At 53.8% G+C, this 56,115-nt stretch carries 60 protein-coding genes and 1 pseudogene (1 of these 61 only partly in view); 24 read left to right on the top strand and 37 right to left on the bottom strand.

What is annotated here, in order from left to right; genetic code table 11:
• The 9 genes from motA to BTJ39_RS16890 all read right to left on the bottom strand — a co-directional run.
• On the bottom strand, positions 1–368 hold the 5' portion of the coding sequence (motA, locus tag BTJ39_RS16930; protein WP_078003870.1) for a flagellar motor stator protein MotA. Its footprint begins 496 nt before the window's first position; the window shows 368 of its 864 coding nt (coding positions 1–368); its start codon is at positions 366–368; the stop codon falls past the left edge of the window.
• A gap of 6 nt (positions 369–374) precedes the next feature.
• The gene (locus BTJ39_RS16925; RefSeq protein ID WP_078003869.1) at positions 375–1,067 is read right to left on the bottom strand and encodes a FliA/WhiG family RNA polymerase sigma factor; all 693 of its coding nucleotides are present in this window, start codon (positions 1,065–1,067) and stop codon (positions 375–377) included.
• Positions 1,068–1,101: 34 nt separating this feature from the next.
• Positions 1,102–2,619, bottom strand: a complete 1,518-nt coding sequence (locus BTJ39_RS16920) for a flagellar hook-length control protein FliK (RefSeq protein ID WP_078003868.1) — start codon at positions 2,617–2,619, stop codon at positions 1,102–1,104.
• A 6-nt stretch (positions 2,620–2,625) separates the two neighbouring features.
• Positions 2,626–2,925: a hypothetical protein gene (locus BTJ39_RS16915; protein ID WP_078003867.1), complete on the bottom strand. Its 300-nt coding sequence runs from the start codon at positions 2,923–2,925 to the stop codon at positions 2,626–2,628.
• Positions 2,922–3,305 carry a flagellar export chaperone FliS gene (fliS, locus tag BTJ39_RS16910; protein WP_078003866.1) on the bottom strand — a complete coding sequence of 128 codons (384 nt, stop codon included), beginning with the start codon at positions 3,303–3,305 and terminating at the stop codon, positions 2,922–2,924. The genes BTJ39_RS16915 and fliS overlap by 4 nt, the downstream gene beginning before the upstream one ends.
• A 12-nt stretch (positions 3,306–3,317) precedes the next feature.
• Positions 3,318–4,619, bottom strand: coding sequence for a flagellar filament capping protein FliD (fliD, locus tag BTJ39_RS16905; RefSeq protein ID WP_078003865.1), 1,302 nt, complete (start codon positions 4,617–4,619; stop codon positions 3,318–3,320).
• Between the two features lie 233 nt (positions 4,620–4,852).
• On the bottom strand, positions 4,853–5,122 hold the full coding sequence (locus BTJ39_RS16900) for a flagellin (protein ID WP_096777753.1): 270 nt from the start codon (positions 5,120–5,122) through the stop codon (positions 4,853–4,855).
• A 42-nt stretch (positions 5,123–5,164) separates the two neighbouring features.
• Entirely contained in the window at positions 5,165–6,127 is a 963-nt protein-coding gene (locus tag BTJ39_RS16895) for a flagellin N-terminal helical domain-containing protein (RefSeq protein ID WP_078003929.1), read from the bottom strand.
• Between the two features lie 139 nt (positions 6,128–6,266).
• Positions 6,267–7,178 (bottom strand): flagellin N-terminal helical domain-containing protein, encoded by a 912-nt coding sequence (locus BTJ39_RS16890; protein ID WP_078003863.1) that lies wholly within the window; start codon positions 7,176–7,178, stop codon positions 6,267–6,269.
• Positions 7,179–7,672: 494 nt separating this feature from the next.
• Here BTJ39_RS16890 and BTJ39_RS16885 point away from each other — a divergent pair, with 494 nt between their 5' ends.
• Positions 7,673–8,443: a winged helix-turn-helix domain-containing protein gene (locus tag BTJ39_RS16885; protein ID WP_078003862.1), complete on the top strand. Its 771-nt coding sequence runs from the start codon at positions 7,673–7,675 to the stop codon at positions 8,441–8,443.
• An 89-nt stretch (positions 8,444–8,532) separates the two neighbouring features.
• On the opposite strand, the gene BTJ39_RS16880 is transcribed toward BTJ39_RS16885, so the two are convergent.
• From BTJ39_RS16880 to BTJ39_RS16825, 12 genes are all read right to left on the bottom strand, one after another.
• Positions 8,533–9,543, bottom strand: coding sequence for a hypothetical protein (locus tag BTJ39_RS16880; protein ID WP_078003861.1), 1,011 nt, complete (start codon positions 9,541–9,543; stop codon positions 8,533–8,535).
• Positions 9,544–9,552: 9 nt separating this feature from the next.
• Positions 9,553–10,458: a flagellin N-terminal helical domain-containing protein gene (locus BTJ39_RS16875; RefSeq protein WP_078003860.1), complete on the bottom strand. Its 906-nt coding sequence runs from the start codon at positions 10,456–10,458 to the stop codon at positions 9,553–9,555.
• A gap of 11 nt (positions 10,459–10,469) precedes the next feature.
• The gene (gene flgK, locus BTJ39_RS16870) at positions 10,470–11,840 is read right to left on the bottom strand and encodes a flagellar hook-associated protein FlgK (protein WP_078003859.1); all 1,371 of its coding nucleotides are present in this window, start codon (positions 11,838–11,840) and stop codon (positions 10,470–10,472) included.
• Positions 11,841–11,921: 81 nt separating this feature from the next.
• Positions 11,922–12,221, bottom strand: a complete 300-nt coding sequence (locus BTJ39_RS16865; RefSeq protein ID WP_078003858.1) for a rod-binding protein — start codon at positions 12,219–12,221, stop codon at positions 11,922–11,924.
• A gap of 10 nt (positions 12,222–12,231) precedes the next feature.
• Positions 12,232–13,338, bottom strand: coding sequence for a flagellar basal body P-ring protein FlgI (locus tag BTJ39_RS16860; RefSeq protein ID WP_078003857.1), 1,107 nt, complete (start codon positions 13,336–13,338; stop codon positions 12,232–12,234).
• A gap of 11 nt (positions 13,339–13,349) precedes the next feature.
• On the bottom strand, positions 13,350–14,033 hold the full coding sequence (gene flgH, locus BTJ39_RS16855) for a flagellar basal body L-ring protein FlgH (RefSeq protein WP_096777752.1): 684 nt from the start codon (positions 14,031–14,033) through the stop codon (positions 13,350–13,352).
• 39 nt (positions 14,034–14,072) lie between these two features.
• Entirely contained in the window at positions 14,073–14,741 is a 669-nt protein-coding gene (locus BTJ39_RS16850) for a flagellar hook-basal body complex protein (RefSeq protein ID WP_078003855.1), read from the bottom strand.
• A gap of 17 nt (positions 14,742–14,758) precedes the next feature.
• Positions 14,759–15,490, bottom strand: a complete 732-nt coding sequence (gene flgF, locus BTJ39_RS16845; RefSeq protein WP_078003854.1) for a flagellar basal-body rod protein FlgF — start codon at positions 15,488–15,490, stop codon at positions 14,759–14,761.
• 2 nt (positions 15,491–15,492) lie between these two features.
• Complete coding sequence (gene flgE, locus BTJ39_RS16840) at positions 15,493–16,683, bottom strand: flagellar hook protein FlgE (protein WP_078003853.1); 1,191 nt, start codon at positions 16,681–16,683, stop codon at positions 15,493–15,495.
• A gap of 21 nt (positions 16,684–16,704) precedes the next feature.
• Positions 16,705–17,370: a flagellar hook capping FlgD N-terminal domain-containing protein gene (locus tag BTJ39_RS16835; RefSeq protein ID WP_078003852.1), complete on the bottom strand. Its 666-nt coding sequence runs from the start codon at positions 17,368–17,370 to the stop codon at positions 16,705–16,707.
• Positions 17,370–17,783 carry a flagellar basal body rod protein FlgC gene (gene flgC, locus BTJ39_RS16830; RefSeq protein ID WP_078003851.1) on the bottom strand — a complete coding sequence of 138 codons (414 nt, stop codon included), beginning with the start codon at positions 17,781–17,783 and terminating at the stop codon, positions 17,370–17,372. Before flgC ends, BTJ39_RS16835 begins: the two co-directional genes overlap by 1 nt.
• A 2-nt stretch (positions 17,784–17,785) precedes the next feature.
• The gene (locus BTJ39_RS16825; RefSeq protein ID WP_078003850.1) at positions 17,786–18,136 is read right to left on the bottom strand and encodes a flagellar basal body protein; all 351 of its coding nucleotides are present in this window, start codon (positions 18,134–18,136) and stop codon (positions 17,786–17,788) included.
• 91 nt (positions 18,137–18,227) lie between these two features.
• Between BTJ39_RS16825 and flgA the strand changes: the two genes are divergently transcribed.
• The 3 genes from flgA to BTJ39_RS16810 all read left to right on the top strand — a co-directional run bounded on the left by flgA (position 18,228) and on the right by BTJ39_RS16810 (position 19,798).
• Positions 18,228–19,004 (top strand): flagellar basal body P-ring formation chaperone FlgA, encoded by a 777-nt coding sequence (gene flgA, locus BTJ39_RS16820; protein ID WP_078003849.1) that lies wholly within the window; start codon positions 18,228–18,230, stop codon positions 19,002–19,004.
• Between the two features lie 88 nt (positions 19,005–19,092).
• The gene (flgM, locus tag BTJ39_RS16815) at positions 19,093–19,374 is read left to right on the top strand and encodes a flagellar biosynthesis anti-sigma factor FlgM (protein WP_078003848.1); all 282 of its coding nucleotides are present in this window, start codon (positions 19,093–19,095) and stop codon (positions 19,372–19,374) included.
• Entirely contained in the window at positions 19,364–19,798 is a 435-nt protein-coding gene (locus tag BTJ39_RS16810) for a flagellar protein FlgN (protein WP_078003847.1), read from the top strand. Before flgM ends, BTJ39_RS16810 begins: the two co-directional genes overlap by 11 nt.
• A gap of 12 nt (positions 19,799–19,810) precedes the next feature.
• Here the strand turns inward: BTJ39_RS16810 and BTJ39_RS16805 are convergent, their stop codons facing one another.
• From BTJ39_RS16805 to BTJ39_RS16775, 7 genes are all read right to left on the bottom strand, one after another.
• Positions 19,811–20,245, bottom strand: a complete 435-nt coding sequence (locus tag BTJ39_RS16805; RefSeq protein ID WP_078003846.1) for a flagellar export protein FliJ — start codon at positions 20,243–20,245, stop codon at positions 19,811–19,813.
• Positions 20,246–20,255: 10 nt separating this feature from the next.
• Positions 20,256–21,566, bottom strand: coding sequence for a flagellar protein export ATPase FliI (gene fliI / locus BTJ39_RS16800; protein WP_078003845.1), 1,311 nt, complete (start codon positions 21,564–21,566; stop codon positions 20,256–20,258).
• Positions 21,563–22,297, bottom strand: a complete 735-nt coding sequence (gene fliH, locus BTJ39_RS16795) for a flagellar assembly protein FliH (RefSeq protein ID WP_078003844.1) — start codon at positions 22,295–22,297, stop codon at positions 21,563–21,565. Before fliH ends, fliI begins: the two co-directional genes overlap by 4 nt.
• A gap of 7 nt (positions 22,298–22,304) precedes the next feature.
• Positions 22,305–23,327 carry a FliG C-terminal domain-containing protein gene (locus tag BTJ39_RS16790; RefSeq protein ID WP_078003843.1) on the bottom strand — a complete coding sequence of 341 codons (1,023 nt, stop codon included), beginning with the start codon at positions 23,325–23,327 and terminating at the stop codon, positions 22,305–22,307.
• Complete coding sequence (gene fliF, locus BTJ39_RS16785; RefSeq protein ID WP_078003842.1) at positions 23,308–24,951, bottom strand: flagellar basal-body MS-ring/collar protein FliF; 1,644 nt, start codon at positions 24,949–24,951, stop codon at positions 23,308–23,310. Before fliF ends, BTJ39_RS16790 begins: the two co-directional genes overlap by 20 nt.
• Positions 24,952–24,962: 11 nt before the next feature.
• Positions 24,963–25,244 carry a flagellar hook-basal body complex protein FliE gene (fliE, locus tag BTJ39_RS16780; RefSeq protein ID WP_422386045.1) on the bottom strand — a complete coding sequence of 94 codons (282 nt, stop codon included), beginning with the start codon at positions 25,242–25,244 and terminating at the stop codon, positions 24,963–24,965.
• 83 nt (positions 25,245–25,327) lie between these two features.
• Positions 25,328–26,347 carry a sigma-54 interaction domain-containing protein gene (locus tag BTJ39_RS16775; protein WP_096777747.1) on the bottom strand — a complete coding sequence of 340 codons (1,020 nt, stop codon included), beginning with the start codon at positions 26,345–26,347 and terminating at the stop codon, positions 25,328–25,330.
• Positions 26,348–26,814: 467 nt separating this feature from the next.
• Between BTJ39_RS16775 and BTJ39_RS16770 the strand changes: the two genes are divergently transcribed.
• Genes BTJ39_RS16770 through BTJ39_RS16740 form a run of 7 tightly spaced genes read left to right on the top strand, consistent with a single transcriptional unit; the run spans position 26,815 to position 33,027 of the window.
• Positions 26,815–27,624 (top strand): FliM/FliN family flagellar motor C-terminal domain-containing protein, encoded by an 810-nt coding sequence (locus tag BTJ39_RS16770; protein WP_241825933.1) that lies wholly within the window; start codon positions 26,815–26,817, stop codon positions 27,622–27,624.
• Between the two features lie 3 nt (positions 27,625–27,627).
• Positions 27,628–28,011 carry a flagellar motor switch protein FliN gene (locus tag BTJ39_RS16765; protein ID WP_078003839.1) on the top strand — a complete coding sequence of 128 codons (384 nt, stop codon included), beginning with the start codon at positions 27,628–27,630 and terminating at the stop codon, positions 28,009–28,011.
• A complete protein-coding gene (gene fliP, locus BTJ39_RS16760) occupies positions 28,008–28,766 on the top strand; it encodes a flagellar type III secretion system pore protein FliP (protein ID WP_078003838.1) in 759 nt (252 codons plus the stop codon). The genes BTJ39_RS16765 and fliP overlap by 4 nt, the downstream gene beginning before the upstream one ends.
• A complete protein-coding gene (gene fliQ, locus BTJ39_RS16755; protein WP_078003837.1) occupies positions 28,763–29,035 on the top strand; it encodes a flagellar biosynthesis protein FliQ in 273 nt (90 codons plus the stop codon). The genes fliP and fliQ overlap by 4 nt, the downstream gene beginning before the upstream one ends.
• Positions 29,036–29,037: 2 nt before the next feature.
• Positions 29,038–29,811 carry a flagellar biosynthetic protein FliR gene (gene fliR, locus BTJ39_RS16750; RefSeq protein WP_078003836.1) on the top strand — a complete coding sequence of 258 codons (774 nt, stop codon included), beginning with the start codon at positions 29,038–29,040 and terminating at the stop codon, positions 29,809–29,811.
• Positions 29,811–30,941 (top strand): flagellar type III secretion system protein FlhB, encoded by a 1,131-nt coding sequence (flhB, locus tag BTJ39_RS16745; RefSeq protein ID WP_078003835.1) that lies wholly within the window; start codon positions 29,811–29,813, stop codon positions 30,939–30,941. Before fliR ends, flhB begins: the two co-directional genes overlap by 1 nt.
• Positions 30,928–33,027 (top strand): flagellar biosynthesis protein FlhA, encoded by a 2,100-nt coding sequence (locus BTJ39_RS16740; RefSeq protein WP_078003834.1) that lies wholly within the window; start codon positions 30,928–30,930, stop codon positions 33,025–33,027. The genes flhB and BTJ39_RS16740 overlap by 14 nt, the downstream gene beginning before the upstream one ends.
• Positions 33,028–33,065: 38 nt before the next feature.
• On the opposite strand, the gene BTJ39_RS16735 is transcribed toward BTJ39_RS16740, so the two are convergent.
• From BTJ39_RS16735 to BTJ39_RS16725, 3 genes are all read right to left on the bottom strand, one after another.
• Complete coding sequence (locus BTJ39_RS16735) at positions 33,066–33,515, bottom strand: RcnB family protein (RefSeq protein ID WP_078003833.1); 450 nt, start codon at positions 33,513–33,515, stop codon at positions 33,066–33,068.
• Between the two features lie 166 nt (positions 33,516–33,681).
• The gene (locus tag BTJ39_RS16730) at positions 33,682–34,236 is read right to left on the bottom strand and encodes a P-loop NTPase family protein (RefSeq protein ID WP_078003832.1); all 555 of its coding nucleotides are present in this window, start codon (positions 34,234–34,236) and stop codon (positions 33,682–33,684) included.
• Between the two features lie 141 nt (positions 34,237–34,377).
• Complete coding sequence (locus BTJ39_RS16725; RefSeq protein ID WP_078003831.1) at positions 34,378–34,809, bottom strand: OsmC family protein; 432 nt, start codon at positions 34,807–34,809, stop codon at positions 34,378–34,380.
• 186 nt (positions 34,810–34,995) lie between these two features.
• On the opposite strand from BTJ39_RS16725, the gene BTJ39_RS16720 reads away from it, so the two are divergent.
• On the top strand, positions 34,996–36,141 hold the full coding sequence (locus tag BTJ39_RS16720; protein ID WP_241825932.1) for an iron-containing alcohol dehydrogenase: 1,146 nt from the start codon (positions 34,996–34,998) through the stop codon (positions 36,139–36,141).
• Positions 36,142–36,197: 56 nt separating this feature from the next.
• On the opposite strand, the gene BTJ39_RS16715 is transcribed toward BTJ39_RS16720, so the two are convergent.
• From BTJ39_RS16715 to BTJ39_RS24615, 3 genes are all read right to left on the bottom strand, one after another.
• Positions 36,198–37,082, bottom strand: coding sequence for an SDR family oxidoreductase (locus BTJ39_RS16715; RefSeq protein ID WP_078003830.1), 885 nt, complete (start codon positions 37,080–37,082; stop codon positions 36,198–36,200).
• Positions 37,083–37,295: 213 nt separating this feature from the next.
• Positions 37,296–37,586: a Bor family protein gene (locus BTJ39_RS16710; protein ID WP_078003829.1), complete on the bottom strand. Its 291-nt coding sequence runs from the start codon at positions 37,584–37,586 to the stop codon at positions 37,296–37,298.
• A 138-nt stretch (positions 37,587–37,724) separates the two neighbouring features.
• Positions 37,725–37,823, bottom strand: a complete 99-nt coding sequence (locus tag BTJ39_RS24615) for a YoaK family small membrane protein (protein ID WP_139356367.1) — start codon at positions 37,821–37,823, stop codon at positions 37,725–37,727.
• Between the two features lie 163 nt (positions 37,824–37,986).
• Between BTJ39_RS24615 and BTJ39_RS16705 the strand changes: the two genes are divergently transcribed.
• The gene (locus tag BTJ39_RS16705; RefSeq protein ID WP_078003828.1) at positions 37,987–38,379 is read left to right on the top strand and encodes a VOC family protein; all 393 of its coding nucleotides are present in this window, start codon (positions 37,987–37,989) and stop codon (positions 38,377–38,379) included.
• Between the two features lie 235 nt (positions 38,380–38,614).
• Here the strand turns inward: BTJ39_RS16705 and BTJ39_RS16695 are convergent, their stop codons facing one another.
• Positions 38,615–39,379, bottom strand: a complete 765-nt coding sequence (locus BTJ39_RS16695) for an AraC family transcriptional regulator (RefSeq protein ID WP_078003826.1) — start codon at positions 39,377–39,379, stop codon at positions 38,615–38,617.
• Between the two features lie 94 nt (positions 39,380–39,473).
• Here BTJ39_RS16695 and BTJ39_RS16690 point away from each other — a divergent pair, with 94 nt between their 5' ends.
• A complete protein-coding gene (locus tag BTJ39_RS16690; protein WP_078003825.1) occupies positions 39,474–40,604 on the top strand; it encodes a multidrug effflux MFS transporter in 1,131 nt (376 codons plus the stop codon).
• A gap of 89 nt (positions 40,605–40,693) precedes the next feature.
• Here the strand turns inward: BTJ39_RS16690 and BTJ39_RS16685 are convergent, their stop codons facing one another.
• Complete coding sequence (locus BTJ39_RS16685; protein WP_078003926.1) at positions 40,694–41,038, bottom strand: ASCH domain-containing protein; 345 nt, start codon at positions 41,036–41,038, stop codon at positions 40,694–40,696.
• Positions 41,039–41,271: 233 nt separating this feature from the next.
• Between BTJ39_RS16685 and BTJ39_RS16680 the strand changes: the two genes are divergently transcribed.
• From BTJ39_RS16680 to BTJ39_RS16640, 9 genes are all read left to right on the top strand, one after another.
• On the top strand, positions 41,272–42,555 hold the full coding sequence (locus BTJ39_RS16680; protein ID WP_078003824.1) for a cystathionine gamma-synthase family protein: 1,284 nt from the start codon (positions 41,272–41,274) through the stop codon (positions 42,553–42,555).
• Between the two features lie 461 nt (positions 42,556–43,016).
• Complete coding sequence (locus BTJ39_RS16675; protein WP_078003823.1) at positions 43,017–44,003, top strand: helix-turn-helix transcriptional regulator; 987 nt, start codon at positions 43,017–43,019, stop codon at positions 44,001–44,003.
• A gap of 161 nt (positions 44,004–44,164) precedes the next feature.
• On the top strand, positions 44,165–45,901 hold the full coding sequence (locus tag BTJ39_RS16670; protein WP_078003822.1) for a dynamin family protein: 1,737 nt from the start codon (positions 44,165–44,167) through the stop codon (positions 45,899–45,901).
• A gap of 11 nt (positions 45,902–45,912) precedes the next feature.
• The gene (locus tag BTJ39_RS16665; RefSeq protein WP_078003821.1) at positions 45,913–48,129 is read left to right on the top strand and encodes a dynamin family protein; all 2,217 of its coding nucleotides are present in this window, start codon (positions 45,913–45,915) and stop codon (positions 48,127–48,129) included.
• Positions 48,126–49,703 (top strand): GTPase domain-containing protein, encoded by a 1,578-nt coding sequence (locus BTJ39_RS16660; RefSeq protein WP_078003820.1) that lies wholly within the window; start codon positions 48,126–48,128, stop codon positions 49,701–49,703. Before BTJ39_RS16665 ends, BTJ39_RS16660 begins: the two co-directional genes overlap by 4 nt.
• A 199-nt stretch (positions 49,704–49,902) precedes the next feature.
• Positions 49,903–50,532 (top strand): ECs1377 family protein, encoded by a 630-nt coding sequence (locus tag BTJ39_RS16655; protein ID WP_078003819.1) that lies wholly within the window; start codon positions 49,903–49,905, stop codon positions 50,530–50,532.
• A 148-nt stretch (positions 50,533–50,680) separates the two neighbouring features.
• The gene (locus BTJ39_RS16650) at positions 50,681–51,247 is read left to right on the top strand and encodes a TetR/AcrR family transcriptional regulator (protein WP_078003818.1); all 567 of its coding nucleotides are present in this window, start codon (positions 50,681–50,683) and stop codon (positions 51,245–51,247) included.
• The gene (locus BTJ39_RS16645) at positions 51,247–52,236 is read left to right on the top strand and encodes an NAD-dependent epimerase/dehydratase family protein (RefSeq protein WP_078003817.1); all 990 of its coding nucleotides are present in this window, start codon (positions 51,247–51,249) and stop codon (positions 52,234–52,236) included. The genes BTJ39_RS16650 and BTJ39_RS16645 overlap by 1 nt, the downstream gene beginning before the upstream one ends.
• Before the next feature lie 243 nt (positions 52,237–52,479).
• Entirely contained in the window at positions 52,480–54,126 is a 1,647-nt protein-coding gene (locus tag BTJ39_RS16640; protein ID WP_078003816.1) for a Na/Pi cotransporter family protein, read from the top strand.
• A 128-nt stretch (positions 54,127–54,254) separates the two neighbouring features.
• Here the strand turns inward: BTJ39_RS16640 and BTJ39_RS16635 are convergent.
• Positions 54,255–55,715, bottom strand: a pseudogene (locus tag BTJ39_RS16635) (type I restriction endonuclease subunit R, EcoR124 family); the annotation flags it as partial.
• A gap of 94 nt (positions 55,716–55,809) precedes the next feature.
• Here BTJ39_RS16635 and BTJ39_RS16630 point away from each other — a divergent pair.
• A partial coding sequence (locus tag BTJ39_RS16630) for a helix-turn-helix domain-containing protein (protein ID WP_139356346.1) occupies positions 55,810–56,115 on the top strand: 306 nt, incomplete at its 3' end.

The following is a 56,115-nucleotide window of genomic DNA, read 5'->3' as shown; positions in this document are numbered from 1 at the left end:
ATTAAGCCTTTGTCTGCGAGGATCAGCGGATATTTTTGAAACAGTTGGCTGCTGGCGGGCACTTCAATATGTTCATCCAGCGCTTTGAGGCCACCGGCCTGTACCAGTTCCAGTAATTCATAAAGCAACATCAAAAGCTGCTGTTGAAAGGCCTTGGTGTACATGTTTTTCTTCAGCACGCCGCGCATCTGGCGCATCATTTCTTTTAATATGCTGCGCGGATTAGCAATAACCATCGCGCCAATCCACGCGCCGATAATAATCGTGAGTTCCCCAGGCTGCCAGAATGCATTAAGTACGCCGCCTGACAATAAAAAACCTCCCACAACACCGACCAGAACGATGATGAATCCAAACAGTTTTTGCATATTCCCTTACTCAAAAAATAACTTAATTTTGTCAGCAATTTTTTTATTAAGTTGACAAACCCGCGCCTCAGTAAGCTCCAGTACCTGGGCAATGTCTTTCAGGCTCATATCCTGCTGATAATAGAGACTTAAAATAAGCTGTTCGCGCGGCTCCAGCGCCGCCAGAGCCTTTTGCAGCGTGCGCTGCGTAGTCATCTGATCGTTCAGATCTCTTCCGGTTAGCAAGTCGCCGGACTCTCCCCGATCCAACAGAACGTCAAGGCTTTCCATTGCCGCCGCATTCTTTAGCAGAAAATATTGCTGAACGTCTTCTGCATCGATAGCCAGATGAAGGCGAATATCCTCTTCATTCGGTTCACGGCCAAGCGAACGCGCGAGTTCCCGCACGGCATCATTCATCCGGTGACTTTTCTGGCGCAGCCTGCGTGGTCGCCAGTCATGCTGGCGCAGTTGATCAAGCACTGCCCCACGGATCCGCTGGCGACAATAGGCCGCAAAACATTCATCCGGGTGACCATAACGCCGTATTGACTCCAGCAGACCGAGCAGCGCTACCTGTTCCAGATCTTCACGTCCGATGACGGCATCCGCCTGAGCGGAGAACTGGCGGACGATTTGCTTTACCAGCGGCAGCCACTGCTGCAGATAGCGCCCCTCTTCTTCCGGCGTCAGCACGGAAATTTCGCTAAACGCACTCATTATATTTGCGGCTCATAGCTCTTAATATCATCGGTCATACCCGGGTTATAACCGAGCGATCATCACGCTCAGGTGACGTTACGCTTCGCCCGTCGTTGGCGAAGATATTCTCCTCCTCATGCTGCTGATGATAACGCTCCCGGCCTTTACCGCCCTGTTGTGAAACCTGTACATTGACCTGCAGCTGATTATTGTCACTCAGCGTCGCACGTAATTCAGGCGCCGCCTGATTCAATGCGCGCCACACTTCCGGCTGAGCCGCGTGGATCTGCACCTGCAGCTTGCCTGTGGTGTAGTGCAACGAAATATCAAGCTTACCCAGCTCGGGGGGATCCAAACGGATAGTCGCCTTTTGCATCTGACCATCAATTTGCATTTGCAGGCGCTCACCCAGCGTCTGTTGCAAGGTGCGGGCGCCATCAGCGTTCAGGGCAGACTGGAGCATGGGCTGTAGCTGGATTTTTTGCTCGCTAATGTGAATGGCCGCCTGATTGATAACCGCCCCCGTGGGCGCCAGCTGCGTCGGGTTATTTATCGCGGATTGATGGAGCATTGAGGTAATGGCGGACTGCGCCTGAACGGATTTCTCCGGCGCGCTAAATGCCAGCGTCATTGCCGGTTCTCCCGGCTGCCGATTGAAGGTATGAAGGTCGGTATCGCCGATCGGGCTGTTCTGCTTTTCGCTGCTTAGCACAGCAGAATTCACCGCGGTAGCGGTAGCCACTGCCGGCGCCAGTATGGACTGCGGCGAAACAAACCTGTCTGATGAGGCGGCTGGCCGGGGGAAGCTTACCGATGCTGAATGGTTAGCAATGAGCGGATTTGCGCGTTCCTGACTCTGCGGTAAAAAAGATTCAGCATGCAGAGCAGCATCCGCAGCGGGGAGTGGCCTGACAGACGCAGAATCAATCACCGATGCACTATGGCTGACTGATACTTCGTCGCCAGTGGTTGGCTTGTCGCTATCCTGTTGCGGGTGGTCGTCAGGCCACGCCGCTACGGAATGGGCCTTCAGGGCGTCATCCGCTGCGCTGCGGCTGCTATCGGTATTATCGGTATTACCCCATGACGCTGCGACGCTGGCCGTTAAATCACCATCATCATTCGGCAATCTGCCGTCCGCCATTGCCGCTGCAGAATGGGCCTTCAGGGCGTCATCCGCTGCGATGCTGGCCGTTAAATCGCCATCGTCATTCGGCAATCTGCCGTCCGCCATCGCCGCTGCAGATTCGCCACTGTGGGCCTCGCCGGCTGCACAAGCGGCGTTAACCTCATTTGTCGCTGGCAACGCCACGCCCGGCAGCAGCAGCGCCAGCAGGGCTGCAGGGTCGACCAAAACCTCGTCTGAACCGGCATCAGCATTGTCCGGATGCCGTTCATTGTTTACCTTCAGGCTCCCGTTCGACGAAGAATCTACCAAAGCAAACGGTAAAACAGGTGAAAAGGCAGTTGTGGGAGACGTTATCATCAATGCGGGCGAGGCCGGCGGCACGGATAAGGCTTCGCGGCTGGTTTGCCGCAATGATTGCGACACCAGGCTGGAGATTATCATCACAGCCTATTCCCCCTGCGTCGAAGAAAACAGGTCATAAGCCTGCAAGCCTTCCCGCGAAGAATGGTACCGTTGCAGCGTCTGGCGAAGTGTTTCCAGTCGCCGTTGAGATTGCTGAATAACTTGGTAGTGGCCCTGCTGTAACACGCGCAACGCTTGCATATCAATAGTTTCTGGCGGCGCTGAGCGCAGGCGCTGTAGCAGGTTGCTAATATCCCGGTCCAGCGATTGAACCTGCAGCCAGTCCTCACTCTGGCAGGCCTCATGCAGCGCATTATTCAGCATTAAAGCTTCCTCGCGCATCATGACTGCATTCCTTCCCAACCCGAACGAATCTCAGCGAGGATTGCTTCGACCTCTTCGATTTTTACCACCGATAGCTCGTTGCTAGCGTCATACAAACGATAAACGCAGTAGTCATAAAGCGCCGCCAGCTGTTGTGCAAGATCGCCCCCCTGTTGGTAATCGAGCGCACTGGTTAGCGCATTGAGAATATCAATGCATTTAGAAATGCTGTCGGCTTTTCGCTCATAGCGCCGGGTCTCGATATGGCCTTTTACCCGTATCAGCTCATCCATTAACCCGCTGAATAACATCAGGACCAGCTGATGCGGACTGGCCGCTGCGGTACGTATTGCTAAATCCGCGTCACCGTAGCCATCGAATTCATTCAGATTTCCGTACATCATCCTTCCCTGTTAAAAAAACTGCGTCATGGTTTGCTGCATTTGCTGCATTGCCGCCTGAATACGAGTGAACTCACGCAGATAGCGGTTGTAAGCATTTTCGTAACGCGTCGAAATTTGTCCGGCTTTCTGCGACAGCATTTTGTCCTGCCGATCGAGTGCTTCATTTCGGGTTTTAATCGATCCGCTGGTGAGATTGAGCAGGCTGTCGAGGCTTTTTTCCATGGTTTTTACCAGCCCACCCCTGCCGGCGAACAGGTTATTTAAGGCGCCCGGGTTAGTCCTCAACCCTTTTTCCATCCGCTCCCGATGCAAAACTAACTGCCCTTTTTTATCCGCTTCAATGCCGTAATCACTTAATAAAAAACCGCCGAAGCTGCGGCGTAACTCACTATTAAGCTGCTGTTGCAAAACGCGAATACCCGCATCGCCGGCCAGAGGTCCGCGGCCGCCGTGTTCGTCACCGCTTTTAGTCAGTGTATCCAGTTCAGATTTGAGGCTGTTATAAGCATCAACGAATTCCTGCAGCTGTTGTTTACTGCCGTCTTCATCGGTTTCCACATTAATTATCAGAGGCCGATCGCCCGTTTTTTGTAAGATATTTATTTCTACGCCGGGGATCAGATCTTTAAAACTATTGCTGGTGCTGGTTATTTCACGCCCTGAACCTGCGCTTCCGTCACCGCCAATGCGAATGACCGCATCACGCGCATAGCTAATATTAATGCCATTGCTCAACCGCGCGTTTAAATTGGCATCCGCAGCAGAGACGCTGAATTTATTGCTAAGGCCGGTTTTTTCGCTGCTCAGCAGCAGTTCAACTTTACCGTTGATCTTCATTAGCGAAGCAATAACGCCCGGATTGTCACCGTCTTTATTAATTGCATCGCGCAGGTCAGCCAGGCTACTAACATCATCAAGTGCAATGTCTAAGGTTTCACCATTAACCCCGAGCGTCAGTTTACCGCTGGCGTTATCTATGTCTTCATCAGTCAGACCGGCATAGGAAACCTGCTCGGCCGCTGCGGTCTCGCCAACGCTGAATTGATATAACCCTTTGCTGGCGCTGGCGCTGGCTTTCAGGCTGACGTAGCCATCATGATTCGCCGTTGCGCTATTCTTGATAATGCCCTGAGAAGTATTAAACTTGCGCAGGCTGCTACGAAAACCGCTTAATGCGCTTTTCAGGCTGTTTAAGGCTTTTCGCTGTTCCTGAACTGACTTCTGCTGTGCATCCAGTCGGGATTGCATACGATAAACACTGTTATCCGCTAACTGTTTGGCCCACTGAGCAGGATCCATTGCTAAGTCCATTTCACTCTCCTGATTGCGCTATTTCCCGCGATCGCTTTTATAAATAAAGCAAAAAAGATGCCAATTATTTTAAAACTTAACTTTCAAGCAAATGCGCGATGACCCACTTTGAGTAGCGGACAAAAGCGGAAAAGAATCTTCCGGTGACGGAAACAAAAATACCGCCAGATAACAAAGTGTCCGACAAAAGTTTTACGTTAAGTGACGCGGAGTTTTAACCGATGATGACTAACTTAATTATTTAAAAATCCCAGAATCATATTACTCATACTGCCAGCCTGCTTCAGCATCATCTGGCTGCTTTGCGCCAGCATTTGCTGGCGCATCATTTGCGATGATTCCACGGCATAGTCCGTATCGCGAATAACGCCAATGCTGTTATCAGTATTGTCTTTCATGTTGGCAAGGTTGTTCATTGTATGCCCCAGGCGGTTAATACCGGCGCCAAGGCTGGAGCGGATCGCGCCGACCGAATCAAGCGCATGGCTAACCCGCCCAATCATGTCATTTGCGCTGGCGCCGTCGGACAAGTCATGACCGGCGCTCTACAGGTCGCCCAGCGCGCCGCTAACGTTCCTGAGCTGTCCGCTGAGATCCAGCTCCATCACTTCATCTTTTCCTGCGCCTATCTGAAAATGCAGAACGGACGCCAGCTTGCCATCGACGGCGGATTTAATCACTGAAGCAGGGGCCGCAGCAGGTTCTACCTCAGGCTCTGATTCTACCTCAGGCGTTGCTACTGGTTCTGTTACCGCTGGTTTTTCCGTTACATCTTCTAATATAAAGGGAGGGATGCGATCGCCGTTAAGCAGAGCCATATTATTATCAGCAAAATATGTAAACGCCCTGGTGAAGTCGGGATCATCCATATAAAATATCTTTCTTACTGGCGAACCATCCGCAGCATGACCGGTCATTGTCACAGGACCGCCACCATAAGCTGAATACGACATATATTCCGGCGTAAAGCTGCCGGTATGAGCTGCCGCAGGATTCACTTTTGGGGCAGCTGCTGGCCGGAGATTTATTTCCGCAGCGGCGGATTTATTTATCACCGCAGAATCGGGTTTATTTACCGCCGCATTGAACGTGGCGCCGAATAACTTTTCTTCGCCATACGAGGTATTACTGAAGATATTAGCCAGCTCTTTATTCAGCGCATTAAATTCTGACTGCAGTGATTTACGATCGTCTGAACTGTTGGTATCGTCTGCGCCCTGAGTCGCCAGGTCCTTCATGCGATAAAGAATATTTGTAATTTCGTTAAAAGCGCCCTCCGCGGTTTGCAGCATGGAGCTGGCTTTGCCAATATTCTGCTGCGCGACCGCCATGCCGCTTGACTGGCTTTGCAGGCGAGTGGCGATTTGTAGCCCGGCAGCATCGTCCGCAGCTGAATTAATGCGCTTGCCGGTACCCAGACGTTCCATCGCGCTCTGCAGCACTTGATTGGCACGGCTCAAAGCATTTGCCGACTTCATTGCTGATGTATTAGTAAAAATCGAAATCATGATATACATCTTTTATTAACAGGCGGTAAAAACACCCTTTGTGATTAAGTTTTCTAACTCCCGTCGCTAAATATATTTTCTATAAAAGAGAATGTATTCAGAGAAACACCGCCATTTAAGGCGGTGTATTTTTCACATATTAACCGAGGAAGCTCATTACCATGCCGCTCATGCTATTTGCCTGCTTCAGCATCATCTGGCTGCTTTGTGCCAGCATCTGCTGGCGGGTCATTTGTGATGACTCCGCAGCATAATCCGTGTCGCGAATAACACCGAGGCTGTTATCGGTATTATCTTTCATGTTAGCAAGGTTATTTGACGTATGGCCCAGGCGGTTGATGTTGGCGCCAAGACTGGAACGAATCTCACTAACCTGATTCAGCGCATCGCTAACTTGCCCAATCATATTGTTGGCATTTTTGCCGGTGGTCACCCCATCTTCCGCCCCCAGACCGTCGAGCGCCGCAGTCACAGAGGAAAGCTGCTTGCTGACGTCCAGATTGAGAACTTCATCCTTACCGGCGCCGATCTGAAAGTGCAGGGTTGTAGTCAACTTGCCGCCATTTGCTGTTGCAGGCGTATCGCCACCGCCTGAGGGTTTGCCACCTCCAGAGTCTTTATCATCAGCAGCGCCGCTTGCCAGCAGCTTTTCAGAACCATAAGAGGTGTTATTCATAATGTTTTTGAGCTCTTTATTCAGCTCGCCAAACTCAGACTGAATGGATTTGCGATCGTCATCGCTGTTAGTATCATCCGCGCCCTGAGTCGCCAAATCCTTCATGCGATAAAGTATATTGGTAACTTCGTCAAAGGCACCCTCTGCCGTCTGCAGCATGGAGGTAGCTTTACCAATATTCTGCTGCGCAACCGCCATACCATTTGACTGCCCCTGCAGGCGGGTGGCGATCTGTAGACCGGCGGCATCATCTGCCGCGGAGTTAATACGCTTACCGGTACCAAGACGCTCCATTGCGGTTTGCAACAGATTATTAGCGCGATTCATCGCGTTAGTTGAGGTCATAGCCGATGAATTAGTGAAAATTGAAAGCATACGGTTTCTCTCTTAATAATGGAAAAGTGCATTTACACAAAATGGTAAAAACGACCGTCCTTTATCATTTCTTAAATTTTTGCTGAGATTTTTTTCATTTTTTTAAAAAATCAGCAGTGACGTACAGTTATCTGGATACGGCCTTACCCTGCAGGTCGACAAATCGGCAGATAAAGTAACTTAATTTACCCTCAGTCAGTCCACGCCCGACAACATGCAACGGATATCCGTTAGCAGGCATTTAGTAACGAGTCCGGTCGCTCAACCAGGAAAATCTGAGATCTTTGAATTTTTCAGAAAAAAAATATAAAATCCATGCTACTCATGGCATGAGTGAGTAAAGAAAAAATATCATGTTCTCTTTGCTTAAATTATTAACTATTTTGATGTATCGCTGTATGTTAAAAATTACAGCCGAACGTTAAGTCAAGGAGTTATACGCCCTGGAAAGAAGTGCCGGGAAAGGATATCGTTAATCAGGAAGATGAAAACAGATGAACTCCCAATACGTTATTAATAGCTGGTTACTGGATACCGATAGCTCGTCACTCATTCATCAGGAAAGCAATGAACAGCGGAAACTGGGCGAATATCAGTTCAAATTATTACAAGTACTGGCAGAGAATGCCGGTAAAATATTATCGCGCGATGAGCTAAATGCTAAGGTATGGGAAAAACGAATAATTGGAAACAACAGTTTACCTAACGCGGTTCATGCGCTGCGCGTTGCATTGGATGATAACGGTAAACAAAAGCTTATTATTCGAACGGTCCCTAAAAAAGGCTACACGCTGGAAGCCGATTATTGTCAGAATTATTCTGCCCGAACCGAGGCAATATTAGCGAACGATGCCACTCTAAACGCGCAGCCAGGACCCGCGACAAACGATCGCGAGGCGACCAGTTTAACCCCATCAGTGGCCCTTTCCGGCTCACACATCACTACCGATAAAGTTCGCTCAAACAAGCTCTGGCACCGACTGTTTTTAGTACAGTTGGCATTAGTGCTCATTCTAAGTACGGTACTCATCAGGTCACTATGTTCAGAAACGGCAAAACCTGAAGCGTTGAGCCACAACCGCTGGGATAGCATAAACCTCTGGCGTCTTTTGCCAGCGCCGGTTGACAGCCGCCATGAAAAGCTTAGCCGCATGCCTTCAACAGATAATGCGCTGACTAAACAACTGTCATCCAATGAACCACCCGCCAGACGCCATGCGGGTATGCTCACGCCGCAGGACTGGTGTTACGCAATACGTAAATAAACTGACTGTCGGTTGCCGGCTTTTCCACCAGTCCCTTCCACAGGGCAGCCGTGGGCGGCTAATGCAGCGCTCATCGACCGTCCCATCCATTAGCCGCCCCTGCTCAATACGTTTCGAACCCTGGCTGCCGGCACTCTGGCCTGAGCCAGCAGCGCCTGATTCAATGCAGGAAAATCGGCATCCCTGAGCCAGCCAGCCAGCCTCTTTGCCGAACTTAATGCTGATAGCTGCGGATTGAACGTCGCCATACTCTCAATCCGCGTCTTAACTTTTCGCTGTGACTCCTGTAAAACCTGACGTTGAACGCTGAGCATACTGAGCGTTTTTTTCATGACAGGTAGCATCCGTTTGGCTGATAAAGGCTGCTGAAGCAGCTCCTCTAATGACGGCTCCGGTCTGGGTTTAACAGGAGAAAACTGTTCCGCGGGATAAAGACCGCCTCCCCCCTGAATGCTGAGCTGCTGGCTGATGCGCAACCATTTAGTTTCATCAACCTGAAATTGCACAGCCCCCATACTGCTGGTGCCGGCAGCGATCCCCCACTTGCCGAGGGTACGATTGAGCAAACGCACTACCTGCTGCGACGTGCCGCCGGCAGGCAGCTCGACCGCGCTGATTTCCCGCGAATTTCCCGCCAGCGAAAAAGTCAGCATTTCTCGCTGCGGATTGTTTACTAACACGTCACCATCCGGCAGTCGGAAATTTACCCGGGGATTCTGTTCAAAATTAACCTTTAGCTGGCGGTCAATGCTGCCGCCGGACTTCATTTCACGCTCAGTGAGCAGGTTTTGTAATTGCCGCATCTTATCGGCAATCACCACCGACGTTTTACGCTGGCTCAAGGCGTGCTGTATGGCAACCACCCTGCTCTCAACCGCCTTGAGATAATCATCGGCCTGCTGAACGCGCGTTAACTGCTGATTGAGCTGCGTGCCATATCGCAATGGCCGCGAGGAGATCCGCGGAGAGTCGGGAAAAGCACTATCCTGACGGTGTTTTTCGTGGCTTATGCTTTGAACTTTCGCGGCCTGCTCTGCCGCTTTCGTCTGATTTAGCGGCGCCCCTGCCCGGGGTGACACATGACGATTATCTATCTGCATCGCTTTGTATTACCCCTGCGCGAAGGGTGAAAGGTTAAGGATCCTGACAAAGTTTTTTAACGACATTTGCGTCGCCATCATATACTTTTGCAATTCCATCTGAGCGGCCGGATAGTTAAGTCCTTCAAGGTCATCAACCATGGTCTGATTGATCGTTAGATTATCCTCATGCGCTTCATCCATCTGCGTCAGTATATTCTGCCGGGTTCCCAGCTCCGTCAGTATTGAGGCGCTATCGCTAAAGGCACCGTTCACCTGCTCAATCATGCTGCTGATATCACTCAGGTAGCTGCTGGCGTTCAGCGCAGGATCGTCCATTTTACTCAGCAAATCTTCCAGATTATTCAGTACCGATACATCGCTTCCCAGCACTGAGACCAGGTCGACGCTATTCTCAACGCTGTTGCTACTGCCGACCGGCGTCGCCGCGCTATTATGATTGCCCTGAAACAGCCATTTACCGTCGCTGCCTCTGACCAATGGCACTTTATCTGTCAGGGTGCCGCTAAAAAAATAGCTGCCATTTTCATCACTCGAATTCGCCATTCCTACCAGAGCGCTAATGTTGGCGCGAATTGATACCGCATAACCATTCATGTCGGCGGAACTTAACGCGCTGTTATTGGCTTCCCGCAGGCTATTAAGGATCGCCAGCAGTTGCTCATTACTGCCGCTAACCTGTATTTCCTGCTGTGAAAGATGACTGGAAAGATTATCGATATTACTTTGGTATCGATCGGCGTCAGCGATACCGCGCCGCAGCAAAAGTACCTGGGCACTGGCGATGGGATCGTCTGAAGGCACCAGAATTCGTTTGTGTTGCTCAAGCTGATTGAACAGCTTATTCATGTGCGTGTTGCGGCTAGCGTAGCTCTGCTGCAGCGTATTAAAAAGCAGCTGATTTGGAAATCGCATAAGTCCCCCGGTCAAAACAATGCCAACACGCTTTTCAGCAACTCATCGCCGGTTGCGATAACTTTCATGTTGCTCTGATAAGCGTGCATATAAGCGATCAGGCTTAAATTCTCCTCCTGATCATCCACCTGGCTGATGCTGTCACGCTGCTGCTGAGCGTGGTTTAACTGTGTCCGGGCCGCATGCTGCTCGCTCTGATTATGCGAGCTTTTCATTCCGATCTCGTCAACTAACATCGCACAGGCGTTGCTCAGGTTGAGCTTGCCCATCCCGGGAATAGCCATTTGCTGATTTTTGATGGCGATAAGCGCCAGCAGGTTGCGATTATCACCGATCTCCTGGCGAGCAGAAGAGAAGGCCAGCGCGTCGCGCGAAAGGTCCGTTAGCTGCAGCATGCCTTGCTGATTGCTCTTATCAAATGCAAACAAGGGTTCTCCGCGATTTCCGTTCAGATCGAATCCCTGCGCCTGCTGCTTATTAAACGCATCGGCCAGATTTTGCGCCATTCCCTGCAACCTGTTGTAGAACGGTTTCAGCGTCTGCTGCTGGTAGTCAAACAGCGCGCCAAGATCGCCGCCGCAGGAGGCATCTTCGCGCAGCTGGCTGCGGGAAAAATTCAGCCATAATTCAGGCTGGGCGCCATTGCCCGATTTGATCTCCAGGCTGCCAGCTTCGCCACCGCTGACCAGCGGCTGGCCGTCGGCCAGCGTAATTTGATATTCACCGTTGTCGCTTTCATTGACATGGACGGCAATATGGCCGCTGAGCGATTTAACCAGCTCGTCACGCTGGTCACGCAAAATGTTCGCGTTGCCCCCTGCCGCCTCGGCGCCGAAAATACTGCGATTAAATTTAGCAATGCCGGCGCTGTACTGATTAATACGCTGTACCAGCATCTGCTGCTGCTGGCTGCTATCGCTCAGCTGATCCTGCAGGAAACGCTGCATGTTATTAAACCGCAGTGTCAGCGATTTCGCTTCCGCCAGTACATTCTGGCGCAGCGCCAGGTTATCAGCCTTTGTGCTGGCCGCATTCAGCGAGTTGAAAAAGTTATCGAGACTGCCGCTCAGTTCGCCGGTTGGCGAGCTGATAACGGTCTCCAGACCGGTAAGCCAGCTCTGGGTTTGATCGAAATAATGCGCTTCGCTATTGCTATTCCAAACTTGCGCCGTGCGATAGCGGTCTGCCATCCGCCGAATGCCGATGACCTCCACGCCGCTGCCGCTATTTAAACGATCGTTACCGACCGGGCCAATCGACTGCTGTTCGCTCCGCTGGCGGCTGTATCCCGGCGTCATGATATTGGCGAGGTTCATCGCCGCGGCGTTCAGGCCGCTGCGCGCAGCCTGAACGCCGCTAAAACCGGTATCGATTAAACTCACAGTGTGTCTCCCTGTAATTTAAATCCTGCTATTACCGCTAAGAAATAGCGACGCATGGCGGGCAAAAATTAATTTTCAGCATTATTTTTCCGGCGGTGAAAGCTGATGGATAAGCAAAGTCGCTATGCCGGTGCTGCGCTGGCTGGCTAGCTGCTGCGCCAGCGCGTCATCGAAAAAATCACGCATCCTGCGCGCTTCCTGACTGCTAAACATGCCGTTCTCACTGTTCATGACATCGCTTGCTTTGCGCATCTCTTTTAGCATTGAGCGCAAAAACATCGCTTCAAACTGCTCCGCCGCCTCGTCAAGGCTACGCGCTGTTTTCGGCCCCGCGAACTCAACGTCGGGCGCTGCAAATGAAGTATGCAAAGGATTAATCATCTGAAGGCCCCTATATCACTATCAGTTCGGCATCAAGAGCGCCGGCCGCATGTAACGCCTGTAAAATCGCCATGGTGTCATCCGGTGATGCTCCCAGGCTGTTGATAGTATTGACAATACTACTCAGACTCGTACCGCCAGGCACCACCACCATCCGTCCATTGCCGCGATCGACGCTGATATCGCTCTGCGGCGTTACCGCAGTAGTGCCGCCGCTAAGCGCGCCTGGCTGGCTGACAGCAGGCTGTTCACGAATAGTGACCGATAAATTGCCATGGGAAACCGCAGCCGCATGAACCACAACCCCTTCTCCAATTACGACAGTGCCGGTGCGGGCATTGAAAACAACCCGTGGCGGCGGAGCATCGGCTGTAATCTGCACGTCTTCCAGCATCGACATAAAGGCAACCCGTTCAGAGGCAGAAACCGGTGCTCTGACCTCAATGTTGGTCGCGCTTTTTGCTTGCGCCGTCCGGCTACCAAAGCGTTTATTCAGCTGCTGGGCGATGGTATTGGCGGTTTTAAAACTGGGCCGCTTGAGATTGAGCATGACCGCCGGATTTTGCTGAAAATCGCTGGGGATTTCTCGCTCAACGGTGGCGCCGTTTGGAATAAGGCCAACGGTTGGCGTATTAATCACTACGCTGGAACCGCTGTCCCCCTCAGCGCGAATTCCGCCGACGACCACGTTTCCCTGCGCCAGCGCATAAACTTCGCCGTCGGCACCGCGTAGCTGCGTCAGCAGCAGGGTTCCCCCGCGTAGGCTTTTCGCATCGCCAATCGAGGACACGGTAACGTTAATAGTCTGACCACGTGCATACATCGGCGGCAGCGTTGCGCTGAGCGTAACCGCCGCCACGTTTTTTACCTTAGGATCGATTCGCGGTGGTAGCTGAACGCCAAACTGGCGCAGCATGTTTTTTAATGACTGATTGGTAAACTTAACCTGATTGCGATCGCCCGTACCATCAAGACCAACCACCAGGCTGTAACCCACCAGCTGGTTACCCCTGACCCCCTGAATATCGACCAGGTTGCTGAGCGGCTCCGCGTTAAGCCAGGGACTGATCGTCAGCAACAGGGCGGTCAACAGTCGCGATAAATAGCCTTTCGACATAATATCTCCCCTCAAAACGGAAACAGTGGATGGTTAAAGAAGCGCGTTAACCAACCCGCCGAGTTGGAATCGCTTAATGCTCCACGCCCTGCATATGAAATGCGGGCGTTGGCAATACGCTGCGAAGAGACGCTGTTATCGCTGGCAATATCCTCCGGGCTGACCAGCCCGGTAACGCGCATATATTCATCGCCCTGGTTGAGGGTGAGCCATTTTTCGCCGCGCACCGCCAGCACGCCGTTGGGCAGCACTTTGTACACCGAAATGGTGATGGCGCCGCGCAGCATGTTTTGCTGCATAGAACTGGCATTGCCGCGGAAATCCCGGTCGCCGTTTATTACGCTATCCAGATTGCTGTCCGACTTGCCAAACAGCGCCGGCACGCCCAGTTCAACGTCGTTTCTTTTGCCAAAATTAGTTTTTGCCTGCTTGCTGGACTGGGTGGACTCATTGAGACGCACCGTCAGAATGTCGCCAACGCGATAGGCTCGCCGGTCCTGAGTTAACGACCAGCTGTAATTGGACTGATACACCCCGCCGCCACTTGGCATTCTTCGCGGTTCGACGTTCCACTCAGGCGGGGCAAAGGCTGCGTCATCTTTCTGCACCAACAACGCCTGGCTTTCACAGCCGGTTAGCCCACAAGACGAGAGTAAAATGCAGACGATAAGCTGCTTGATTTCTGTTTTAGTCATCATCGGATTTCCGGCGGAAGCATTACTTCCGCCTGAGATTTACATCTGCTGGGTGAGGAATCGCAACATATCATCTGCCGCCGAAACCATTTTGGCGTTCATCTCATAGGCACGCTGCACGGTGATCATATCGACCATCTCCTCAACCACCTGCACGTTAGAGCCTTCCAGCGATCCCTGTAATAAGGAGCCAAAGCCATCTTCTCCCGGTACGCCTTCGTTGGCCTCCCCGCTGGCGGTGGTTTCGCGATACAGATTGTCGCCCAGCGCTTCAAGACCTGCCGGATTGACGAAAGTGACCAGCGTAAGCTGCCCAAGCTCCACCGGCTCAGCTTCGCCGCCAACCGTAGCAGAGACGGTACCGTCCCTGCCGATAGTCAGTTTTTGCACGTTTTCCGGCAGCTCTATCTGCGGTATTAGCGGCAATCCTTGGGAGTTTGTCAGAACGCCGTCGGCATTTACCCGGAAATTACCGCTGCGCGTATAGGCAAGATCGCCGCTGCCATACTGAATACCGCCAGGCGCGGCGTTGTTCTGATCGAGCATGGCGCCGGGCACGCGCTGCGTCTGATAGTAGAGGTCTTCAAACGCCACGCGATCGCGCTTAAAGCCGGTGGTGTTAACGTTGGCGAGGTTGTTAGAAATGGCGGCCATCTTAGCGTCCTGCGCCGCAAGACCGGTTTTACTCACCCAAAGTGCGGGATTCATCCTGTTATATCCTTATATCAAGTTCCACGAATCAGTCGATTGCCCGCCTGGGCAAGCGTATCCGCCACCTTCATCATTTTGATCTGCGTTTCAAAATGGCGGCTCAGCGCGATGGTCTGCACCATTTCGTCAATGGCTGAAACGTTGCTGGCCTCCAGATGCCCCGCCGTCAGCCGGACCTCTTCACTGGCTGGATTGACGGCGCGATTGGTCACCATTAAGCCCTGGTTATTTTTGCTCAGCCTGGCGGCCGGAATATCAACCAGCTTGATGCGATCGACGTCGAACGCCGCCTGCACATCCCCATCGTCCGGCACAATAGTAATGGTGCCGTCAACGCCAACGGAGACTTGCGTGAACGGCGGCAGCTGAATCGGCCCGCCAATGCCAAGCAGCGGTTTACCCCTGATAGTGAGATTACCGGCGTCATCAACTTCAATATGACCGCTGCGGGTATAGGCTTCACGGCCAGCGTCGCGGACGGCAAAAAGGCCGCTGCCCTTGATGGCGACATCCAGATCGCGCCCGGTCTCCTGCAACACGCCGGGCGTCAGATCAATACCGCCGTTGCTGCTGCTAACCTGAACGCGACTGTGATAACCGTAGCCGTTTATCACCTCGCTGGTTGCCCGCTCAAGATCGGCACGAAAGCCATCGGTATTGGCATTTGACAAATTGTTAGCGTGAATTTGCTGCTGCATCAGGCTACGGTTGGCGCCGCTGACTGCGGTATAAATTAAGCGGTCCATGATTACAGCGCCTGGAACAGCGCTGTCATCATCTGATCGTTAGTCGAGATGACTTTGGTGTTAGCCTGATAGTTACGCTGTGCGGCCATCAGCCCCATCAGCTCGCTGGTAATATCAACGTTTGACTGCTCCAGCATTGAGGATTTAATACTGCCGTTGCTGCCAGTCTGCGGCGTTCCCAGCAGCGGTTGACCAGACTGATTTGTCATCGTCCACGCCGTTCCATCGGTCGATTCCAGACCATCGGGATTGGTAAAGTTTGCCAGCACCAGCTGCCCTTGCAGCAAACGCTGTCCGTTGCTGTAAGTGGCGTAGATCTTGCCATCAGCATCGACCTGTCGACCGTTTCTCTCGCCGCTGGTATAGCCGTTTGCGTTATTGGCGGTCACGCTAAAATCGCTGGCAAATTGAGTAGTGCCAGTATAATCGGCGTCAATGCTTAGCGCTCCGGCCCCCGCGGGGCTGTATTTGATCTGCAGCTTGCCGTCGGGTTGCGTCATCAGGCCGTTTACGTCGAAAGTAAACGACTGGCTGGCCGGTTCGGTGGCATTACCATCAATAAAATAGTGCGCCTGCCATTTTCCCTCATCGGTTTTGACAAAATACTGCTCAAGACTGTGCTGACGGCCAAGTGAATCGTAAATCGGCGTGCGGAAAACATGGTTATATGTCTGGCTATCACCGCGATCAAAGCGGCGGTCATCCAGCGCTGGCATATCGGCGCTCAGGTTGGCAATAAACGTCATGCTGTCGCTCACTTTAGCCGGAATAGTGCCGCTGCCTATCATCAAATCGCCCAGCATCCCGGTCTGGAGTTGACCGCTCGCGTCAACCGGGTAGCCCTGTACGCGCTTGCCGGCATTATTTATCAGATATCCTTGATTATCCTGTTGAAAATAGCCGGCGCGGGTATAGCTGGTGTTACCTGCGCTGTCTTTGGTAATAAAGAAACCGCCGCCGGAGATCGCCAGATCAAGATCGCCAGACGCGCCAACCAGATTCCCGCTTTGGCTGATACTCTGCGCAATGCGCTCAACGCCAACCCCCAGCGGCTGATTGCCGGCATAAAGAGAGGAAAACTCAGCGCGCATCGATTTATACCCGACGGTATCACTGTTCGCGATGTTGTTACTGATTGCGCTCAACTGTCTGGATAATGCGTTGAGGCCCGAATTTGCAATGCTAAAACTCATAAATTAGTCCCTTAAAATAAATCAGGCTGCGCTACTGCTTCCGAACTGACGTAGCCGGGTATAAAGCACGTCGCCCACGCCGGAAAGCGCCAGTACAGGAAGATGGCTATCCGGATCGATACGTACGCTATTAACGGTGCCCGCCAGCTCCAGCGGTATATTTTGCTCGCCGCCGTCGGTTGTGGTGCGCAAGCTGTATTCACCGGTGTTGAGGGCAAGCTTTGCCGCATCAATCTTAAAATTGACGTCACCTGCCGCCTGCGCACCCAGCGACATAAGCGTCTCCTGCCCTGCTGCATCTTTGATATGAAGCGTCAGGTTGCTGGTCGCATGCGCCAGATGCAGACGGCCACTAACGATGCTGTTCTGCCGCAGGTTTATCCTGTTACCCTCGACGTAGGCCTCCTTGCCAACCAAAGAGCTCAATGTCAGCAGCTGAATATTGTCGACCAGTGTCCCCACTTTATTCACTTCACGGGTCATTCTGTTCATCGACTCAATCTGAGACATCTGTGAGAACTGGTTAATAAACTGCGCGCTATCAGTCGGGTTGGTCGGATCCTGGTTTTCAATCTGCGCCACCAGCAGCTTGAGAAACATGTTGCCGGCCGCCTTGCCATTATTCATCGGCAGCGAGTCAGCACTGCCGGCCTGGGCGGCCCCCTTATCCAGAGGATTGATATTCATTAAATATCTCCCAGCCTGAGCAGGCTTTGTTGCATGCTTTTTACGCTGTTGAGCACCTCAACGCTGGTTTCAAAGCTGCGTGACGCGGACATCATGTCAGCCATTTCTTCCACATTGTTGATGTCCGGATAAAAAACCATACCGCGGGCATCGGCCAGCGGGTTTCCCGGCTCATAGCGCTGCACCGTGCCGCCGCTCTCCACCACGTCCAACACCTGCACTCTGGCGCCAGAGGTTGCCTGGCTGCCGCTGTTATAAACTGCTGAAAATACCGGGCTGAGCGCTTTGTAAGTCGCTGCCGCGCTGGCCGCCGGCGTATCTGCGTTGGCAAGATTACTGGCGATGGTGTTCAGCCGGATAGTCTGGGCATTCATCGCCGAACCGGAAATGCGATAGATATTATTAAAAGACACGATTATTTCCCTTCAATCGCTTGTTTAAGACCGACAAACTTGCTGGTGAGAAACGCCATACTGGCCTGATAATCCAATGCATTTTTTGCGAACTCAGCCTGCTCAACGGCTATAGCAACCGTATTGCCGTCTGCCGAGGGCTGATAAGGAACGCGATATTTCACCTGAGGATCCACGTTTGACAAATTTTCGTCCTGTAAACGTTGCATCTCAGCGGCAAAGTCAATATCTTTTGCCTGGAAGTTAGGGGTGTCGACATTGGCCAGATTAGCCGACAGCAGCTCAGCTCGCGACAGTCGAAGCTGCAGTGCGGCAGGATGAACACCTAATGCTTTATCAAAACTGATTCCCACTCATGACTCCTCATTTGTTCAATCCAAAATGCAGTGGCTGTTATTAACTAGCAAATAACGTGCCATATTTTATTGAATTAATGAGGTTTTTATGAAATCACCCCGTCAATTGCGGAAGATTTTTTTCCGCCCGCTGACGCTCTTTATTCTGCTGAGCGCCAGCATATCCTCCGTAGCGAACGTGGCGCCTCAGGCAAAAAAAATCCCGATGACCGCGCGTAAGCAGGTCTATAACCAGGCAGTGGCTAACGCTACCGCCGACATTCAGCACATAGCCAAACAGCGAAAATGGCAGGACGTCACCAGCAAGCTGAATGTATTTATTCCCGGAGAAGTAAGTCAGTTTGCCGCCTGCACGCGACCGCTGGTGACCTCATTACCAGCAGGCGATCGCTTGATCCTCGCCCGCCTGCGCTACGATATTCGCTGCGAGGGGGCCAGGCGCTGGGAGATAACGGTAACGGTAAAACCCAATGTCTATGTCCCCGTGTTGGTTGCCAGCCATACGCTGATGCGCGGCCAACGCCTGCAGGCCAGCGATGTGGAAATGAAAAAGCGCAACGTTGCGATGCTGCGCGACGGCGCGATAACCTCACCCGACGATGCGATTGGTCTGACGCTAAAAAGACGCGTGCGGGAGCTGCAACCGCTGCTACCGTCTCATTTACAGCAGCCGCTGATGGTTGAACGCGGGCAACGAGTATTGATGCTGGCAGAACAGGATGGCGTAGAGGCACGGACGATTGGCGAGGCGCTGAGAAAAGGGCGCAAGGGCGATATGATTAAAGTACGCAATCTCAGCAGTAAAACCGTGGTGACCGCCATCGTTGAAGGCCCGGCCGTCGTGCGCCTGCTGGTGGCCGGATAAAATTAATGAAAAATGAGTTAAGTTTTCGCCAGCTCAGGTCGCTTTTATTCAATAACCCGCTCAAATCAGGCAGAGAAATCAACATAAGATGAAAATTATAACCGGCCTGCTGGCGCCTGTCCCCACGCGCCAGGCCCCGCGACAAGAATCCGAGGCGACCAGTGCGGCCGAACAGCCGACCGCCGCGCCGCGCCAGTCACAAAATCCCGGCAGCGCCCTGCTCGCGGCGCAGCGTTTACTGCGCGAAACACCGGAAGTCGACGCGCAAAACGTTACCGCCTGCAAAGCAGCCATTGAGGCAGGAACCTTTAAGATAGATACCGATGAACTGGCCCGGGCCATGATGGATTTCCACCGCCATGGCTATTAAAACCGAGCACATTAAAGCCCTGCTGCGCGAGGTACAGCAGGATAACCAGCATTACCAGCAGCTTATAGCACTGCTTGAGCAGCAGCATAGCGCGATGATCTCCTGCAACAGCCCGCAGCTGACAGATTTAAATCAGCAGCTATTGGCATGTTATCAACAGCTGAGAGAATCGGCTCAACGCCGGGTTAATAGCTTAAAAATTCTGGGCCTGCCTGCCAATAGCGAAGGCATGAGGCAGCTGTTAAGCACGTTACCGTCGGGTTTATCAGAGCGGGCAGCTGGCTGGTGGCAAAGGCTTGAGCAGCAGACCGAGCGCTGTCAGCAGATTAACAGCCGCAATGGTCGTCTGTTGCACGCTCAGCAGGAAACCTTTGCCGCGTTGATAAACAGCAGCTCTGCCGGTGATTTTCTTTATGCGGAATAGGCCATTATCGGACTACTTCTGCTTACGCAGCCAGCTTTGCAAAGCAATATCATCCGTTTGACGCTGCTGCCGGCGCGCCTCGACCCGGTGTATTTGCTGTCGCTGTAACTTAACCGCCTGCGCCAGGCGCATTTCCTCACGAGACTTTTCATACAGCGCGCGCTGTAGCTGAGCGATTTCCGCTTGCGCCAGCGCATACTCCTGCTGCTGCCAGTCAACCACCCGCTGCAGCATCGCTTTATAACCAGCGGCGTTCTGCATCACTTTACCGCCGCCGGGCGCCGGTAAATGTACCGTTTTCAACTGATTCAGAGCATCAATATTATTACGGCAGCGCTGGGCGACCTGCCGCTGGCTGGCAAGCTGGCTGCTGAGCCGCCCGACGCTATTCTCTCGCAGCTGGCGTAGTCGCTCCAGCAGCTGGACATTGGCTGTTTTACCGCTCAACGCACGCTCCTTATGCCTGGCTTAGCGCCAGTAGCTCGCTGACAGAACGCGCCAGCGGCGAACATTCATCCTTTCCCTGTCGCAGATAGCTCATCATTGCCGGCTGCATGCGTACGGCCTTATCCACCTCCGCATCCGCCCCTGCGACGTAGCCGCCAAGCGGAATCAGCGGCTTTATTGCCATATAGTCGCTGTAACGCTGCTTTAAGGTTCGCCCCGCCTGCTGATGCGCAGGCTCGGTGACCTGTGCCATGCAGCGACTGATGCTTTGAGCAATATCAATAGCCGGATAGTGCCCGCTTTCCGCTAACTCACGAGAAAGTACAATATGACCGTCAAGCACCGCCCGGGCGCAGTCCACGATCGGATCCTGCTGGTCGTCACCCTCAGCCAGTACGGTATAAATTGCCGTCATGGAGCCGCTGGCGCCGCTGTTGCCTGCACTTTCCACCAGCCGGGGAATAATGCCAAACGCCGAAGGCGGATAGCCTTTGGTGGCAGGCGGCTCTCCCAGCGACAGCGCGATCTCCCGCTGCGCCATGGCATATCGGGTTAATGAATCAACCAATAGCAGGACATCTTTACCGCTATCACGAAAATGCGCCGCAACGGCATGGCACAACTCCGCCGCCTTCAGGCGCATCAGCGGCGATTCGTCCGCCGGAGCGGCAACAACGATTGACTTTGCCATGCCGCTGGCCTGAAGCGTATGGTAAATAAATTCATTCACTTCACGCCCGCGCTCGCCTATTAACCCGACAACGACCACGTCAGCCAGCGTGCTGCGCGTTATCATTCCCAGCAAAACGCTTTTGCCCACGCCGGACCCGGCCATCAAGCCAACGCGCTGTCCTTTGCCGATCGTCAGCAGGCCATTGATCGCCTTCACCCCGGTATCAAGCGGAGTATCGACCGGCTTTCTCAGCAATGGGTTGATCGGTTCAGGCTGCGAATTCAGAGGATATTCTCCGCCGGGCGCGCTTTTACCATCCAGCGGCTCGCCAAGACCGTTAATCACTCTGCCCATCCAGTCCGCTCCAATCATCAGCGCGCGTTTTTTCTCCTGCGGGAAGACCCTGGCGCCGGCGGTCAATCCGCCGGGTGATTTAAACGACATCAGGAAGGTAACGTCGCGATCAAAGCCAACAACCTGTGCGTCCAGCATTGTCCCGCCGCTCTCCTCAATCTGGCAGTACTGACCGACGGCCAGCTGGCATCCTACCGACTCCAGCAGCAGCCCTTTAACCCGCACCAGCCGTCCTGACACCCGGGCCAGCGAGATGCTTTCAATTGAGTTCAGAGCGCGATCGAGCGGGCTCACTTTTCCTGCTCTTGCGAGTGATGCGCAACCGCATCAGCCGGCGCTGCTGCTGCGTCTGCCGGCGCTGCTAAATTTTTTCCAAGCGCATCCATACACTGTTCCAGACGATGATTACAACCCACATCCATTTCACCCACATCGGTAATAATACGGCACTCTCCGCTTTCCAGCGTCGCATCGGCCATCATTCCCCAGGCGCTGACTTTCTCCGGCGCCAGCTCCTGGATGCGCGCAAACTCGTCGGAATTGAGCAAAACCTGCAGGCGCGCTGGCGCTTGCGGCAGGCTGGAAAGCGCCTCGTCGACCAGCGCCAGCAGCTGAGCAGGCTGCAGCGCCAGTTCACAGCGGATCGCCTGGCGCGTCACCTTTTCGACCAGCAGCAGCAGCTCGTCACGGCGGCGCTGCTCATACTGGCTAAGCATCTTTTGCAGCTCATCAACCAGCTTATCTACCGGATTAACGGCCTGTTGCAAGCGGCTACGCGCCGTTCGCAGCCCTTCCTCCCGGCCCTGCTGCTGGCCCTCTTCATATCCGACCTTACGCCCGGACTGATAGCCCTGCTCGCGTCCCTGGTCAAAACCGCTGCGCCTCATCTGTTCAACTTCCAGCTCAATCTGCTGGCAGTTAATCGTTTCCTGCGACGGGGTCACGGAGTCCTCCAACGGCTTTTTACTCAGCGGTGGGAAGTGATACAGACGTAGCGCCCCCTCATTGCCGTCGTTCAGCGCCATTCGTCCACTACTCCATGGTCCTTTCATTAAATAGCTGAATCTGTATTTCACCGCTTTCCGCCAGCTCGCGCACCGTTACCATTATCTCCTTGCGCAGCTGTTCAACCCGGCTAACGGGGACCGGTCCCAGTCGGCTGGTGGTACTTTGCAACAGCTGTACCTGGCGGCGAGGCATTGCGTCATAGATTGCCTGACGCAGTACGGTCTCGGTACCTTTCAGCGCGACCGCCCAGGTTTCCAACGGGATGTCATCCAGCAGACGCTGGATGACATCAGGATTCTGGCGACTGAGAATAAAGAATTCATACATTTCGCTTTTCAGCTTTTCGGCGACCATGCCATCCCGCTGCTGCAAATGCTCCAGCAGGGTCTGCTGATTGCTGCCAAAGCGGTTGACAATATTGGCCGCCTGACGAATACCACTGACCTTTGAACCATGCTCGGAGATAACCGCCACGCCACGCTCAATCAAACGATCAAGCTCGTTCACCACGTCGCGATTGACGTCATCAAGCCGGGCAATACGGAATAAAAGTTCTTCCTGGCTCGCCTCATCAAGCTGATTTAATACCTCGGCAGCCACTTCGGGCGGCAGAAAGGCCAGGAACACCGCCTGCAGCTGTAAATGTTCCTGGTTGATCATCGCCGCCAGCTGAGGCGCCGCTACCCACTGCAAACGCGTCATGCGGTAGCGAATTTCGTCACCGTAGATACCGTTGATCACGCTACTGGAGATTTCACTGCCCAGCGCTCTTTCAAGGATGTTACGCAAGTAGCTACGTGAAGCGCCGTTAATGCCGCTCAGCTCGCTATAATCCTGAAAAAAATTATTCAGCGCGCCGCGTGCCTGGGCTAGCTTAACGCCGCTGAGTCGCGCCATGACTTCGCTCATCTGCAACACCTCTTCGCGCGATAGCTTGCTCATTACGCTGGCGGCCGCCTCTTCGCCAATGCTGAGCAATACGATCGCCGCCTGCTCCAGAGGCGGGCGCTCGGCGCTAGTATCTTCCTTATTTTCCGTTTCGCTCATTGCTGCTTATCCATTGTTTCAATACGTCGGCAACGCGGTCGGTCTCATTTTTCGCCAGCATTTGCAAAAAGGCGATTTTGGTTTCTAACCCCGAACTTTGCGGCGGAAGCTCCTCGCCGCCTTTAAATGCGGCGCTTCCGAGCACCGCCTCCTGCTCACCCCCTTGCCCGGCGCCGGCATCATCAGCCATTGCCGTTTCGCCGCTGGCCGCTGAAGCCACAGCGGCGTTCGGCCGCCGCGCCCAGCGCCGCAGCAGCGGTAGAATGCCAAAGACGACGATGAGTAAAGCCAGCAAGCCTATGCCACCAAACTCAGCCCAGCGCAAAGTTGATGGTCGCTGCCACCAGGGCAGAACCGGCTCGTGATATTCTGGTGGGGGAGTAAACGCAATACGCGACAGGCTAAGCTCATCGCCACGGATACTGTCAATGCCGGCCGCATGATCGAGCAGTTGCTGCATTTGCTTAAACTGCTGTTCGTCCCATTTTTTTAACTGCGGTGCATTCTGATTGAGCAATACGGCGACCGTCAGACGCTGCAGCTGATAGCTCTGATGATGGATATTACGTATATCGCGATCCCAGTTGTATTGACGACGCGCCTGATTACGGGTTGAGAGCGGCTGATTATCCTGGCGTGCATTATTATTCTGACCAGCCGGCTTTTTGTTCTGCGCCGCATTCGTTGGGCTGTTGCTCAGCGAACCGGGAATGCCCATCGCCAGCTCCTCGCTGGTATTTTCCTGCAGCAGACTTTCCTCAGCCAGATGGGGATCATTCAGATAGCGCTCCTGCGTTTCCTGCATCTGGCTGAAATCAACGCGCGGCACAACGCTCACGCGGAAATTTTCGGCGCCCAGAATCGGCGTTAGCAAGTTGGCAATATTACGTTCGGTTTGCTGGCGAATATGTTGCACCATCTCCGCGCTTCCCTGCAGGCCATAGCCGCCATCCAGCCATTCACTGACGTTTGCCGACAGCAGATTGCCCGCCTGATCGACCACTTTTACCTGCTCAGGCTTCAGGCCGGGCAGGCTGCCGGAAACCAGGCTGACAATGGCCGCAACCTGTTCATTGTTTAGCCTACGGCCATATTTCAGGCGCAGCATCACCGAAGCGCTGCTATCAGGCTTATTCGTCAGCACAAAAGAGCTGGTTTCGCTGATGCCCAGCAGTACGCGCGCATAGTCAACCGCATCCAGGGTCATGATACTCTGCGCCAGTTCACCTTCCAGACTGCGCTTTAAGCGCACGTTCTGCACGAACTGACTGCTGCCAAGCATCTCTTCTTTATCCATCAGCTCGTAGCCGGCAGGTAAGCGGGCGGATATGCCTTTCGCGGCCAGCGCCATACGCGCTTTGCTAAGCTGATTTTCCTGCACCAGCAGCGCGCCGCTTTGCGGCTCCACGCGATAGCTGATGCCCTCGCCGGAGAGCACCTCGACGACGTCGGAAACGGAAATATTTTCGTGGGCGCCGAACAGCATGGTGTAATGCCGATTGTTCTGCCACAGCAGCGCGACTATCGCTGCGGTCACCGCCAGCGCCAGCGCGCCCGGCAAAGCAAACTTTTTGAACGTAGCAATGCGATCGGCTGGCAGGCGCGCCTTAAGTTTCTCAAACACCGGCCCCCTCCTCAGAGTGGCATATTAATAACTTCATCAAATGCCTGAGTGAGTTTGTTACGCACCTGAACCATCGCGGTGAATGCAATGCTGGCTTTTTGACTCTCAATCATCGTACCGCTGAGGTCATCGCTTTGCCCGGTATCGACGGCGCGCTGTTTCTGGCTGGCAAGCTGCTGCAGTTGGTCCACGTTGTCGATGGCATTTTGCAACGCCTCGCTGAATGAAGGCGCGCTGGCCGATGACGCCAGCGGTGAAGAGCTAATGCCGGTACCGGTAGCCTGGAGCTGCATACGCTGCATACTCGCTAACATTTCGGCTTGCATATTCCCTGAGGTAATTTTGTTAACCATAAAGTCTTCCATGAAGCTGGCTATTAAAAGAATCCGGTGTCGAATCCCTGCTCACGCATCGAGGCCAGCCGATAACGCAGCGCACGCGGTGTGATACCCAAGGATTCAGCGGTTTTAGATTTATTTCCCTGATTGCGTCGCAGCAGATCGAGAATATACTGGCTTTCAGCCATCCTGCCCTGGCGCTTTATCGCACGAGCGCAGCCATCATGCGGCCTATCATGTTCACCTTCAGCCTGCGGCATCAGGGCGCTTTGCGCGCGGGCGTTCGGCAAGCCAAAGCATGCCGTGGTCAGATTACCGTTGCCGCAGAGTATCAGCCCACGCTGCACCACGTTCTCCAGCTCGCGGACATTGCCAGGCCAGGAATAGCTTTCCAGCGCAATGCGCGCCCCCGGCATCAGAGTTGGTTTACGCTCAATCAGTGCATGGTATTTGCGTAAGAAAAGCTGAACCAGCGGCATGATATCCTGTACACGACTGCGTAGCGGAGTGATGTGAATAGGGATTACCGATAAGCGATAATAGAGATCCTGGCGAAAACGGCCGGCGGCAATTTCCTGCTCAAGATCTTTGTTGGTTGAAGCAATTAAGCGCAGATCCAGCGGTATCTTTTTATGGCTTCCCAGCCGCTCGACCTCCTGCTCTTGCAGTACGCGTAATAATTTCGCCTGCAGCGCAATCGGCATATCGCCTATTTCGTCCAGTAATAATGTGCCGCCATTCGCCAGCTCCAGCTTACCCGGCTGGCTGTTTATCGCGCCGGTAAATGCGCCTTTCTCGTAACCAAACAGCATGGCCTCCAGCATATTTTCCGGAATAGCTGCGCAGTTGACCCCAACGTAGGCCGCACTTTTTTCTGCAGAATGACAGTGAATATATTTGGCTATGCACTCTTTACCGGTCCCGGTTTCTCCGGTGATCAACACGGGTACGTTAAATTTCGCCACGCGTTCAGCCAGAGAAAAAACCTCTACGCTGGCAGGGTCTACCGCAATATAGTCAACGCCGTGTTCAAGTTGAATATTTCCGGCCTCACTCATTGAAAGCAGAGCCTAAAATAGCCAGACAGAAAAACAGGAAAAAGATGTAATTTTATCGCGTACATTGAAAGCCATCCATGGATTTAAAATTATTGAAACGCACAATAACCTTGCGTCACGGGGGGAGTATATATTACACACCAAAATCAATGACAGACACAATAAAATATTAAAAAATTAATCATTAAAAAACAACCAGTTAAAATAATTTAATTTTAAACATTAATTTGAAAATTAATGCATTAATAATAAAACAACCTTGATATAGCTAAAGATAAAGGATTAAATACACTGTCGCATATAGCCGTTTTTAATAGATAGCCTAGCTGATGCGTTTTAATACCATTCTCTATTTGGTATGAACACCTTTTTGAAGCTCTGACTCGATTACACCTCCACTAACAACCTATAATATGCAAACAAAAAGAAAGAAGTTCAGAATTTATCCAGCGGATCAACACCCTGAAATGATGGGCCTCGAAGTTAACAAGCTTGGGCGCCCCTATCATAAGGTTCCACGGATATTTAATGAGCGTTTTGATCAGCTTGACGGGCAGCTAAGCATTTACTTTCTGAAGAAGTATCGGGTCAACACCGGTCTTAAAGAAATGCAGTTCCAGATGGACCGCTGGGTTAAGCAGAGCAAAATATTCAGCAGCGAGGTCGGCAATCTGGCGTTTTGTATTGATCGCCAGCTATTGCTCAGTGCGCTACATGATTATTACGGGCTGAGCCAGGACTTTCAATCTGACAAGATTAACCCGGAGGAAATAGCGGTTAGCAAAACGGAAGAGCGACTGCTAAATAAAATGGCGCTGGAGCTAACCACGCTATTGTGCGAAAGCGGTATCTTCCCCCAGCCGCTGACGATAAAAGCCGATTACAGCGCGTTAATAACCCAATGGTCGTATCGCATTGATTTTTATCTTAACGACTACAGTAGCGGCGGCTTCTCATTGCTACTCGATGGCTATCACGTTGATCTGCTGCTCAGCTCACTGGGCGGATCGAATCGCCAGCGTAACAGCAATGAAAACTGTGCGGCGCTGGTTAGCGCCAGCTTTACATCTTTACCGGTACGCCTGCATGCCCGGCTGGCCGCAGTGACGCGCACCGTCGCCGAACTGGCAGAGCTTAAACCTGGCGATTTGCTGCCGATTTCGCTGGCGGAACGCGCACCGCTTTACGTCGGCGACAAACCGCTGCTAACGGCAGCTATCCGTGAAGAAAACGGCAAATTATATCTTTCCGATTTTAGCGAACTGATAAGGGAGTAAACAGTGAGCGATCAATCCTTTAACGATCCGGATAATCTGGATCATTTTTTCGCCTCTGACGCAGATGACGGGACAGACGGCGATGATGAGCTAGCCAACGTGCCAGCCGCGCCGCTGCGCCAGGATAAGCCGCGTCATCTGGCGCTATTCAGCCGTATCCCCGTAACGCTGACGCTGGAGGTCGCTTCGGTTGAAATTTCGCTCGCCGAGCTGATTAACGTCGGCAGCGACTCGGTTATTGAGCTGGACAAGCTGGCGGGTGAACCGCTGGACGTCAAAGTAAACGGCGTACTGTTCGGCAGCGCGGAAGTGGTGGTAGTAAATGACAAGTATGCGCTGCGCCTGATTGACTTTAATAACCAGCAGCTGGCTGAACTAGTGCAATGAAATCATGGATATGGACAGCGCTGGCCATCGGAGCGCTGTTGCTGCTGCTCCCTTCGCAGGCGCTGGCGCAGAACAATGGCTTAACGCTGTTCTCGGCCACCCCAACGGCTGGCGGCGGGGAAGATTACAGCGTCAAAGTTGAAATACTGATTCTGATGACGCTGCTAAGCCTGCTGCCGGTGATGCTGCTGATGCTGACCAGCTTTACGCGCTTCATTATCGTGCTGGCCCTGCTGCGTCAGGCGCTGGGTTTGCAGCAGGCGCCGCCAAATAAAGTACTGACCGGCATTGCACTGATACTCACCCTGCTGGTTATGCGCCCGGTATGGAACACTATCTATCAGAACGCCGTGGTGCCCTACCAGTCAGACCAGATAGGCCTGCAGCAGGCTATTGAGCGCGGCGAAGTGCCGCTGAAAAAATTTATGCTGGCGCAAACCAACAGCACCGCGCTGTCGCAAATTATGACCATTGCCAGCGTCAGCGGCGATCCGCAGCACCAGGATTTCACCGTTCTGGCACCGGCATTCGTCCTCAGCGAACTGAAAACCGCCTTTAAAATTGGCTTTATGATTTACATCCCGTTTCTGGTCATTGACCTGATTGTCGCCTGTATTCTGATGGCGATGGGCATGATGATGCTGTCGCCGCTGATCGTATCGCTGCCGTTCAAACTGATCCTGTTTGTCTTGTGCGACGGCTGGTCACTGGTGGTCGGCACGCTGACCCAAAGCGTGCAGGGAGTCGGCGGATGATGACGCTTGACGTGGCTGGCGACATACTGGCCAGCGGCTTAAAGCTGGTGCTGATTATCTCGCTGGTCGCCATCCTGCCAAGCCTGGCCGTTGGCCTGCTGGTCAGCCTTTTTCAGGCCACGACGCAAATCAATGAGCAGACGCTGAGCTTTCTCCCCCGCCTGGTCGCTACGCTGCTGACGCTGGTCTTTGCCGGGAAGTGGATGCTACTACAGCTGACTGACTTTACTCATCTGCTATTTCAGCAAGCCGCGCAGTTAGCAGGCTGAACATGAACATCGCCATCCAGCAACTGATTACCCCGCTGCTTGCCCTGTGGCTGCCCTTTATGCGCATTCTGGCTTTTTTTCTCTTTTGCCCGCTGCTGGATAACCGGGCGCTGCCGCGTAAAGCGCGTATCGTGCTGGCACTGCTGCTGAGCATACTGATTGCCCCGATGTTGCCGCATCAACCGGCACCTGACGAACTGCTGTCGGTACGCACCCTACTGCTGACCGGCGAGCAGCTGCTTTGGGGGCTGGTATTCGGTCAGATCCTGTGGTGGGTATTCTGGACTTTGCAAACCGCCGGAGCCATTTTGTCGATGAACATGGGACTGGGCATGGCGGTGATGAACGATCCGTCCAGCGGCAGCTCTACGATGGTCATTTCGCAAATCATTTTTATCTGGACCGGGCTGCTATTTTTCAGCTTCGACGGCCATCTGCTGCTGGTTACCATTTTATATAAAAGTTTTATTTACTGGCCGCCAGGCCAGGCGATTTCGCAAAGTTCTTTGCGCACCGCAGCAACCGGCGTGGGGTTTATCATTTCCGGCGCGCTGCTGCTGGCGCTGCCGACAGTCCTCATTATGATGCTGGTTCAGTGCGTGTTCGGCTTGCTTAATCGGGTATCGCCGACGCTTAACCTGTTTTCACTTGGCTTTCCCATTAGCATGTTATTCGGTCTGTTCTGCTTTATGGTGCTCAGCGGCCATCTCGGCGAGCGCTATCTGCAGCTGACCAATCAGGTGCTGGGCGTGCTGGAACGACTGAGGATGGCCTGATGTCGGCAGGTAGCGGCGATAAAAGCGAAAAGCCCACCCCGGGGAAGCTGCGCAAGGCAAAGCGCAAAGGCGAAATCCCCCGCTCGCGCGACGTCTCGCTGGCCGCGTTACTGCTGGCCGCCTTACTCTGCGTCACCCTCGCAGCGCCCTTGTATAAGCAGCTCATGCAGCAATCATTAAATCTCATGCAGCAGCTGGCGCTCAGTACTGACGACGGCGCGCTGGGCCAGTTTATGCTGGCCCAGGCGCTGATTCTGTTCAAAGTCATCGCCACGTTACTGCCAATTCCGCTGGTGGCGGTGGCCTGCGCCGTCCTGCCCGGCGGCTGGATTTTCGTCCCCGCCAGAATTAAACCGGACTTAAAAAAACTTAACCCGATCGCCGGCATTAAGCGCATGTTTAGCGCTCAGCAACTGACAGAAGTCGGCAAAATGCTGATCAAATGTACGGTGTTGCTCTGCCTGCTGTGGCTGACAATTAATAACAATATGAGCGATATCCTGCGGCTACAGCACCTGCCGCTACCTACCGCCATATATCAATGCCTCGACATCATGCAGTCAATCCTGCGCCTGTTCGTATTTGCCATTTTGCTGTTTGCGCTGCTGGACGTGCCGCTAAGCCGTTTCTTATTTTTGAAGAAAATGAAGATGACGAAAAAAGAGCTGCGCGATGAACATAAAGAGAATGAAGGCTCGCCGCAGATTAAAGCGCATATTCGCCATCTTCAGCGCCAGATGGCAATGGGGCAAATTCAGCGTCAGGTACCGCAGGCCGACGTGGTTATTGTCAATCCAACCCACTTTGCCGTGGCGCTTAAATACGATCCGCAAAAAGCGCCGGCGCCGTGGATCGTCGCCAAAGGCATTGATGAAACAGCACATTACATTCGCCAGCTGGCGATAAAACATCAGGTTGACGTCATCACCTTTGCGCCGCTGGCGCGGGCTATCTATCACTCAACGCGCATCAATCAACAGATCCCCGCGTCACTATTTCGTCCGATGGCGCAGGTGCTGACTTATGTCATGCAGCTAAAATCCTGGCGCGCCGGCAGCGGGGATAAACCCCGGCTCGATATTCATTTGCTTCCGTCTGAAGAGGTCATTGCCAACCATGCTTCCGATTAACCCTCGAAAGATCCTGTTAACGCTGCGCCAGAGTCATCTCGGCATTCCCGTGCTGCTGCTAAGCGTGCTGGCAATGGTTATTCTGCCGCTGTCGCCGCTGGTGCTGGATATCCTGTTTACCCTTAACATCGTGCTATCGGTGATGGTGCTGCTGGCCAGCATTAACAGCAAACGCCCGCTCGACTTCTCCATTTTTCCAACCATTTTGCTGATCACAACCCTGATGCGGCTGTCGCTGAACGTGGCATCAACCAGGGTGGTTTTACTGCACGGCCATGAAGGCGCCGACGCGGCCGGTAAGGTGATTGAAGCATTTGGTCAGGTGGTGATCGGCGGTAATTTCGTGGTTGGCTTTGTGGTATTCATCATTTTGATGATTATCAACTTCGTGGTGGTCACCAAAGGCGCGGAACGTATTTCTGAAGTCTCGGCGCGCTTTACCCTGGATGCCTTGCCCGGCAAGCAGATGGCGATTGACGCCGACCTGAATGCCGGTCTGATTAATCAGGAACAGGCGCGCGACCGTCGGCGTGAGGTGGCGCGCGAGGCCGATTTTTACGGCGCGATGGATGGCGCCTCTAAGTTTGTGCGCGGCGATGCGATAGCCGGCATGCTGATCCTGCTGATCAACGTCGCCGGCGGCATCCTGATAGGCATTTTTAAATATAATCTGCCGGCAGGACAGGCCTTTGAACAATACGTATTGCTGACTATCGGCGACGGACTGGTGGCGCAAATACCGTCGTTGCTGCTGGCCAGCTCCGCCGCCATCATCGTTACTCGCGTCAGCGACGGCAACAATATCAGCGATGAAATAACCAGTCAGCTACTGGCAAAACCAACCACGCTGTTTAGCGCCGCGCTGGTGATGTTTATCCTCGCTATCGTGCCGGGCATGCCCCACCTGGTATTTTTACTTTTTACGTTGCTGCTGCTTTACGCGGGCTGGCATCAGCATCGCAGGATCAACACGGCGACGCAAACCCCTGAAGAGATGGCGGCCCTCAGCGAGGCCTTGCAGCAGGAAGAACCGCCAACCATTGACTGGCAGAGCATTCCGCTGGTCGAGCCGATTGGGCTTAACCTTGGTTACAAGCTGGTGCCGCTGGTGGACAGCGGCCGCGGCAGTCCGTTAAAACAGCGGGTGCGCGGAGTGCGTCAGGTAGTGTCGGAAACCTGCGGCATACTACTGCCAGAAATTGCGATTCGCGAAGATTTTCAGCTGAAACCCGCCCAGTACGCGATCCAGATTAATGGCGTGCGTGCGGCCACGGGTGAGGTTCACCCCGAACGCCTGATGGCAATCCCAACCGCCGAACAATATGGCGAGGTCGACGGCGTACTGGAAAGCGATCCGGCGTATGGCATGACGGTGACCTGGATCCAACCAGAAGAAAAAACCCGCGCGCTTAACTTTGGTTATCAGGTGGTGGACTGCGCCAGCGTTATCGCCACCCATCTGAATAAAATCTCCCGCGACTTTTTACCGGAGCTCTTTAACTATGACGATATTACCCAGTTGCATGAGCGGCTGGCGCAAACCTCGCCTAAGCTGGCGGACGATCTGCTCAACGTGTTGGATTACAGCCAGCTGCTGCGCATTTACCGGCTGCTGCTGATCGATCGCGTTTCACTGAAAGACATTACAACTATCGCCACTGCGCTCATCGAAAGCGCGGCAATAACCAAAGATCCGCAGTTGCTGGTGGCCGACGTGCGCTTTGCCCTGCGCCGGGCGCTGATCGCCACAATTACCCCTGGCGGCCAGACGCTGTCAGCCTACACGCTGAATAACGAACTGGAAAACTTGTTGCTGTCAGCGCTCAATCAAGCCCAGCAGGCGGGTAAAGTCGCGCTGGACAGCTTTCCGGTCGATCCCAATATTCTGACGCAGTTGCAAAACACGCTGCCGGTAATAGTCGAGCAGTTAAAAGCCCGTCATCTGACGCCGGTGCTGCTGGTAACGCCGCAGCTACGCCCGCTACTGGCGCGCTATTCGCGGCTGTTCGCCAGAAGCCTGCAGGTACTGTCTTACAACGAAGTGCCGGATGATGCTCCGCTGGAAATTGTCGGTACGGTGGAATAGACCTCAGCGCCTGCCGGTAAGGCAGGCGCTGAGGCGGGTTAATCATGCAGGGCGCTGCTGAGAATAATCGAGGTAATAATGCCGGTGGCGGCGGCAATCAGCACGTAGTTGCCATCAATATAAGCCCAGTGTTCGCCTTGAGGCGGCTGGCGTAATCCGCGCGCATGCCAGTCATCGACCCGATAGCCGTCACGATAATCTGGCGGTACCGGGCGCCCCCGGCGAAAATCATGCCCCTGCCAGGCAAAATGGTCGCGCTCTTCATAATGACCGCGCGGTTGCGGATGATGCTGATCGCCATAAACCGGCTGAGCATGCGGGCGGGCATGATTATCATGCTGCGAGGGTACATGGCGATCGCCCTGTCCGTGCGAAGACTGCCAGCGCGGATCCTGGCCACGTGGCGGCCCGTCAGCCTGGCTGCTGGTAGCAAACAGCGCGTTAGCGGTGAACAGCGAAATCACAAATGCCAGCGTTGTCTTTTTCATTTTTTTATCCTCATGCGACGACGGCTTACGTCGTAACGGGATAGTGTGCGCCTCGCCGGTAAAAGCCTAGCGCTGACAATCCTAAAGCGCGGTTTTTAACGAAATTTTTACGCTTTGCTGGCGCTATGCAAACGCGCAGCTCAGAAAAACTGACTGCGGATGCCGGTCAGCGAGCCTGGCTGGACGCACCCGACGTGGGAAAGGATAAAGCCCAATGCTGGTAATAATGCTTCAGCCCGGCACAGGAAGAAATCATCACCTTAGCCTGAGGCTGCGCGGCAATGACCTCCGCCAGCGCCTGCTGTTTTGCCGGTGCGGTGCCGGTGATGTAGCGGATCATCTCCCAGCTTATGCGGTCTCTTGCGATATCCAGTCCGCCAATACGCTGCTGTGACCAGGTGCGGCGAAAATAGCGCAGCAGGCTTACTGAAGGGGAGACGTTGAGCAAAATAAATCCGCTGGCGCGCTGTAAACGCGGCGCCAGCAGGCGACTGTAATTGCCGTCAATGACCCAGCTGTCCCGATCGATGGCTGCCTGATGCAGGGCGCTAAACTCTGCCGGCGGACGAGCCTGCCAGCGCGTTGCAGGGTAATGATATAAACGATCGAGATGAATAACGTCGAGCTGCAGCTTGTCACCGATAGCCTGAGCCAGCGTGGACTTACCGCTGTTGGAAGGACCTAAAATACAAATTCTGCGACCCAGCTGTTGCAGATCCATGAGATGAGAAACGTTGAAGGATGGGCGACAAACTATAGCACGAACGCCGTTCAATGGTTAAGCGGGTAGCCGCCTCGCTGAAAATATCATCAAACCTTTATCATTTATAAGACGGCCAACCACGCTGTGCGGCGAGCGGGATTAATTACTCAGCTCGTAATCCAGCGTAATATTCGCTTTAAATAGCTGCGATACAGGGCAGCCTTCTTTCGCTTTATTGATAATTTTATCAAACTCGCTTTTATCGATACCGGGAACCTTCACCTTGCTCGACAGCGCGATTTTGGTGATGGCAAAACCACCGTCAACCTTGTCTAAAGATACGTCGGCGATGGTATCAATACCGGCTGGCGTGTGGCCTGCCTCGCCGAGCATCAGTGATAGCGCCATCGAAAAACACGCGGCGTGAGCGGCGCCAATTAGCTCCTCTGGATTAGTCCCCGCAACGCCTTCAAAGCGCGTATTAAAACCGTAGGGATTGTGCTTCAGCGCGCCGCTTTCTGTAGAAACCGTGCCTTTCCCGCTTTTGAGATCGCCTTCCCAGTGTGCCGAACCTTTCTTATGGATAGTCATTCGCCTGCTCCTTAGTTGTACTGACAAACGTTAAGTATAGATGGCTGATGGCAGTCAGCCAGCCGTCACGGGCAATCATTGTGGGATGAAGCATGCGTCGAGTTTCGCTATCTTATAAAAATACGCTGCGCTTCATCGTCCCGTCGCAGATAAAATTAAAACCTAATGATGCAATCAGGAGCCTCTGTGAATCACTCTACGCTTATCGCCAATCGCCAGGTTATTTTTGGTCGCGGCACGCTGGCGCAGCTCCCCGACCTGCTCGGCAATGCGCCGCAGCCTACATTGCTATTTTGTAACCGATCATTTATTAGCGGCCCCCACTGGCAAAGGCTGGCACCCGCCCTTTCGCCTTTGCTGGTCGGTCATGAAGTGGTCTCACATGAAGCCTCGCCGGCCGAGCTGGATGAGTGGGTAACACGCTGGCGCGGTAAGGTTGAACGGGTGCTGGCAATCGGCGGCGGCAGCGTGCTGGATGCGGCTAAAGCCTTTGCTGCACTCTGTCAGCACCCGCTCCCCTGCGCCCGCTACCTGGAAAAAATTGGCGATACCCGCATTACGGCGGCCACCCTGCCGTTAATCGCCGTTCCCACCACCGCCGGTACCGGCAGCGAAGCAACGCAAAACGCCGTGGTAACCGATCAGCAGCAAATTCAGGTCAAAGCCTCGCTGCGCCACGCAGAGTTTGTTCCGCAGATAGCCCTCCTCGATGCCGACCTGATGCAGGGCACGCCGGAGCGCATTCTGGCCTGCTGCGCTATTGACGCATTCACTCATCTTTTTGAATCCTGGCTGTCAAAGCGGGGAACGCTGTTAACGCGCCAGCAGGCACTGAGCGGCATGCAGCTTTTTTATCACGCCTGGCCACATCTGAACAAACCGGGTGAGGATGGCGATGTCGCCCGTGAAACCATGCTGATGGCATCCTGGCTCGGCGGCCAGTGTCTCGGCGTGGCAGGACTCGGCGTCATTCACGGAATTGCCGGCGAGCTGGGGGCGATTAAGCCGTGGCACCATGGGGAGGTTTGCGGCAGACTTCTGCTGCCCTACCTCAACTTACTGGCAAAGCAGGCCTCTCCCGATCAGCAAGCATTGATGAATACCCTGGCCGCGACGCTGTTTCCGCTGCAGACGATTAATCCCGCCCTGCTGCTGGTTAACTGGCTGAAGGACAACGACGTATACCGCTTCTGGGACGATGCGCCGACGCTAACGGAACAGGATGTTGAATGGATACTCGCGCGCAGTAATAGTAAAAACGCGATGGTGGATTACAGCAAAGAGCAGCAGCGAACGCTGATAGAAGCCGCCTGGCCGGTCGGTCAGGCGTAGTCGAACCCGAGGATAAGCAGGGTTGCGCCGGGGTTTTATGACCCGGCGCTACGCACTCAGGCCAGATTATCCAGGTCGTGCAGCAGCCCCGGGCCGCGGGGTGTCCAGTTCAGCTGCTGCTGGGTGCGTTCGCTGGAGGCGGGCATATCGCTGCTGGCCATCATATTCAGCCAGCCAAAATAAGCGCCGGCCTCTTGCGCAGCAATCGATCTTACCGGCAGGCCGAGACGTTTTCCCGCCGCCCTGACAATATCCGCCGCTTTTACGCCAGACTCACCGACGCCGTGATAGACCGCGCCGGCTTCTGCGCGCTCCAGCGCCAGGCGGTAAAGGCGCGCCGCATCACTGAGGTGTACGGCGGCGATCTGGCTTTCACCGCTGCCGACCCAGGCCAGCTCGCCCTTTTCCTTGCCCAGGGCGATAGCGTAGCTAATCAGCCCCTGGCGATGAACGTCATGCACCTGCGACAGCCTGACGATTGCCGCCCTGACACCTTTTTGCGCGGCTTTACGCACGGCATCTTCCGAAGCCGCGCGCGGCGACTGCGCTACCGTTTTGCACGGTGAGTCTTCTTTTGCCAGCGCGCCGGCAGGCAGATCGACGATAAGAATACCCGAGGTTATCAGCAGTGGTTTCTGAGTGCCTTCCAGCGCCTCGCACATTGCGCTAACCAGCGCGCAATCATCGGCGCAATTTTGCGCAAAGCGACTAAAGTCATGGTTAAACGCCAGATGAATAACCCCGTCAGACTGGCGTACACCTTCCAGCACTTTGTCGGTTTCTTCCAGCGTCGCCTGGTGAACCTCCGCGCCCAGCGCCTGCAACAGGCGAATCCCCTCTTCGGAACGCGCCATGCCCAACACGCTGTGGCCGTTGTCCAGTAACTCTTTCACTACGGCCTGTCCGATATAGCCTGACGCTCCTGTGACAAAAACTTTCATATGGTTCTCTCCGGAATGATGTCGTCAGGCCATCCTGACAGATTGCCACCATACGAAAAGAGGAGACGTTATAGGGGTATAAACATTAACAGGCTATGCAAAGATGCAGCACCGGCGTCTGCCTGTCGCCATGAACCGGTTCCCGGCTGCCAGCCGATCGTGGGCGACTATCGCCACCGGTTAAACGCCCGCAGACAGCGGGCGTCAGAAGTGTCAGACCGCGCAGTAAACGCGCGCTTCTCGCGGGGTGTAAATACCAAAGGTCACCACGCTGAGCAGGCCGTTAACAAAGGTTTGCTGCACTTCAGTACGCACTACTTTGTCAGCACCGCCGCAAACTGCGGCCGCATCAATGGTTTTCTTCTGACCGATACCATAGACAAAGAAGTGATGGGTGGTAACGCGCGTCGGCTTAGCCACGGCCTCATTTTTAACCGTAAAAGTTTGCTGCGCACAGCCGGTAATAAACAGACTAAAAGCAGCAACCACAAGCAGTTTTTTCATAACGGATTTCCTGTTGGCGTAAGAAACACAAAGTTAATCATATTTTTACATTCAACAACAGAAACACATAAACCCGTAAGCTTTTATTTCTCGTGGCGCCCTGCCAAAACCCATGTGCTTTAAGCGCAAAGTGTGACTTTACGAACCGGGCGCATAGGCGCCGCTGGCGATAAACCAGGCCAGCAGGGCAACACCCGCGATGATAATTGCCACGGGGAACAGATAGCCAATTTTCACAGTCATATCCTTACAGCAAAATAATGTTACAGCAGTAATAACTGCCGCTGACAGTAGCCTTTCAGCACCTATCATTCTATGCTCTCCGCGTACTGTCCAGCTTGTTTTTTCTGGCCTCAGCCGATGCAACATTTCACCTCAACGGTAAAAGGAATTTAAACGCGTGAAAAAAACGATCCAGTACCAGTTTCACCACTTAGGTATTCCGCTTGAGGACGGCATAAATGAAGGGATATATAGCGAAAAAGCGGGTATGTATACCACGGATAATCCGGGTAAATTTCGCGTTCAGTGGCATCGTTTCACCGCCGACTCGCCGCTGCATACGCTGATTAAAACCGTGCCCCACGTGGCGTTTAAAGTCGAAGACCTGGATGCCGCCATCGAGGGTGAAGAGGTTATCCTTGGCCCCTATGAGCCGATCGATGACTACCGGGTGGCGATCATTAACGATGCCGGCGTACCCGTTGAACTGATTCAAACCACGCTTGATGATGAAGAGCTATGGGCCCGGGCAAGAAGCGGCCGGGGCGCGTTATATCGCTCTGATGAGTAATTTACCGCAACGACCGGAGGGGGGCTTGTGAACAAAGGTTTTGATGGATTTTTAATTATTATCTGGGCATTTACCTTTTTTCCCTGTTACAGGATGTCAAGAAAAGCCGGATTCGGCTGGGCAATGGCGATCTTCTTATCGATGCCCGGCCTGCATTTTATCATGCTCTATGTATTCGCTTTTATGAAATGGCCAACGCTCCCTGACGCCTGATAATTTCCTGGCGCAAGCCGTATTAAGGAAGATATTGCCCCGGCGTCTGACCGGTCATAGTGCGGAAAAAGTAGACGAAGGCACTATCGCTGGCAAAGCCCAACGCCTGAGCGCTATCCGTAATACGATGGCCGGTAGCCAGCAGCTCTACCGCCTTCATCAGGCGCCACTGCTGTCGCCACTGTTGGTAAGACATACCGGTATCACGGCGGAAAATACGACTGATGGTTTTCTCACTGGCACCGCATCCGGCGGCAAACTGCCGCAGCACGGGCGGCAGCTCATTAGCGGACAAAGCGGCCAGCCGTTTATCTTTTGGCAGCGGCAGCATCATCGGCTCATGCCCGGCGGCGCAGATTTCCGCCCGGCATAGCGCAGCAAGATGCAAGGCAGGCGCCTGCTGCCAGCAAGTTTCCCATGGACTTTGCGCAATGCGCTCCAGCAGCTCCCGCAGTAGCGCAGAGACATTCAGGATCGCCGGCGCGTCCGGCAACGCCGGATACGCTTCAGGCTGAAACCAGACTGAACGATAGGCAACGCTATTTTTCATTTCGGCACGATGGCTGATGCCGGCGGGGATCCAGGCGGCGCGGGTTGGCGGCAGCAAGCACAGTAGCGCGCCGTCGTTAAGGGTTATGCGCACGCAGCCCTGGCGGGTAAACAGCATCTGCGCCATCCGATGACAATGCAACCCGGAGTCATGGTTTCCCAATTCTGACTGAATGCCGACAACCGGTTTTCCCAGGCGGTCGGGGTCGAACGCAGTCGTTGCATCAAGCCAGGCCATTCTGTCTGATTTCCTATATAAAAAGTCATTATATTTATAATGACCACAATATCGTTTCCCTACAATAGCGCCTCGTTAATTTAAGGAGGCGAATATGTTTAGGGGTTCAACAATGCTGCTGCTCACCGCCCTGCTGATGTTTCCGCAGATTGCAGAAACGATTTACAGCCCGGCGCTCACCAGCATCAGCGCACATTATTCCGTCACGGCAGAGGACGCCGCGCAAACGTTGTCGATATATTTTATCGGCTTTGCCGTCGGCGTCCTGTTCTGGGGACGCATCAGCGACAGCCTGGGACGCAAACCGGCGCTGCTGGCTGGCCTCGGCGTTTATGCCCTCGGCAGCCTGATGGCGCTAAGCGCCGATAGCTTTACGCTGCTGTTGACGGCAAGAGTGATAGCGGCATTTGGCGCCGCCACCGGCTCGGTAGTCATCCAGACGATTCTGCGCGACCGCTATAGCGGTCAGCAGCTTATCAGTATCTTCTCGTTTATCGGCATCGCGCTGGCTATCAGCCCGGCGGTGGGGATTTTTACCGGCGGCGAGCTGGCCTCGCGCTGGGGATATTCTGGCGTGTTCAGCGCGCTGGCGATCCTGGCGCTGCTATTGCTTATTAGCAGCAGCTGGATGATACCCGAGACCCGTCCGGCAAATCACACCCGCGTGTCACTTATATTGGTACTGCGCCGGATGTGTACTGATAATAAAATCTGGTTAGCCGTGCTGCTGGTCGCGCTGTTCAACGTTAGCTTGTTTAGCTACTACAGCCTGGCACCGTTTATTTTCGAACGTCTGAATCTGGGCGCGCGCATCTTTGGCTACAGCGGCATGGTGCTGGCCGCCGGTTCAGTTATCGGCTCGCAGATCAACCGCTGGCTGCTCAAAAAAGGGCACAGTCAGCGCACAATGCTGGTCATCGCCTGCATCGTCAACCTGGCTGGCGCCACGGGCGTTTATGCTTACGGCGATTCGCTGCTGCTACTGCTGCCGATGGCGCTGGTCACCATCGCTTTTTCGATGACGATACCGATAGTACTAAGCTCGGCGCTGCACGCCTACGCGGACTGTCGGGGTTCGGCGGGAGCGCTGTTTGGGCTGTTCTACTATGTGCTTATCGGCCTGGGGCTGATGCTGGCCGGCTGGGCGCAGGCTCTGGGTTTTGTCCTGCTGCTTTGCGCGATGTTGAGCGTGGTTGCCGCCTGGCGCTACCAGATGCGGCTGTGAGACAGCTTAATGATGCAGAGCGCAACGGCCTGCTAAGCCGCTGCGCTCTGCATGGTGGAAACGCCCGCTATTTAACAGGAGGCTACCTTTTACACATCGCCCGCATCAAATCGCGCCTGCGTCGCGGCCGGCGACAAATGATGGATAATCACCACCGCTGAATCCAGTTCGATTGCCGGATAATGTTCCCGCATCCCCGCCAGCATAATCGGATCGGGCCATTCGGCGCTCATGCCGAGATAATCAGCCGCCTGTGAAAGCGACATGGTTTTGACCTCGGTGACCCACACAACCAGCCTCTCACTGGGATCCTGCTGATTAATGTAGGTCAGCGGGCCGCACCTGACAGCGCCTTCCTGCCAGCGAATGGTATGACGTTTAGTGCCGTTTCTTACCGCCGGGATCAGGCGTGGAACAATCTCAAGATATTGCATCAAAGCCACCGCTGCTGGTTTATATTTAATCAATGAGAACATCATGGCCACCGCGGCCGCAGAGTTAACAGTATGGCGCAAACAGCGCGCTGACATCGACAACGATGCCGGATTAACAGCCCTGACAGATGGCATAAACTTAGAACATTACGCTATTTATCAGCATGATAATCTGCGTGTTAGCTTATGCTCAAAATATGATTACCCTTCATTGCCAATTGGCAGGAGATTTCATGTCAGATGCACACAGTAAAAAAACGCATATTGGCGCGCGTAAGCTGCACCCTGAAACGCAAATGCTCAACTACGGTTACGATCCCCGGCTGTCCGAAGGGGCAGTAAAACCGCCGGTATTTCTCACCTCAACGTTTGTCTTTAATAGCGCCGAAGAAGGGCGTGATTTTTTTGATTATGTTGCCGGTCGCCGTGAACCGCCAGAGGGCCAAAGCGGCGGCCTGGTCTATTCACGTTTTAACCACCCGAACAGTGAAATCGTTGAAGATCGGCTGGCGATATACGAAGAGGCAGAAAGCTGCGCCCTGTTTTCTTCAGGAATGGCGGCGATCTCCACCACTTTGCTGACTTTTGCCCACCCCGGCGACGTTATTCTCCATTCGCAGCCGCTGTACGGCGGCAGCGAAACCCTGCTCAGTAAAACGCTGCACAATCTGAACATTGAACCGGTTGGATTCAGTGACGGCACCGACGAGGTGAAAGTGCGCGCAGCGGCGCATAAAGCCATGGCCTGCGGCCGCGTGGCGCTGATTCTGGTGGAAACGCCCGCTAACCCGACCAACAGTCTGGTGGATATCGCGCTGATGGTGCGCATCGCCGGAGAGATTGAACACCAGCAGGGAAGCCGTCCCATTATCGCCTGCGATAACACCCTGCTCGGCCCGCTTTTTCAGCGCCCGCTGAGCCTGGGGGCCGATTTGTCGCTCTACTCGCTAACCAAATACGTCGGCGGCCATTCTGATTTAATTGCCGGCGCGGCAATGGGCAGCAAAGGACTGATAACCCGCATCCGCTCGCTGCGCGGCGCCATAGGCACCCAGCTCGACCCACACTCCTGCTGGATGATTGGCCGCTCGCTGGAAACGCTGTCGCTACGCATGGAAAAAGCCTGGCACAATGCCGAAACGGTGGCCGAATTTTTGCGTGACCACGCGAAAGTAGCGAAGCTGCAATGGCTGAGCTATCTCGACGCCAGCAGCCCCGAAGGCAGAACCTTTCGCAATCAGTGCAGCGGCGCCGGCTCGACCTTCTCCTTTGATATCGTCGGCGGTCAGCCGGCAGCCTTTCGCTTTTTGAATGCGCTGACGCTGTTTAAACTCGCGGTCAGCCTCGGCGGCACCGAGTCCCTCGCCAGCCATCCTGGCAGTACCACCCACTCCGGCGTGCCGCAAGAAGTACGCCAGCGCATTGGCATCAGCGATGCCACCATCCGTCTGTCAATCGGCATCGAAAACGCCGGCGATCTGATCGAAGACATCCGGCTGGCGCTGGCGAAAGCCTGACGGCCTGGCCAATAGAGAACCCATCCAATTAGCCACCGAAAAGACGCGCTTTTCTTCAGCCTTGCTCATCAGTCTGCGACACAGCTTGTCGCAGCAAAGGGTAAAGTAGCGTTTTTAGCGCTGGCAGGCGTTTGACTCAACGGTTCTTTGAGCGCCTTGCCGTCGCAGGCTGGCACTGCCGCTAGCGCATGATAGCTAAACGGGCTGCAGCCCGGCCCTGTCACAAATTATTAATATTTTTAATTAATAGCAGACTAAAGGATCAGACCTGTCGGCCGATAAACCAACGGAATAAAACCCCGCGGCGGAGATATCAACCTGGCCTTGATTAGCGGCATAGTTCGCCTGAATCGACAGCCTGGGGGGAAATCTTTGCTTCAGGAACGTCGGGATGATTCGGGTAAAGGGGCTGGCGGAACGACTGAATCTGCGCCACTCCGGGCTGACATAAGGATTATAACGTGGCCAAACGACCAGACACGATTGAAACCACCCTGCTGGCAATTGAATTACTGCGCCGTATTCCGCGCAGGCGAAAGATAACCGCCAGGGAGCTACATCAACAGCTCAGCGATGCCGGCATCGAACGCGACCTGCGCACCATACAGCGTCAGTTGGAGATGCTGTGCAATCATTTTGACATTGAATGTGATTTGCGCAGCCGCCCTTACGGCTATCGCTGGCTGGAAGACGCCAGGGGCATTTCACTGCCGCAGCTGACGCCGCAGGAATCATTGCTTCTGGGAATGGCGCAAGCCCACCTGACACCAATATTACCCGCCCGGCTGATGAAATCACTGTCCGGTTTATTTAATCAGGCCCGGCGTACTCTCGATCCTCATCGCGGTGGGAACAGCAAGCTGGAGGCCGAATGGCCGGATAAGGTGAGGGTAGTGGCGACCAGCCAGCCTTTGCTGCCCCCGCATATTGCCGAAGGCGTGTTTGAAGCAGCCAGCGAGGCACTTTATCTTAACCGCTGGCTAAAGATCGTCTACCGCAATGCCAGCGGCAAAGAGACCCAGACCTCGGTTATGCCGCTCGGCATGGCACAACAAGGGCCACGCCTGTATCTGGTCTGCCGCTTTGAAGGCTACCACAACGAGCGCAGTCTGGCGCTGAACCGTATTCAGCACGCCAGCGTCAGTACCTTCACCTTTGTACGGCCAGCCGAGTTTAATCTAAAACAATACCATGATGATGGGCGCTTCGGCTTTGGCGAGGGTCAGATGGTGCATCTGTCCTTCGATATTGACCGCGCCGCCGGTTTTCATCTGATCGAATCACCGCTTGCGCGCGACCAAACCCACCGCGAAATTGACGGCAACCGCCTGACGTTTAGCGCCACGGTAGTGGATAGCGCCATGCTCAGCTGGTTTTTAGCCGCCTTTGGCGGCGCCGTCAGCAATATTGAACGCCGTCCGATTCCAGCCACAAGCAGCGCAGAATGAATCTGAACATCACAGGCGCGTTGACGTCGGGCGGGCCTGTATCATCGTCGGCGCATACAGCAAACCCTGTTGCCCTGAGCGCTAAGCCCCGGATAACAGGCTGCGTGACTGACAGATAAAAATTTAAAAGCAAAAAATCATAAGAACCTTTGGGGAATAATATGTTTGAACGCAAAAAAGCGCTTATTCAGTATCTCGAAGCGCAAGGCGCACTCTGGCAAGAGGCGGTTAACGCTGCGCCATCGCTTCTGCAGGATCTTGATAAAGACTGGCAAACGCACAAGCAGCAGCTGGCCGAACAGTTAGTGCGCAGTGAACTGCTGATCCCGGTCACCGGCGGCTTCAGCGCCGGCAAATCCAGCGCGCTGAATGCGCTATTTGAACGCGACATATTGCCGGTAGCGGTCTCTGCGGAAACGGCAATCCCGGCAGAATTACGTTACGGCAAGCAGGAAGGCTTGCTGGCCGTTCGCACCGATGGCACGGAAGAACACCACTCGCTGGCCGCGCTGGCGGAGCTGAGCCGCCAGGCGCACCAGTATGAGGTTGTCAGACTAACGCTGGATCATCCGCTATTGCTGGCGATACAACCTTTTGTGCTGGTAGATATGCCGGGTTTCGACTCGGCCCAGGACGCGCACGCGCGCGCCATCCTGCGCTATTTAAGTCGCGGTGCTTTTTACTTCTGGTTTGTCAACTGTAAGGATGGCATGCTGAAACAGCAGGATCTGCAACGCCTCGAAGAGTTTCGCGGGCTCGATCGCCAGTTTGCGGTGTTTATTAGCCGTTGCGATCTCTGTCCGCCGCAAACAATCAGTGAAGTAACAAGCTATATCAGCGATCAGCTGGCAACCGCTTTTGGCGACGCAATAAAGGTCGCCACGCTGAATGAAAATGATGTCAGTGCACTCACCGATTTTTTCAGCCAGGTTAATCCGCGAGAACTGTTTGACCAGCTTTACCTCCCCCCGGTTAAAGAATTTTATTTGCGCAGCAGCATGCATATTAATACGGCCATCCTGGCGCTTAAAAGCAGCGTACAGCAGGGACAACAGCAGATTGCCGATCTGAAAAAAGCGCTGGCAAACATTATCGACCAGCAGCAGCGTAGCCTGTCCGGCGTCGATGCGCCGTCAATCACCTCGACGTCAAAGCGCATTGCCGGGCGCGTGCGCCAGCGTCTGGAAATGGAAATAGATGAGCTGACTCGTCAGGCTATTGTCGGCCGGGAACCATTGAACCGCAGCATAACGGCCATCGTGCGCAGCAATATACTGATTGAGCTAAAAAAAGTGACCGACAGTCGTGCAAAGAAGGTTGTTGAAACCTACTCAGACAGCGGTCTTGCCAGCCTGAATACGCAATTTATCCTGCAGGAAGACTGGCTGCACAACCTGGTCGGCCAGATGCAACAGCAATTGATTAACCTGATTCTGGGTAATTCGTCCCATGACGCTTCCACAACAGCGACCGCCAGCATTGGCAACGCAGGCGCGGTATTTCGTTCCGGGACAGACGTGCTAAACCGAAAAATTCAGCATCCAGTGATCAACGTCGTGTTGACGGTACTAACCAGACTCGTCAACACGCTATTCGATAAATACAGTGCCCGCCTTCAGCAGGAGCAGACCCGTCGCGCAATGAGCGAAGATCTGATTCCGGCAGTGGTTCAGCAGGTTGAGGAGATGGTAGCAGAAGCGCTGCTTACTATTGAAAAACAACTAAACCAGGCGGTGGCCCAGGCTTTCAGTGCGCGCATCAGCGAGCAAAAGGAGATTGTGGAAAAAGCTCAGCAGACGGTGTTAAGCGAAAGGCAGCAGCAAGACCAGACGCTGGCTAATCTGGAGCGTTGCCGTGCGGCGCTTAATCAACTCACCGAAAGCACGTTAATGCGTTAAGGATAACAATAATGAACCAAGCAATTTTGCACCGACTGACCCGCCTGGACCAGCTGTTCAGTCAGTTCGACGATATTTGCGACGGCGCGGCGCTGGATATCAAGCGCTCACACTGTGAATACAGCGCAGCGGCGTTCTCACAGCATCTGCACGATCTGCAAAATAGCGATCGGCTATTAACCGTCGGCATTATTGGCCGGGTGAAAGCGGGAAAATCCTCCCTGATTAACGGCTTGCTGTTTGAGGGTGAAGAGGTGTTGCCAAAAGCCGCCACGCCGATGACCGCCGCGTTAACAACGCTGAGTTACAGCGACAGCTTCACCGCCGAGGTCTGTTTTTTTAACCGCGATGATATTGAGCAGATGCATAGCGATAGCCAGCGCTATCAACAAAAGCTGATACGCCTTACCGAAGACGAGATAGCTCGCCTTGCCGAAAGGCGCGATGTGCATCCGGACCAGCTGGACGAATCAACCCTGGAGCGCTGTAAAAGCAGCGCAAGGCGCCAGCTGGACGAACGCGAGCCAGGGCTGCGTGCGATGAACGAACTGAGTCTGCGAGTGCGCGCGTCCGGCATGGATATCAATACGCTCCCGTCCATCCAGGACATTACCGCCGGGTCACGCGCTGAGCTGAATCAAAAGCTGCTGGATTATGTCGGCGCCGACGGGCGGATGATGCCCTTCACCAGCAGCCTGAATATCGGCCTGCCGGTCGCCGCCCTGCAGGATCTGCGCATCGTCGACACGCCGGGACTTAATGATGCGATGGCCTCCCGCGAACAGCGCACCTATAACATGCTTAAAGAGTGTAACGTGGTTTTCATCGTCAGCCCGGCGGGCCAGTTTCTTAGCGAGCAGGATCTGGAGCTAAGCTCGCGTCTGAGCAGCAGCCACGGCATTCAGGAGATTTATCTGGTCGCCAGTCAGATTGATACGCAGCTACACAGCCGCAGCGAAAGAGAACGCTGGGGCGGTGATTTTTCTTCCGTGCTTGGCGGCCTCAAGCAGACGCTGTCTAACGCGGCATTCGGAACGCTGAAAAACCAGGACAATGAAAGCTTAAAGCACCTTGCGCAGAATATTCAGCCGCGCCTGTTTGTTACCTCAGGCATGGCGAAAACCTTACAGCATCAGCCGGAAAGCAGCTGGGATGATAACTGTCGCCACGCGCTGCAAATGCTACACAGAAACTACCCTGACGACTTTTCTCAGGCGGCGATGCAACGCAGTCTGAGCATGCTGGCAGGATACGACGCGCTGGACGGCGCGATTGCCGGCGTACGTCAGCAGAAAGAGGCCATTATTACCCAGCAGGTCGAAAGCTTCTGTCAGTCGCAGCGTAAGTCGCTGGATCGCGCCGTCAGCCAGCTGGCTGAGCATTTCACTGAAGGTAAAAAGCGCATTGAGCAAACCGACCTGGCGCAGGTGGTAAAAAGGCAGGAAACGCTGAACGAAGTACGAACCCGCGGCGCTGCGGCGGCTAACGTGCTGTTTCAGGACCAGATTGAACGGCTGGATCTCATGCTGACCGAGCAGCTCTCCGGGTTGATAGCATCCTTTCGCAAAGACATTCAGCAGAGCGTAAATGAAGCCCAGGGTCAGACAACGCGATCGCGCACCGTTGATAAAAGTGGATTTGGCGCCAGGTTTCTCCGCGCGATAAACTTCGGCGGCACTGAAACCATCACCCGTACCGTCACCACGCTGAAGGCCAGCGAAGTGCGCACCGCGCTGGAAGACATGCGCAGTTTTATTGACTCAGGCATCGCCACCATCGCACGTAAACTGATGCATCAGTGGCGCGATGCGATGAACACCGCGCTGATTGCTAAGCTGCGTGAAACGGTGGGCGATAGCAACGTTGACGGCGATCAGCTGGCCACCGTGACCCGCTGGGCGCTGGCGACCATCCGTGACCTTCCCTCCCCTGCGCTTTCTGAACTACCGGCAGTGCTGGCTTATAGCGGCACGCGAGAAGGTAACAAGGCTGAAGAGCACCTGGCCGCCGCCCATGACTTCGTGGTTCAGCTGCAACAGGAAGCCCATTTGTATGCAAAACAAATCCAGCGGGAAGTCCGGCAGATAGCAGAGATCGACCTTGGCGATTTAATTTTCGCCGGGCTGCAACAGGAACTGACAAAGCTAAACGATATGGTGTTAAACAAGCGCTTAACCCTCGATAAGATGGAAATGATCGCCAAAGCATTTAAGGAACTAGCCCAATGAGTGACGCCATTCAGGATAATTACCAGCCGAAATCACTACCCCAGAGCCGCACGGCTCGCGTGCTATGCCGGCTTTTCCCATCCTGGCGTAACGTGCTCGCCGCTTATAGTCAGCTGCTGCCGCAGTTTGAATCCCTGCTAAGTAACTATCGCGCTCTGCACATCTCTCAACTGGCGCTGCAGCACGATCACCAGCAGCTGGCGGTCTCGCACCGGGCATTGAACCAGCACAGTGAGGAGCAGACGCTGCGGCTTAATTTGCTGGCAAGTACGCTGCACGCCCGCCCGCGTCCGGCGCTACGCAGCCAGGCATTTCAGCAGTTGACTGCCGCACACTTGCCTGCGCTACTGGCACAGCATCCGCTGCCCGAACTGCAGGCCCACTTAAGCGCTATCGGCGATCGGCTCAGGCGCGCGGACGCCATCGGCGATTTGGCGGAAAGGCGCCTGATGGCGGTGGGCGGCGGCTTTAGCAGCGGTAAGTCATCGTTTATCACCAGCCTGATTGCCAGCACGCAGGTAAAGCTACCTGAAGGGGTTGATGCCGTCACCGCCATTCCGACCTGGGTGGCGCACGGCGACAACCTCGTTATCACCGGGATCGCCTCATCGCTGGGTGAAGTTCCTCTTAGCCCGGAGCTATACGGCAAACTCAGCCATCGCTGGCTGCAGGAAATGGGCTGTGACCTGCGGGTGCTAATGCCATTTATCATTTTGCGCACGCCAATGGCCCAGTATTCACATCTGACATTTATCGATATGCCCGGTTATAACCCAGGCATACGCGAAGGGTATACCGCTGAAGACGGTGAAAGCGCGGCGCAAATGATGAAAAATGCCGACGCGATAATCTGGCTGATTGGCCTTGATGCTAACGGGACCATAATTCGGGACGATCTGGATTTTCTGCGCCAGCATGCGCCGCGCAATGCCCCATTTTATCTGGTGCTGAACAAGGCCGATCTGCGCCCGCAGAGCGGCTTGCAGTCGGTTATTGAGGAGGTGGCAGATACGCTGCATATGGAAAATATCTCCTGCGCTGGCATCAGCGCCTGGAGCAGCGATCTTGCTCAGGAGTTTTTATATCAGGACCTCTCCCTACATGACTTTTTGGCCGGGCAAAATCAACCGGCTGAACTGCGCCAGAGACTGCGTGCGGCGCTGGAACAGGCTTTCAGCAGCGCCCGCACTCAGCGACAATTGCAGCTCGACGAACAGGCCAGAAAAGCGCAGGCGGTAAAAAGCCTGGAGCTGGACTTGCACGAGCTGGGCGTTTTCAATGAGCAGATCGCCGCAGACAATCAAATCGACCTGTCTCAGTGGCGAAGCACACAAGCAGCCGAACCCGGACGGAGCAGCATATATAACCTTCTGTTTAATAAGCCGGCGAAGCCGGCGGCAAAACATTCCCTCCCGACGCCAGAAGAAGATCGCCCGTTGCAGGCCAGACGCACTGAGCGTATTGCCGCCATCAAAGAAACCTTAACCACCCTGAGCCAGCAATATGAAATGCAGGATGATAGCTGGCTGGCGCAGCTGGATCGGCTACATGAAGAGCTGAGCGCATTAATATAAGGCGTTGCGGCAAGGTTATCCGGCGACAGATGCCTTGCTACCATCAACCAGCAGCCGGGCTATTTATGGCCGGCGCGGGGATGGCGAAAGCCTGCACAGCCGCACACGGGCAGTGCGCGTTTAAGCCGCTTCCGGTAACAGCCACCGATTGGTAAAGTAAGCCGCAGATACCGCAGAGTAATCAAAAGGAACTCAGAGGGTGAGCGGAAGAATCGATTATCAGATTGAAAAATACAGCTTTACGGAAGCTGCAGAGACGCCTCAACTTGCCCGGCAGTGGCGTGAGGTTTTAGAACAAAGCCGGCAGCAAAAGGCCGGTGCTGAAGAACGCCTGCGCCTTGCGCTGCAAACGGTGGATTATGTCACCAGCTTTGAACTTCCCTTCCGGCTGCTGCTAATTCGCACGCCACAGCTGATCGCCGCTCTGCGTAACGAGTTTCCGCTGCAGCAGAAAAATGTGCTGTTTAACGCGAAGCGTTTTGGCTGTGTCTACAGCCTGAAAACCGACCTGGATAAGATACCCGACGAATTTCAGTACCGTCTGGTCACCCGTATCCGACGCGAAGATTCAGCGGAAACAAACGCCGCGCCCTACCAACAGATAGCGAAAGAAGCCAAAGCGCCGCGCGAGCGCCTCAGACTGGCACTGGAAAGCGGCCTGCCCGTCACCGCGCTGGACGGACTCTTTTGGTTTGGCATCCAGCGCATTGCCGCTGACGTGCAAAGGCTGAGAAAAACGGGCCTGAAGATAGCCACCTCGGAAACAGAAATATTCGATAGCCTGACTGGCACTGTCAGGCTGGTGCCGGTCTATCGGCGCGTGGGCTGAGTGGGATATACCCCGCTCTCCCGGGTAAAAATCGCCTGCTTTTACTTTACCCGGCGCGCTGCAAGGGTAAGAAAGCGCACTTTTCCTGCCACTGAAAAAATATAGCATCGCTATAGACAGCCAATTATAGCACCGCTATATTACTGGCATGAAAACATATGACATGCTGTTAAATGCGGCGTTAAAGCTGCTGGAAGAAAAAGGCGAGGCGCAGTTCACAACGCGCAACGTTTGTGCGATCGCCAATATTACGGCGCCCTCGCTTTACCATCATTTCGGCAGCGTAGACGGCCTGCTGAGCGCGGCTATTGAGCAGGCATTTTCGCAATTTCTTGCCAGCAAACAAGCAGCGGTGCAGTCTGACGATCCAGCAACAGCGCTGCGCGAAGGCTGGGACGATTACGTTCGCTTTGCCGCTGCCCGCCCCCGACTTTACGCAGCAATGATGAGCCGGGTTCTTGACGGAGCCGAAATACCGGCCGCAAGCCAGGCCTACAGCCTGCTGCTCTCACGCATCAGCGCCATGCAGAACCGCCTGGCGCCATCGGTTGACGACGTCGCTTCCATTATCTGGGCATCGGCTAATGCCGCCTCTCTGCTGTACGTCACGGCACAGCTGCGCAACACGGGCGCGCCTTCAACAGAGGTTATTGCGCAGATCCGCGAAAATGCCTTCCGCACTATTCTTAATTCTGAAGCAGGAGCACAGCCGTAATGAAAATTCTCGTCACCGGCGGCACCGGTCTGCTTGGCCGTCGCCTGGTGCCAAAACTGGTTAAAGCGGGGCATCAGATTATCGCCCTGACGCGCTCGGCATCTTCTCAGGCAAAACTTGAAGCGATGGGGGCAACGGCATTTAACGCCGATTTGGAGAGCCGCGCCCCTCTGCTATTACCCGCTATCGATGCGGTGGTGCATGCTGCTGCCCTGTTCCGCTTTTCCGGGCCTCGGGAGCCGTTCTTTCGCACCAATGTTGATGGTACTGCCGCATTATTAAAAGCCGCTGAAAGCGCCGGTGCCAGGATGTTTGTTTATATCAGCGCGGCGGGGATAATCATGGATGAAGCCGGTTCGCCGATTCGCCATGCCAGTGAAAACGCCCCGACCTTTCCGAACCATTTTTCCGCCTATCTGGCAAGCAAAGCGCAGGCTGAACAGCTGGTTCTGCAGGCTGACAACGCCCGTTTTCATACTATTGCTCTTCGTCCCCCCGCCATATGGGGCCCCGGCAACGCATTCAGTCGGGAACTGCCTGGCGCTATTACATCCGGCCAGTTTGCTTTTGTTGAGAAAGGAAATTATGACGTTTCAACCTGTCACGTCGATAACGTGGTGGAGGCCGTGGAGTGCGCGCTTGAATATCGCCACGGTGGACGGGCATTTTTCATTGCTGATGCCGATGAGCTGACTTTCCGCGAATTTATTGCTTCGCTCGCTGGCCAGCAAGGACTCTCCATCGAGGGACTGCGGTCAGTACCATACTGGCTGGCGTCCACCCTGGGTCGGGTGATGGATACGCTGTGGAGAATCCGACAACAGGAAAGCGACCCGCCGGTTTCTCGTTCAATGATGCGAATGATCGGACGTGAATTCACCATCAACGATGCTGCTGCCCGCAGCGAACTGGGATACGTTGGAAAGGTCTCACGTCAGCAGGGACTGCAAGACGTGTATACCGATAAGCAGCATAGTGCTGGCGGCTAAGTTAATCACTGAGCAAAAGTCCCTAATGCTTCAGCACATCCAGTAGCTTCTGTTATAGTTAAAAATCCCCGGAATATCAGGGGATGCGAAGATAGAAATAATATTCTCGCGAGACGTATTACCAGACTTTGGGGTATGGAGAACATTTCAGGCAGATATCTATCGATTAAACTAATGGCTATCAGATAAATAGTACAAAATAGTTCATCGGGATGAGTACAGATGACAGAAGGATAATATCGGGTGTTAATATTGTTGAATCTGCTCTCAGCCGTAGCGTTACTGATTTGGGGGACGCACATTGTACGTACCGGAATTATGCGCGTGTACGGTGCCGATCTACGACGAGTCCTTAGCCGTAGTGTGGAGAAAAAGACGACGGCATTTCTCGCAGGGCTGGGGGTTACCGCATTAGTACAGAGTAGCAATGCAACAACATTATTGGTGACATCGTTTGTCGCTCAGGATTTAGTGGGTCTGACCCCTGCCCTTGTCGCTATTCTCGGCGCCGATGTTGGAACCGCATTAATGGCAAGGGTATTAACCTTTGATCTCTCCTGGCTATCGCCATTGTTTATTTTCTTCGGGGTGACGTTTTTCCTTAAGTGTAAGCAGACCCGTATAGGACAATTGGGGCGCACCAGCATTGGTTTTGGACTGGTCCTGCTGGCCTTACAGCTGATCGTTGCCTCTACCGAACCTATTACTCACGCACCTGGAGTACACGTTATATTCTCCTCATTAACCGGAGATATTATGCTGGATGCGCTTATTGGCGCTGCCATTGCCATTATTAGTTATTCCAGCCTGGCTGCCGTATTGATTATTTCCACACTGACTGCCACCGGCGTTATCTCGCTTAAAGTTGCACTGTGCCTTGTTATAGGGGCTAATCTTGGCAGCGGATTGCTGGCAATATTGAATAACAGCGCCTCTAATGCTGCGGGGAGGCGCGTTGCCCTGGGTAGCTTGTTATTTAAACTTATCGGTTCTCTGCTGATATTGCCGTTTGTTAATTTACTGTCAGCATGGCTGGCAACGTTATCCGTTGCCAGTGCTGAAATCGTGATTCTCTTCCACGTGTTCTATAACCTTATCCGCTGTCTGGCGATGGTGCCATTTGCCGGTTTGATGGCCGAAATATCCACGCGACTTATTCGGGAAGAAGCGGAAACTGAGACACGGGTGGGGCCCAAACATCTGGATATCAGTGCGCTGGACACCCCCGCTCTGGCGCTGGCAAATGCCTCCCGTGAAATCCTCAGGATGGGGGATGTACTGGAGCAGATGCTGGTGGCTTTTGGTAAGGTCATCCATGGTGAGATGCGTCAGGAACGTGTTATCCGTAAACTTGACGACGATATGGATGTGCTTTATACGGCGATTAAGCTTTATCTGGCGCAAATGCCAAAGGAAGCGCTGGGGGAAGAAGACTCGCATCGTTGGGCGGAAATCATCGAAATGTCGCTAAATTTAGAAGAGTCCAGTGACATTATTGAGCGTCTGGCCGGGAGCGTCGCAGATAAATCTCTGGCAACCCAACGCGCATTTTCCGCTGAAGGCGTGGGAGAACTGGATGCGCAATTGGAGTCGTTAATTAGTAATTTACGCCTTAGCCTGTCGGTTTTCTTCTCCCGTGATTTAGCCACCGCCAAGCGCTTACGTCGGGCAAAGCACCGCTTTCGTATTCTCAATCGCCGCTATTCGTATTCCCATGTAACCCGGCTGCATCAGCAAAATATACAAAGTATGGAAACCAGTTCATTACATCTGGGATTACTGGGCGATATGAAACGGCTGAATTCGCTCTTCAGCGCAGTGGCATACAGCGTATTAGATTTGAAAGATGATGATAATGATACGGAAGATCTGACGGCGACTAAGTCATAGTATTGAAAATGTCGTAGCAAACTACAGTGGTTCGTCTGAATCAGGGGATGACCGAATCATTGAAGTCATAAAAAAAGCACCGCGCATTTCTGCCGGTGCTTTAACTTTGCAACATCAGCGCTCTTTGCTCAAATCTGCCCGCCAACGCCTTTGAACTTCTCAATAAATGACACTATTTTTTGAAATACCGTCTGTTTCCTGGTTTTGTACTGCGGGTTCAAAGGACTCAGTTTTGGTAATGCTTCATTAAGCTCAGTGCCATTTTCACTGGCATATTCACGTTTGAGTGACGCGCTAATGTACCGTCTGGCCGCGGCTTCATTCAGATTCTCGCTATGTATCAGCGCTTCTACTTCCCGCTGCTGCTCACGCTGTGCAAAGGTAAAGAACGCATCAATAATCCCGGCTTTATCCGGCACCTCATCAAGGTTGGTTTTCTGGATGAAATCGACCACCAGCTCTTCTTTCGCGCGATTGCCAAGACTTGAACGAATCAGACGCCGAACGTCTTCGGTCAGAGCGCTTTTGCTTTTATTCTGCTTGTTATGTTCGAATATCAGCCCAAGGATATAGTCCAGATTGATTTCCTGTGACTTCAGCAAATCAATCTCGAATACTACATCGTCCCAGTCAGTGGTCGATTTGTCCTTATCATTTGCCGATTTCTCGCGGCGCTGCCAGTCACGGATATCATTGTAGGCAGAGCGGTAATCCTGAATCTTGCGCTCAGCAGGCAGGCGGATAGTCTGTAGCTCAGCGAACTTTTTATCATCAAGGTAATGTTCTGCTTTGAAGGTTTCGAGTGCCGCCGGGTCAGTATTGTCTACCTTTTGCAGGGCTTTCAGGGTGACAAACTCATCGTAGTTTTGCAGGACGTTCTCAGCGCGCAGGTATTCGCCAAACAGCTTAACGAATGCCTTCTTCTCTTTTTCAGAGTCAATGCAGGAAGGGTCAGCAAAGCGTTGTTCTAATTCCGCCACAACATCCATAAATCCGCGCTTTGCTTCACCGGTAACAATATCGGTAAAACCGGCCATGTACTGCTCATAGCTCTTCTCAAGTACGACGTTTTTGGTGTTTTTATCGCCAAATAGGGTGATGGCATCGATAGTTGCGCGTTCGAGGTTCCGAAAAGTGATGATATTGCCAAAAGTTTTAGTCGCATCGTAAATGCGGTTGGTGCGTGAGAATGCCTGCATCAATCCGTGATAGCGCAGGTTTTTATCAACAAACAAGGTATTCAGCGTCGGGGCATCAAAGCCGGTCAGAAACATGCCGACGACAATGAGCAGGTCGATATCCTGATTTTTCACCCGCTGCGCTAAATCGCGATAGTAGTTCTGAAAGCCATTGCTGTCGGTGCTGAAATTAGTTTTAAAATGACCATTGTAATCATCGATGACCGCATCCAAAAACTCTTTGGCGCTGGCGTTCATCGCGCTGAGATCAAAACTTTCATCGGTGATATCCCCCGCCGCACTCTGCTCTTCATTAGCCGCAAAGGAATAGATGGTCGCGACTCTCAGCGGCTTGCGGGACTCGGTATGAGATACAGCCGACTGTAGCTGTTTAAAAGCGTCGTAATAAGCTTATTAGGCGACAATTACCCCGTCCGATTCGCGACAATTACTCTGGCCTGTTTGTAACCTTAGCGTCCCGTTTTTTCCCCACCCGGGAGAGGTTGTGGCGCTGAATATCAGGCAGGTCAGTTTTTACATGACTCAACGTAATAAAGGTCTTACCCAGGAAGCCGCTGCGGCTACTGCGGGCATCTCGGTCCGTTCAGGCCGGCGTATTGAAAAAGGACAGTGGCAACCGTTCGGGGAGCGACACTGGCGGACCCGCCAGGATCCTCTGGAGGATGTCTGGCTGAGCGACATTCTTCCCTTACTTGAATCCCGGCCGCAAATCTCGCCGGCAACGGTTCTTGAGTATCTGCAGGAGAAATATCCGGGCAAATATCCTGATAAGCTGCGCAGGACGTTACAG

Origin of the sequence: Izhakiella australiensis, from assembly GCF_002006995.1 — a bacterium.
Classification (GTDB): Bacteria; Pseudomonadota; Gammaproteobacteria; order Enterobacterales; family Enterobacteriaceae; genus Izhakiella; species Izhakiella australiensis.
This window is presented reverse-complemented; position numbering and strand designations above follow the sequence as displayed.

Excerpts from the sequence above, each read along its gene's own strand:
- BTJ39_RS16710 (WP_078003829.1), bottom strand. The coding sequence starts at position 37,586 with ATGAAAAAACTGCTTGTGGTTGCTGCTTTTAGTCTGTTTATTACCGGC.
- BTJ39_RS16790 (WP_078003843.1), bottom strand. The coding sequence starts at position 23,327 with ATGAGCGAAACGGAAAATAAGGAAGATACTAGCGCCGAGCGCCCGCCT.
- fliD (WP_078003865.1), bottom strand. The coding sequence starts at position 4,619 with ATGGACTTAGCAATGGATCCTGCTCAGTGGGCCAAACAGTTAGCGGAT.
- BTJ39_RS16695 (WP_078003826.1), bottom strand. The coding sequence starts at position 39,379 with ATGGCCTGGCTTGATGCAACGACTGCGTTCGACCCCGACCGCCTGGGA.
- BTJ39_RS16810 (WP_078003847.1), top strand. The coding sequence starts at position 19,364 with ATGGCTATTAAAACCGAGCACATTAAAGCCCTGCTGCGCGAGGTACAG.
- BTJ39_RS16895 (WP_078003929.1), bottom strand. The coding sequence starts at position 6,127 with ATGATTTCGATTTTTACTAATACATCAGCAATGAAGTCGGCAAATGCT.
- flgH (WP_096777752.1), bottom strand. The coding sequence starts at position 14,033 with ATGACTAAAACAGAAATCAAGCAGCTTATCGTCTGCATTTTACTCTCG.
- BTJ39_RS16660 (WP_078003820.1), top strand. The coding sequence starts at position 48,126 with ATGAGTGACGCCATTCAGGATAATTACCAGCCGAAATCACTACCCCAG.
- flhB (WP_078003835.1), top strand. The coding sequence starts at position 29,811 with ATGTCGGCAGGTAGCGGCGATAAAAGCGAAAAGCCCACCCCGGGGAAG.
- BTJ39_RS16680 (WP_078003824.1), top strand. The coding sequence starts at position 41,272 with ATGTCAGATGCACACAGTAAAAAAACGCATATTGGCGCGCGTAAGCTG.
- BTJ39_RS16850 (WP_078003855.1), bottom strand. The coding sequence starts at position 14,741 with ATGAATCCCGCACTTTGGGTGAGTAAAACCGGTCTTGCGGCGCAGGAC.
- BTJ39_RS16735 (WP_078003833.1), bottom strand. The coding sequence starts at position 33,515 with ATGAAAAAGACAACGCTGGCATTTGTGATTTCGCTGTTCACCGCTAAC.
- BTJ39_RS16890 (WP_078003863.1), bottom strand. The coding sequence starts at position 7,178 with ATGCTTTCAATTTTCACTAATTCATCGGCTATGACCTCAACTAACGCG.
- BTJ39_RS16740 (WP_078003834.1), top strand. The coding sequence starts at position 30,928 with ATGCTTCCGATTAACCCTCGAAAGATCCTGTTAACGCTGCGCCAGAGT.
- fliH (WP_078003844.1), bottom strand. The coding sequence starts at position 22,297 with ATGGCGCTGAACGACGGCAATGAGGGGGCGCTACGTCTGTATCACTTC.
- BTJ39_RS16860 (WP_078003857.1), bottom strand. The coding sequence starts at position 13,338 with ATGTCGAAAGGCTATTTATCGCGACTGTTGACCGCCCTGTTGCTGACG.
- BTJ39_RS16725 (WP_078003831.1), bottom strand. The coding sequence starts at position 34,809 with ATGACTATCCATAAGAAAGGTTCGGCACACTGGGAAGGCGATCTCAAA.
- BTJ39_RS16835 (WP_078003852.1), bottom strand. The coding sequence starts at position 17,370 with ATGAATATCAATCCTCTGGATAAGGGGGCCGCCCAGGCCGGCAGTGCT.
- flgA (WP_078003849.1), top strand. The coding sequence starts at position 18,228 with ATGAAATCACCCCGTCAATTGCGGAAGATTTTTTTCCGCCCGCTGACG.
- BTJ39_RS16730 (WP_078003832.1), bottom strand. The coding sequence starts at position 34,236 with ATGGATCTGCAACAGCTGGGTCGCAGAATTTGTATTTTAGGTCCTTCC.
- BTJ39_RS16670 (WP_078003822.1), top strand. The coding sequence starts at position 44,165 with ATGTTTGAACGCAAAAAAGCGCTTATTCAGTATCTCGAAGCGCAAGGC.
- BTJ39_RS16690 (WP_078003825.1), top strand. The coding sequence starts at position 39,474 with ATGTTTAGGGGTTCAACAATGCTGCTGCTCACCGCCCTGCTGATGTTT.
- BTJ39_RS16645 (WP_078003817.1), top strand. The coding sequence starts at position 51,247 with ATGAAAATTCTCGTCACCGGCGGCACCGGTCTGCTTGGCCGTCGCCTG.
- BTJ39_RS16915 (WP_078003867.1), bottom strand. The coding sequence starts at position 2,925 with ATGATGCGCGAGGAAGCTTTAATGCTGAATAATGCGCTGCATGAGGCC.
- flgM (WP_078003848.1), top strand. The coding sequence starts at position 19,093 with ATGAAAATTATAACCGGCCTGCTGGCGCCTGTCCCCACGCGCCAGGCC.
- flgE (WP_078003853.1), bottom strand. The coding sequence starts at position 16,683 with ATGAGTTTTAGCATTGCAAATTCGGGCCTCAACGCATTATCCAGACAG.
- fliE (WP_422386045.1), bottom strand. The coding sequence starts at position 25,244 with ATGCAGCTCCAGGCTACCGGTACCGGCATTAGCTCTTCACCGCTGGCG.
- BTJ39_RS16920 (WP_078003868.1), bottom strand. The coding sequence starts at position 2,619 with ATGATAATCTCCAGCCTGGTGTCGCAATCATTGCGGCAAACCAGCCGC.
- BTJ39_RS16685 (WP_078003926.1), bottom strand. The coding sequence starts at position 41,038 with ATGCAATATCTTGAGATTGTTCCACGCCTGATCCCGGCGGTAAGAAAC.
- BTJ39_RS16665 (WP_078003821.1), top strand. The coding sequence starts at position 45,913 with ATGAACCAAGCAATTTTGCACCGACTGACCCGCCTGGACCAGCTGTTC.
- BTJ39_RS16880 (WP_078003861.1), bottom strand. The coding sequence starts at position 9,543 with ATGCAGATAGATAATCGTCATGTGTCACCCCGGGCAGGGGCGCCGCTA.
- BTJ39_RS16770 (WP_241825933.1), top strand. The coding sequence starts at position 26,815 with ATGATGGGCCTCGAAGTTAACAAGCTTGGGCGCCCCTATCATAAGGTT.
- BTJ39_RS16775 (WP_096777747.1), bottom strand. The coding sequence starts at position 26,347 with ATGAGTGAGGCCGGAAATATTCAACTTGAACACGGCGTTGACTATATT.
- fliS (WP_078003866.1), bottom strand. The coding sequence starts at position 3,305 with ATGTACGGAAATCTGAATGAATTCGATGGCTACGGTGACGCGGATTTA.
- BTJ39_RS16715 (WP_078003830.1), bottom strand. The coding sequence starts at position 37,082 with ATGAAAGTTTTTGTCACAGGAGCGTCAGGCTATATCGGACAGGCCGTA.
- BTJ39_RS16875 (WP_078003860.1), bottom strand. The coding sequence starts at position 10,458 with ATGCGATTTCCAAATCAGCTGCTTTTTAATACGCTGCAGCAGAGCTAC.
- BTJ39_RS16885 (WP_078003862.1), top strand. The coding sequence starts at position 7,673 with ATGAACTCCCAATACGTTATTAATAGCTGGTTACTGGATACCGATAGC.
- flgF (WP_078003854.1), bottom strand. The coding sequence starts at position 15,490 with ATGGACCGCTTAATTTATACCGCAGTCAGCGGCGCCAACCGTAGCCTG.
- BTJ39_RS16865 (WP_078003858.1), bottom strand. The coding sequence starts at position 12,221 with ATGATTAATCCTTTGCATACTTCATTTGCAGCGCCCGACGTTGAGTTC.
- fliP (WP_078003838.1), top strand. The coding sequence starts at position 28,008 with ATGAAATCATGGATATGGACAGCGCTGGCCATCGGAGCGCTGTTGCTG.
- fliR (WP_078003836.1), top strand. The coding sequence starts at position 29,038 with ATGAACATCGCCATCCAGCAACTGATTACCCCGCTGCTTGCCCTGTGG.
- fliQ (WP_078003837.1), top strand. The coding sequence starts at position 28,763 with ATGATGACGCTTGACGTGGCTGGCGACATACTGGCCAGCGGCTTAAAG.
- BTJ39_RS16650 (WP_078003818.1), top strand. The coding sequence starts at position 50,681 with ATGAAAACATATGACATGCTGTTAAATGCGGCGTTAAAGCTGCTGGAA.
- BTJ39_RS16900 (WP_096777753.1), bottom strand. The coding sequence starts at position 5,122 with ATGATTGGGCGGGTTAGCCATGCGCTTGATTCGGTCGGCGCGATCCGC.
- BTJ39_RS16925 (WP_078003869.1), bottom strand. The coding sequence starts at position 1,067 with ATGAGTGCGTTTAGCGAAATTTCCGTGCTGACGCCGGAAGAAGAGGGG.